Below are 57671 nucleotides of genomic sequence, written 5' to 3'. Positions count from 1 at the left end.
GGAAATTCTCATCGAGCGCGTGCTCGATGCGCACCGCGTGCTGGCCCATGTGCGCTCCAGCAAGTCGCCGAAGCCGGGTTCGAAGATCCTTATCGACGGCGGTGGCGAAGCCGAGATGCTCGCGCGTCATGATGCGCTGTTCGAGCTGGGTTTTGCCGAGGAAGTCTTGCCGCTGCTCGACCGTGTCGGGCACATGCCGTTGCCTCCTTATATAGACCGCCCGGATGAAGGCTCGGATCGCGAGCGTTATCAGACCGTGTATGCCCAGCGTCTAGGTGCGGTCGCAGCGCCGACGGCGGGGCTGCATTTCGACGAGCCGCTTATGCAGGCGATTGCTGCCAAGGGCGTCGAGACTGCGTTCGTGACGTTGCATGTGGGCGCGGGGACGTTCCAGCCGGTGCGCGTCGAGAAGATTGAAGATCACCACATGCACAGCGAGTGGCTGGAAGTCGGCCAGGACGTGGTCGATGCGGTCGCTGCGTGCCGTGCGCGTGGCGGTCGGGTAATTGCGGTCGGCACCACCAGCGTGCGTTCGCTGGAAAGTGCGGCGCGCGATGGTGTGCTCAAGCCGTTCAGTGGCGACACCGACATCTTTATCTATCCGGGCCGGCCGTTTCATGTGGTCGATGCCCTGGTGACCAATTTCCATTTGCCGGAATCCACGCTGTTGATGCTGGTTTCCGCGTTTGCCGGTTATCCCGAAACCATGGCTGCCTACAAGGCCGCCGTGGAAAACGGCTACCGCTTTTTCAGTTACGGGGATGCGATGTTCATCACCCGCAATCCCGCTCCAACTGCCCCTGAACAGTCGGGCCCAGAGGAAACAGAATGAGTCGCGAATGTCGAATGTCCTTTGAGCTGCTGGCCACCGATGGCAAGGCTCGTCGTGGTCGCCTGACCTTCCCCCGTGGCACCGTCGAGACCCCGGCGTTCATGCCGGTCGGCACCTACGGCACGGTCAAGGGCATGCTGCCGCGCGACATCGTCGCCACGGGCGCGGAAATCATTCTGGGCAACACCTTTCACCTGTGGCTGCGTCCCGGCACTCAGGTGATCAAGGAGCACGGCGACCTGCACGATTTCATGCAGTGGAAAGGCCCGATCCTCACCGACTCCGGCGGTTTCCAGGTGTTCAGCCTCGGCGCGATGCGCAAGATCAAGGAGGAGGGCGTGACCTTCGCTTCTCCGGTCGACGGCGCCAAAGTGTTCATGGGCCCGGAAGAGTCGATGCAGGTGCAGCGCGATCTCGGTTCCGACATCGTGATGATCTTCGACGAATGCACGCCGTATCCGGCTGACGAAGACGTCGCGCGCGTATCGATGGAATTGTCGCTGCGCTGGGCGCAGCGTTCGAAGAATGCCCACGGCGACAACACCGCAGCGCTGTTCGGCATCGTTCAGGGCGGCATGCATGAAAACCTGCGCATGCGCTCGCTCGAAGGCCTCGACAAGATCGGCTTCGACGGCCTCGCCATCGGCGGTCTGTCGGTGGGCGAACCGAAGCACGAAATGATCAAGGTGCTGGATTATCTGCCGGGCCAGATGCCCGCTGACAAACCTCGTTACCTTATGGGCGTTGGCAAGCCGGAAGATCTGGTTGAGGGTGTGCGCCGCGGGGTGGACATGTTCGATTGCGTGATGCCAACCCGTAATGCCCGCAATGGGCATCTGTTCATCGATACCGGTGTGCTGAAGATCCGTAACGCGTTCCATCGCCATGATGAATCGCCGCTGGATCCGACCTGCGATTGCTACACCTGCCAGAACTTCTCGCGCGCTTATCTGCATCACCTGGACAAGTGCGGCGAAATGCTCGGCAGCATGCTCAATACCATCCATAACTTGCGCCATTATCAGGTGCTGATGGCTGGTTTGCGCGAGGCTATTCAACAGGGTACATTGGCCGCCTTTGTCGATGCCTTCTACGCCAAACGCGGACTTCCCGTCCCGCCTTTGGACTGAGTTTTCTGACCCCAAGATTCAACATTTGCAACTGGAGTGCTAAATGAGCTTTTTTATCTCTAACGCCATGGCTGACGCAGCTGCACCGGCTGCTGCAAGCCCAATGGGCGGCGGCTTCGAGTGGATTTTCCTGGTCGGCTTCCTGGTCATCTTCTACCTGATGATCTGGCGTCCACAGGCCAAGCGCGCCAAAGAGCAGAAGAACCTGCTGAGCAGCCTGCAGAAGGGCGACGAAGTCGTGACCACTGGCGGCATCGCCGGCAAGATCACCAAGGTTGCCGATGACTTCGTGGTTCTGGAAGTTTCCGACACCGTGGAAATGAAGTTCCAGAAAGGCGCCATCGCCGCCACGCTGCCAAAAGGCACGCTGAAAGCGATCTAAGAGCAACAACTTCTACTCAATCGACGGGGCGCGCAAGGCGCCCCGCGTTCATAACGGGCGGCGTGATGCTGAACAAATACCCTCTGTGGAAATACATTCTGATCCTGGCGGTGCTGGCGATCGGTCTGATTTATTCCGCTCCCAATCTTTACCCCGATGACCCGGCGATTCAGATCAGTGGCGCCAGCACGGCTCTGCAGGTCAATGACGCCGATCTGGTTCGCGTCAGCACAGCGCTGAAAGAGTCCGGCATCAACGTCAAGGCGGCTACGCTGACGGCGGGCGGCAAGGGCGGTCTGATCCGTCTGAGCAAGGCTGAAGATCAGCTGCCGGCCAAGGACGTTGTACGCAAGGCATTGGGTGATGACTACGTCGTCGCGCTGAACCTGGCACAGACCACCCCGCAATGGCTGCGCAACCTCGGTGCGCACCCGATGAAGCTGGGTCTGGACTTGTCCGGTGGTGTGCACTTCCTGCTCGAAGTGGACATGGACAAAGCCCTCGATGCGCGCCTGAAAGTCTACGAAGGCGACGTCAAGAGCCTGCTGCGCAAAGAGAAGCTGCGCTATCGCAGCCTGCCGCAACTGGGCGGTGCCATTCAGTTGGGCTTCAGCGATGAAGATTCCCGCGAACAGGCCCGTGCGCTGATCCGCAAGAATTTCAACGATTTCGACATTGTTCCGGCCGACCTCAACGGTCAACCGGTGCTGCGTCTGGCGATGACCCCGGCCAAGCTGGCGGAAATCCGTGAATACTCCATCAAGCAGAACCTGACCACGGTACGTAACCGCGTCAACGAGCTGGGTGTTGCCGAACCGATCGTGCAGCGTCAGGGCGCCAACCGCATCGTGGTTGAGCTGCCGGGCGTGCAGGACACTGCCGAAGCCAAGCGTATTCTCGGCAAGACGGCCAACCTTGAGTTCCGTCTGGCCGCCGAGCCGGGCGCTTCGAAAGCCACTTCCGAATCGTTCGAATTCCGCGAAGGCAACCGTCCGCCAGCGCAGATCGAGCGTGGCCTGATCATCACCGGTGACCAGGTCACCGACGCCAAGGCCGGTTTCGGCGAGCACGGCACGCCTGAAGTGAACATCCGTCTGGATGGTCACGGTGGCGAGCTGATGAGCCGCGCGACCCGTTCCAACGTCGGCCGCAGCATGGCGGTGATCTTCATCGAACAGCGTCCGGTCACCACTTACACCAAGCAAGTGGTTGATGGCGTCGAGAAAGACGTTGCGGTGCAGACGTTCAAGGAAGAGAAGAAGATCATCAGCCTGGCGACCATTCAGTCGCCGCTGGGTGCGCAATTCCGCATCACTGGCCTGAACGGTCAGGGTGAGTCGTCCGAGCTGGCACTGCTGCTGCGTGCCGGTGGTCTGGCTGCACCGATGTACTTCGCTGAAGAGCGCACAATCGGTCCGAGCCTGGGTGCTGACAACATCACCAAAGGTATCGACGCTTCCCTGTGGGGCATGCTGTTCGTATCGCTGTTCATCATCGCCATCTACCGCTTCTTCGGCGTTATCGCCACCGTCGCGCTGGCGGTGAACATGGTGCTGCTGCTGGCGTTGATGTCGTTGCTGGGCGCCACGCTGACCCTGCCGGGTATCGCCGGTATCGTCCTGACGATGGGTATGGCGGTCGACGCCAACGTACTGATCTTCTCGCGGATTCGTGAAGAGATCGCCGCCGGCATGACTGTGCAGCGGGCAATCAACGAAGGCTTCGGCCGGGCATTCACCGCGATTCTCGACGCCAACCTGACCACGTTGCTGGTCGGCGGCATTCTCTTCGCCATGGGCACCGGCCCGGTGAAGGGTTTCGCAGTGACGATGTCCCTCGGGATCTTTACCTCGATGTTCACGGCCATCATGGTGACCCGCGCAATGGTCAACCTGATCTTTGGCGGACGTGACTTCAAGAAGTTGTGGATTTAAGGGGCTGCCATGTTACGTACAATCAACTTCATGGGCGTTCGCAACTTCGCGTTCGGCGTCACATTGCTGCTTACCGTCATTGCCTTGTTCAGTGTCGCTACCAAGGGCATGAACTGGGGCCTGGACTTCACCGGCGGTACGCTCATCGAGCTGACCTACGAGCGTCCGGCCGACGTCACCAAGGTGCGCGAGCAACTGGCGACTTCCGGTTATCACGAAGCCGTGGTGCAGAACTTCGGTGCGACGACCGATCTGTTGGTGCGCATGCCGGGTGAAGACCCGCAGTTGGGCCATCAAGTAGCGGAAGCGCTTCAAAAGGTCGGCGGTGACAACCCGGCGACGGTCAAGCGTGTCGAGTTCGTCGGCCCGCAGGTCGGTGAAGAACTGCGCGACCAGGGCGGCCTCGGCATGCTGCTGGCGCTCGGCGGCATCCTGATCTACCTGGCGTTCCGCTTTCAGTGGAAGTTTGCGGTCGGCGCCATTGTGTCGCTGATCCACGACGTGATCGTGACCGTGGGTATCCTCTCGTACTTCCAGATCACCTTCGATCTGACAGTACTGGCGGCAGTGCTGGCGATCATCGGTTACTCGCTGAACGACACCATCGTGGTCTTCGACCGGGTGCGTGAGAACTTCCGCGTGCTGCGCAAGGCGACGCTGATCGAGAACATCAACATCTCGACCACTCAGACCCTGCTGCGCACCATGGCGACGTCGATCTCCACTCTGCTGGCGATCGCGGCGCTGCTGTTCTTCGGTGGCGACAACCTGTTCGGTTTCTCCATCGCACTGTTCATCGGTGTACTGGCGGGTACCTACTCGTCGATCTACATCGCCAACGTGGTGCTGATCTGGCTGAACCTGACCACCGAGGATCTGATTCCTCCGGCCAACACCGACAAGGAAGTCGACGACCGTCGATAACGGTCAGTGATTTTCCCGGCTGTCAGCCAACAAAAGGCGCGAGTTGAACTCGCGCCTTTTTTTGTGCTCCAAGGCTGGGAGAAGCGCGGGCGCGTCCCGCATGTGATGGTCAGGAGGTTCATGTGAACAAGTCGTTGCTGGTTGGTGCGGTATTGGGTGCTGTCGGTGTCACAGCCGGGGGTGCTGTTGCCACCTACAGCCTGGTTAAAAGCGGCCCTGAGTATGCGCAAGTATTAGCCGTTGAGCCGGTCAAGACACAGATCAAGACTCCACGTGAGGTATGCAAGGATGTAACGGTGACCCGTCAGGCACCGGTAAAAGATCAACACCAGATCGCCGGTACCGTGGTCGGTGCGCTGGCTGGTGGTTTGCTGGGTAACCAGATTGGCGGCGGCACCGGCAAGAAGATTGCCACGGTGGCAGGTGCGGTCGGTGGCGGTTATGCGGGCAACAAGGTGCAGGAGGGCATGCAGGAGCGTGACACCTACACCACCACGCAAACCCGCTGCAACACGGTCAATGACATCAGCGACAAGGTCGTCGGTTACGACGTGCGTTACTCGCTTGATGGCAAGGAAGGCAAAGTGCGGATGGATCGCGATCCGGGCAACCAGATTCCGGTCGACAAGGAAGGCAAGCTGATCCTTTCGCAGAATGAGCCGGCTCAGTAAGGATTTACGGTTGTGAAAAGAAGCACCCTGCGGGGTGCTTTTTTTATACCCGCGATTCAGGGCTGAACGCGGTTCTCACCTGTGGGAGCGAGCCTGCTCGCGAATGCGGTCCAACAGTTGATATTTCCTTTGCTGACACGCCCATTCGCGAGCAGGCTCGCTCCCACAGGGAATTGTGCTGTTTGGAATTGCAGGCATAAAAAAGCACCCCGAAGGGTGCTTTCTGGTTTCTCGTAAAGCTTAGCGCTTCAGCGAAGCCGGCAGGTGCGGCTGGATCGCCGTCAGCACTGCCTTGAAGCATTTGGTGTTGCCGGCAACGATGTGGCCTTTCTCAAGGAAGTCGTGACCACCGGTGAAGTCGCTCACCAGGCCGCCGGCTTCTTGAATCAGCAGGGCGCCTGCAGCCATGTCCCACTCGGACAGGCCCGATTCCCAGAACGCATCGAAACGACCGGCAGCTACGTAAGCCAGGTCCAGGCTCGCCGAACCGGCGCGGCGGATGCCGGCAGTCTGGCCAACCAGGGCACGGAACATGCCTAGGTAGTTGTCGAGGTTGTCCATCTGATCGTCACGGAACGGGAAGCCAGTGCCGAGCAGAGCGCCGTCGAGGCTGGTGCGACCGCTGACGCGCAGACGACGACCGTTCAGTTGAGCGCCGCGACCACGGCTGGCGGTGAATTCTTCCTGGCGGACCGGGTCCAGAACCACTGCGTGTTCCAGGCGACCACGATATTTGCAGGCAATGCTCACTGCAAAATGCGGAATGCCACGGAGGAAGTTGGTGGTGCCGTCCAGCGGATCGATGATCCACAGGTACTCTTCGCCTTCGATGCCGGTGCCAGCGTGCAGGCCGGTTTCTTCACCCTGAATCGAGTGGTTCGGGTAAGCCTTGCGCAGGGCGTCGATGATTTTCTGTTCAGCGGCGCGATCGACCTCGGATACGTAATCCTTGGCGTCTTTTTCGTCGACCTTGATGGTATCCAGGCGCTCGATGGAGCGGAAGATCAGTTCACTGGCGCTGCGGGCGGCGCGCAGCGCGATATTCAGCATGGGCTGCATGGATGTGTCACCTAAGGTTGTTAAAGAAAGCCGCGCATTCTATCAGAACTTTTCTTCAGGTGAAGGACGCTGTTCGCTTTCATAGCTTAACGGTAGGCTGTTCTGTAAGATTTGCCCCCCTTTCCTGTGTCCGAGAGCGCCTCCCTTGCTGCAGAACATTCGTGTCGTCCTGGTCAACACCAGCCACCCCGGCAACATCGGCGGGGCCGCGCGCGCCATGAAAAACATGGGTCTGTCGCGACTGGTGCTGGTCGAACCGCGGGTCTTCCCGCACCACGAGGCCGATGCCCGCGCCTCCGGTGCCGGTGACATCCTTGAAAACGCCCAGGTCGTCGCCACCTTGGAAGACGCTTTGGTCGGTTGCAATCTGGTGCTCGGCACCAGCGCCCGCGACCGGCGCATTCCCTGGCCACTGCTGGACCCGCGCGAATGCGGCAACAAGGTGGTCGAGGAAGCCGGGCAGGGCGCGGAGATTGCTTTGGTGTTCGGCCGTGAAGACTCCGGCCTGACCAATGAAGAGCTGCAGCGATGTCACTTTCACGTGCACATCCCTTCCGACCCGACGTTCAGTTCGCTGAACCTCGGGGCGGCGGTGCAGGTATTGAGTTATGAAGTGCGCATGGCCTGGCTGGCTGCACAGGGTCAGCCGAGCAAGGTTGAGAAAGAAGAAGTGGCCTCGGTGAAAAGCGCCGAGCTGGCGACCATGGATGAGCTGGAGCGATTCTATGAGCACCTGGAGCAGACGCTGGTTGCCATCGAATTCCTCGACCCGGAAAAACCACGGCACTTGATGGCGCGCCTGCGCCGGTTGTACGGACGCAGCTCGGTCAGTCGGGCGGAAATGAATATTTTGCGTGGCATCCTCACGGAAACCCAGAAAGCGGCCCGTGGCGAGCTTCTAAAGCGGAAGGATTGAATGATGTTTGAGCGTTTGCGTGAAGATATCCAGAGCGTATTCCATCGAGACCCGGCGGCGCGTAACGCTTTTGAAGTCCTGACCTGCTACCCCGGCATGCATGCGATCTGGATTCATCGTCTGGCCGGCATGCTCTGGCGCAACGAACTGAAATGGCTGGCGCGGCTGGTGTCGAACTTCGGTCGCTGGCTGACCGGGATCGAGATTCATCCGGGTGCCAAGGTAGGTCGGCGTTTCTTCATCGATCACGGCATGGGCATCGTCATTGGTGAAACCGCCGAGATCGGCGACGACGTCACCATCTATCAAGGCGTGACCCTCGGCGGCACCAGTTGGAACAAAGGCAAGCGCCACCCGACTCTCGGAGACGGCGTTGTAGTCGGTGCCGGGGCCAAGGTTCTCGGTCCGTTCACGGTGGGTGCAGGCGCCAAAGTCGGCTCCAACGCTGTGGTCACCAAGGAAGTGCCGCCCGGCGCCACTGTGGTGGGGATTCCGGGGCGGATCATCGTCAAGACCGATGAAGAGCAGGACGCCAAGCGCAAAGCCATGGCGGAAAAGATCGGTTTCGATGCCTACGGTGTCAGCGAAGACATGCCCGACCCGGTGGCCCGCGCCATCGGCCAGTTGCTCGATCATCTGCAAGCGGTGGACGGGCGTCTGGAAGGCATGTGCGGCGCGCTGAAGGATCTGGGCAGCAATTACTGTGCGAAAGATCTGCCTGAGCTGCGTGAAGAGGACTTCGCTTGCGTCAAAGGCAAGGACGAATCGAAAGCCGGCTGAACCGCGGCGCTGCTTTTCGCGAGCAGGCTCGCTCCCACAAGAGCAATGCATTCCAATGTGGGAGCGAGCCTGCTCGCGAAGAACGATCACGCGGTTGCGCTGGCTGTCCGCAGCCCGTCTTTGCTATAGTGCGCGCGCTCTTTTGCGGGTAAACCCGACTAAAGCACTAGGTCTTATAGTTGACTTAAATGCTCGGGAATTGCATACTCCCGCCCATTCCGAACTCCGTGGTAACTGTCCATGCGACTGACTACAAAAGGCCGATACGCCGTGACCGCCATGCTTGACCTGGCGTTGCACGCGCAGCACGGGCCGGTGTCTCTGGCCGATATCTCCGAGCGCCAAGGCATCTCGCTGTCCTACCTCGAGCAGCTGTTCGCCAAGCTGCGCCGCAGCAACCTGGTTTCCAGCGTTCGCGGTCCGGGTGGTGGCTACCAGTTGTCCCGCGACATGCAGGGCATTCAGGTCGCCCAGGTGATCGATGCGGTGAACGAATCGGTCGACGCCACCAAGTGCCAGGGGCAGGGCGATTGCCATTCCGGTGATACCTGCCTGACCCATCATCTGTGGTGCGACTTGAGCCTGCAGATTCACGAATTTCTGAGCGGTATCAGCTTGGCCGACCTTGTGACTCGCCGTGAGGTGCAAGAAGTAGCCCAGCGTCAGGACCAGCGCCGTTGCAGCAGCAAGGCGCCACGCCTGGACAAGATTGAAGCGTCCGCCGTCGAATGACAGCCGAAGAGCTACCCGCGGCACGCCAGCCCTGATTTAGGAGATAGTCCATGAAATTGCCGATTTACCTTGATTACTCTGCAACCACCCCGGTTGATCCGCGCGTTGCGCAGAAAATGAGTGAATGCCTGCTGGTCGACGGAAACTTCGGTAACCCGGCGTCCCGCTCCCACGTGTTCGGCTGGAAGGCTGAAGAGTCCGTCGAAAACGCTCGTCGTCAGGTGGCCGATCTGGTCAACGCCGACCCGCGCGAAATCGTCTGGACCTCCGGTGCCACTGAATCCGACAACCTGGCGATCAAGGGCGCGGCACATTTCTACGCCTCCAAGGGCAAGCACCTGATCACCAGCAAGATCGAGCACAAGGCTGTCCTCGACACCATGCGCCAGCTGGAGCGTGAAGGTTTCGAAGTGACCTACCTCGAGCCGACCGAAGACGGTCTGATCACCCCGGCAATGATTGACGCGGCACTGCGCGAAGACACCATTCTGGTGTCGGTGATGCACGTCAACAACGAAATCGGCACCATCAACGACATCGCTGCCATCGGCGAGATGCTGCGCGCCAAAGGCGTGCTGTTCCATGTCGATGCTGCTCAGTCCACCGGCAAGGTCGAAATCGATCTGCAGAAGCTGAAAGTCGACATGATGTCGTTCTCCGCCCACAAGACTTATGGCCCTAAAGGCATCGGCGCGCTGTACGTCAGCCGCAAGCCGCGTGTGCGCATCGAAGCGACCATGCACGGCGGCGGTCACGAGCGCGGCATGCGTTCCGGCACCTTGGCGACCCACCAGATCGTCGGCATGGGCGAAGCGTTCCGCGTAGCCAAGGAAGACATGGCCGCTGAAAACGTGCGCATCAAAGCCTTGAGCGATCGCTTCTACAAGCAGGTCGAGCATCTGGAAGAGCTATACGTCAACGGCAGCCTGACCGCCCGCGTTCCGCACAACCTGAACCTGAGCTTCAACTACGTTGAAGGCGAGTCGCTGATCATGGCGCTCAAGGATCTGGCGGTATCGTCCGGTTCGGCCTGCACCTCGGCGTCGCTGGAGCCTTCGTACGTACTGCGCGCCCTGGGCCGCAACGACGAACTGGCACACAGCTCGATCCGCTTTACCTTCGGCCGTTTCACCACCGAAGAAGAAATCGACTACGCCGCGCAGAAAGTCTGCGAGGCCGTTACCAAGCTGCGCGCTCTGTCGCCGCTGTGGGACATGTACAAAGACGGCGTCGATATCTCGAAAATCGAGTGGGCGGCACACTAACTATAGAAGCCGCCGGATGCAGATCCTGTAGCGACGCGGCGTTAACGCAGCGCAGTTGCAGGGTCTCAAGAGCGGCCCTGATGAGTGAGGATTGAGAATCATGGCTTACAGCGAAAAGGTCATCGACCACTACGAAAACCCGCGCAACGTCGGCAAGATGAACGCGGAAGATCCTGATGTCGGCACCGGCATGGTCGGCGCTCCGGCGTGCGGCGACGTGATGCGTCTGCAGATCAAGGTCAACGATCAGGGCGTTATCGAAGACGCCAAGTTCAAGACCTACGGTTGCGGTTCGGCAATCGCCTCCAGCTCCCTCGCTACCGAGTGGATGAAGGGCAAGACTCTGGACGAAGCCGAAACCATCAAGAACACTCAGCTGGCCGAAGAACTGGCTTTGCCGCCAGTGAAAATCCACTGCTCCGTACTCGCAGAAGACGCTATCAAAGCGGCTGTTCGCGACTACAAGCAGAAGAAAGGCTTGATCTGAATTTCAAGATTCGGCGACGAGTAAGGAGTCAACGATGGCTATCAGCATGACAGAAGCGGCTGCTCGACACGTGCGGCGCTCCCTCGACGGGCGCGGCAAAGGTGAAGGGATTCGTCTGGGTGTTCGCACCACAGGTTGTTCCGGCCTTGCCTACGTGCTGGAGTTTGTCGACGAGGTAGTGGCGGAGGATCAGGTGTTCGAGAGTCACGGCGAAAAAGTGATCATCGACCCGAAAAGCCTGGCCTACCTGGACGGCACCGAGCTCGACTTCGTCAAGGAAGGGTTGAACGAAGGCTTCAAGTTCAACAACCCCAACGTGCGCGGTGAATGTGGCTGCGGCGAAAGCTTCAACATCTGAGGCTGGTTGTGGGTATTCCTTGTCATTTCGCTTTATTCGAGCTGCAACCGAGCTTCCGCCTGGATCTCGAGCAGTTGGCCACGCGCTACCGTGAGTTGGCGCGCGGCGTCCATCCTGACCGCTTTGCCGATGCATCCGAACGCGAGCAGCGCTCGGCGCTCGAGCAATCGGCGCGGCTCAACGACGCCTACCAGACGCTCAAAAGTCCGGCCCAGCGCGCACGCTACCTGCTGAAAATCAGCGGGCATGAAGTGCCGATGGAAGTCACTGTGCACGATCCCGAATTCCTTCTGCAGCAGATGCAATGGCGCGAAGAGCTCGAAGATCTGCAGGACAGTGCCGACCTCGACGGTGTCGCGGTATTCAAGCGTCGCTTGAAGGCGGCTCAGGAACAGCTCAACGAAAGCTTCGCAGCCTGTTGGGATGATGCAGCGCAACGCGAGCAGGCCGAACGCCTGATGCGGCGCATGCAGTTCCTCGACAAGCTCACCTACGAAGTGCGCCAGCTGGAAGAGCGCCTCGACGATTAACCCAGTGCTGCCCTGATTGCACGCTGACAGACAGACAAGACCTGATCACCATGGCTCTACTGCAGATCGCCGAACCCGGCCAAAGTCCTCAACCGCACCAGCGTCGTCTGGCTGTGGGCATCGACTTGGGTACTACAAATTCGCTGGTCGCTGCGCTGCGCAGTGGTCTTTCCGAACCGCTGGCCGACGCCAACGGGCAGGTCATCCTGCCGTCCGCCGTGCGTTATCACGCCGACCGCGTCGAAGTCGGTGAGTCCGCCAAGCTGGCAGCAGCCTCCGATCCCCTGAACACCGTGCTCTCGGTCAAGCGCTTGATGGGTCGTGGTCTGTCCGACGTCAAGCAATTGGGCGAACAACTGCCGTACCGCTTTGTCGGTGGCGAATCGCACATGCCGTTCATCGACACCGTGCAAGGCCCGAAAAGCCCGGTTGAAGTCTCCGCCGATATCCTCAAGGTCCTGCGTCAGCGCGCTGAGGCGACCTTGGGTGGCGAACTGGTTGGCGCGGTGATCACCGTTCCTGCCTACTTCGACGATGCGCAGCGTCAGGCCACCAAAGATGCGGCCAAGCTCGCCGGTCTGAACGTGTTGCGTCTGCTCAATGAGCCGACCGCTGCTGCTGTGGCGTATGGTCTGGATCAACACGCTGAAGGTCTGGTGGCGATCTACGACCTGGGTGGCGGCACTTTCGATATTTCCATTCTGCGTCTGACTGGCGGCGTTTTCGAGGTTCTGGCCACCGGCGGCGACAGTGCGCTGGGCGGCGATGACTTCGATCACGCGATTGCCGGCTGGATCATCGAGAGCGCTGGCCTGTCCGCCGATCTGGATCCGGGCGCGCAACGCAATCTGCTGCAAACTGCCTGTGCGGCCAAAGAAGCTTTGACCGACGCCGCCAGCGTTGAAGTGGCTTACGGCGACTGGAAAGCGCAACTGACCCGCGAAGCCTTCGATGCGCTGATCGAGCCGATGGTCGCGCGCAGCCTGAAAGCTTGCCGCCGCGCGGTTCGCGATTCCGGTATTGAACTGGAAGACGTCCACGCCGTGGTCATGGTCGGCGGTTCGACCCGCGTGCCACGTGTTCGTGAAGCCGTTGCCGAAGCGTTTGGTCGTCAGCCATTGACGGAAATCGACCCGGATCAAGTGGTGGCCATCGGGGCCGCGATCCAGGCTGATACGCTGGCTGGCAACAAACGCGATGGCGGCGAACTGCTGCTGCTCGACGTGATTCCGCTGTCCCTTGGTTTGGAAACCATGGGCGGTCTGATGGAAAAGGTGATTCCGCGCAACACCACAATCCCGGTCGCCCGCGCCCAGGACTTCACCACCTATAAAGACGGCCAGTCGGCCATGGCGATCCACGTCTTGCAGGGTGAGCGCGAGCTGATCAGCGATTGCCGCTCTCTGGCGCGCTTTGAATTGCGCGGCATTCCGGCAATGGTGGCCGGTGCAGCGAAAATTCGCGTGACCTTCCAGGTCGACGCCGACGGTCTGCTCAGCGTGTCTGCCCGTGAGTTGGGTTCGGGCGTTGAAGCGAGCATTCAAGTCAAACCTTCCTATGGTCTGACCGATGGCGAAATCGCCAAGATGCTCAAGGATTCGTTCCAGCACGCCAATGACGACAAGGTCGCCCGCGTTCTGCGTGAGCAGCAAGTCGATGCCCAGCGCCTGCTCGAAGCGGTGCAGGGCGCGCTGGAGGCCGATGGCGAGCGTCTGCTCGACGCCGAAGAGCGCATGGTCATCGAACTGCAAATGCAGGAACTGGCCGAACTGATGAAAGGTACCGATGGTTACGCCATCGAGCAGCAGACCAAACGTCTGTCGCAAGTGACCGATGCTTTTGCTGCCCGCCGCATGGATCTGACGGTGAAAGCCGCTCTGTCGGGGCGCAACCTGAATGAAATCGAGGATATCTGATGCCGCAGGTCATTTTTCTGCCCCACGAGAAGTTCTGCCCTGAAGGCATGGTGGTCGAGGCTGCGCCCGGCACATCGATTCTCGAACTGGCCCACGAACACCATATCGAGATGGAAAGCGCGTGCGGCGGCGTCTGCGCCTGCACCACGTGCCACTGCATCATCCGCGAGGGTTTCGACTCGCTGGAAGAGGCCGACGAGCTGGAAGAGGACTTCCTCGACCGTGCCTGGGGCCTTGAGGCGCAATCGCGTCTGGCTTGCCAGGCCATCGTCGGTGAGGAAGACCTCACCGTCGAGATTCCGAAATATTCGCTTAACCATGCGGCCGAAGCGCCGCACTGACTGGTAAGACTGTCATGAGCTACGGTTGGAATGATGTTCAACGCATTGCAGAAGAGCTGGCCGAGGCCCATGAGGGACTCGACCCGTATTCTGTAGGTTTCGTCCGTTTGCAGCAGATGATTCTTGAACTGCCTGACTTCGATGCTACTTCTGGCCGGGTCGGCGAGAAGGTGCTCGAAGCGGTTCAGGAGCTCTGGGCCGCAGAATTGGACTGATCGTCTCGCAGGTTAGGCAATACCCAAGAACCCGCGTATAATTCGCGGGTTTAATTTTTCGCAAATTACCGTTTCTGGAGTTACACCATGGCTGTTCAACGTACTTTCTCCATCATCAAGCCTGACGCCGTTGCTAAAAACGTGATCGGCAAGATCACCACTCGCTTCGAAGACGCTGGCCTGCGCGTTGTAGCTTCGAAACTGAAGCAACTGTCCAAAGCCGAAGCCGAAGGCTTCTACGCTGAGCACAGCGAGCGCGGTTTCTTCGGTGACCTGGTTGCTTTCATGACTTCCGGTCCGGTTGTCGTTCAGGTTCTGGAAGGCGAAAACGCTATCGCTCGCAACCGTGAGCTGATGGGCGCTACCAACCCTAAAGAAGCTGCTGCCGGCACCATCCGTGCTGACTTCGCTGAATCGATCGACGCCAACGCCGTTCACGGTTCGGACTCCGAAGCTGCTGCCGCTCGCGAAATCGCTTACTTCTTCGCAGCTACTGAAGTAACCACTCGCTAAGCATTGCTTGCAGAGTGAGGGTGAATCCATGACTACATCGACTGTTAAAACAAACCTGCTGGGTCTGACCCAGCCGGAAATGGAAAAATTCTTCGACTCAATCGGGGAGAAGCGTTTCCGTGCCGGTCAGGTAATGAAATGGATTCACCACTTTGGCGTCGATGATTTCGACGCCATGACGAACGTCAGCAAAGCCTTGCGCGACAAGCTCAAGGCCATTGCTGAAGTGCGTGGTCCGGAAGTGGTCAGCGAGGACATCTCCAGCGACGGCACCCGTAAATGGGTGGTGCGCGTGGCGTCCGGCAGCTGCGTCGAGACCGTATACATTCCCCAGGGCAAGCGCGGCACTCTGTGCGTTTCGTCCCAGGCAGGCTGTGCCCTGGATTGCAGTTTCTGCTCCACCGGCAAGCAAGGCTTCAACAGCAACCTCACCGCCGCCGAAGTCATCGGTCAGGTGTGGATTGCCAACAAATCTTTCGGCAGCGTCCCGGCCACCGTCGACCGCGCCATCACCAACGTGGTGATGATGGGCATGGGCGAGCCGTTGCTGAACTTCGACAACGTCGTCGCCGCCATGCATCTGATGATGGATGACCTCGGCTACGGGATCTCCAAGCGCCGTGTGACCCTGTCCACCTCAGGCGTGGTGCCGATGATCGATGAGCTGGCCAAGCACATCGACGTGTCCCTGGCGTTGTCCCTGCACGCACCGAATGACGCATTGCGTAACCAATTGGTGCCGATCAACAAGAAATATCCGCTTAAGATGCTGCTCGAGTCGTGCCAGCGCTACATGTCCGCCCTTGGCGAGAAACGTGTGCTGACCATCGAGTACACCTTGCTCAAGGACGTCAACGACAAGCTTGAGCACGCGGTGGAAATGATCGAGTTGCTTAAAGATATCCCGTGCAAGATCAACCTGATCCCGTTCAACCCGTTCCCGCACTCCGGGTACGAGCGGCCGAGCAACAATGCCATCCGCCGCTTCCAGGATCAGTTGCATCAGGCCGGTTTCAACGTCACCGTGCGCACCACCCGTGGTGAAGACATCGATGCCGCATGTGGTCAATTGGTAGGGCAGGTGCTGGATCGCACCCGTCGCAGCGAACGTTACATCGCCGTGCGCGAGTTGAGCGCCGACAGCGATCTGGCACAGAACGCCGCGAACACTAACTAAGAGAGGATCTCTATGTCCCTGCGCTTTGCGCTGCTGTTGCTGTTGGCCAGCCTGTGTGCTGGTTGTGTCCTGTCGGGTGACTACAACCCGATGAAGACCAGCAAGGGCCGCGATGAAGCGCGGGCTGCCTACGTGCAGCTGGGGCTGGGCTATCTGCTGCAAGGCATGACCGAGCGCGCCAAGGTGCCATTGAAGAAAGCGCTGGAGCTGGACGGTTCCGACCCCGATGCCAATGCGGCCCTCGGTCTGGTGTTTCAGGCCGAGATGGAGCCGGCACTGGCCGACGAGCACTTTCGCAAGGCCCTGTCCTCACGTCCCGCCGATGCGCGCATCCTCAACAACTACGGCAGTTTTCTGTACGAAGAACAGCGCTACAAGGAAGCCTACGAGCGTTTTGAACAAGCGGCCGCCGATACCCTGTATCCTGAGCGCTCGCGGGTCTTCGAAAACCTCGGCATGACAGCCGCCAAGCTTGGCCAGCGTGATCTGGCCCAGCAACAGCTGGAAAAAGCCCTGCGCCTGAACCGCCAACAACCACGGGCGTTGCTGGAAATGGCTGAGTTGTCCTTCGAAGACAGGCATTATGTGCCCGCGCGTGACTATTACGACCGTTTCAGCCAGCTCACCGAACAAAATGCACGTAGTCTATTGCTCGGCGTTCGGCTGGCAAAAGTGTTTGAAGATCGCGACAAGGCAGCCAGTTACGGTCTGCAATTAAAACGACTCTATCCCGGTACGCCGGAATATCAGCAATACCTGTCGGAGCAATGATGAAAGCGGCGCATCCCGAAGTTGTAGCAGCGAATCGCGTAAATCCCGGTGAGACCCTGCGCCAGGCCCGCGAAAGCAATGGCTGGTCGCTGGCCGAAGTGGCCCTCAAGCTCAACCTCACCGTGACATCCCTGAGCAATCTTGAAGCCGGCGCTTTCGACAAGCTGCCGGGGCATACCTTCGCTCGCGGTTACATTCGCGCCTATGCCAAATTGCTCGGCATGGACCAGACCGTTCTGGTTCAGCAGTTCGACCAGTCCACCGGCACCGACTCCCAGGGCAGCAACGTTCACGCCCTCGGTCGTATCGAAGAGCCGGTGCGGGTTTCCCACACCATTTTGCGTATCGTCAGCCTGTTGCTGCTGATTGCGGTCATCGGCGGTGGTTTCGTCTGGTGGCAGGATCAGACCTCGCAGCGCACCCGCGATCTGACCAGCCTCGCGCCGGAGCACGTCGAAGTCGAAGGCGCTGACGGCACCACGCAGATCCACCCGATCGACGAGCCGGAAGACCAGGCTGTCGCCGAAAATCAGGCTGACAATTCGACATCGCTGGCCTTGCCGCAGTCGGAAACCAGTGCTGAATCCACCGGCGCCGAATCTGCTGCGCCAGCAACCGAGCCGGCTGCCCCGGCAGTTGCGCCAAGCGCTCCGGCGCAGACGCCTGCACCAGTGGTGGCAGCTCCGGCCACTCCAGCGCCGAATGTCCCAGCGACACCTGCCCCGGCCGCGCCGGTCGCTCAAGCGCCAAGCGCTGAAGCAGCTGCTCCGGTTGCCGGCGAAGGCCAGGTGCAATTGCAGTTCACCGGCGATTGCTGGGCACAGGTGACCGATGGCCGTGGCAAAGTGATTTTCAGTGGTCTGAAGCATAAAGGCGACAGCGTGAGTGTTTCCGGCAAGCCGCCGCTCGCCGTACGTCTGGGCGTCGCCCGTGCAGCACAGGTCAGCTACAACGGCCAACCGGTCGATATCGCTCCGTTCACCAGTGGCGAGACTGCTCGCCTGAAGTTGGGTCAATAAGTCATGCACGGCGAATCTCCAATCAAACGTCGCGAATCGCGCAAGATCTGGGTCGGCAACGTACCGGTGGGCGGCGACGCGCCGATCGCTGTGCAAAGCATGACCAACAGCGATACCAATGATGTCGCTGCGACCGTGGCGCAGATCAATCGTCTGGAAGCCGCCGGCGTCGACATCGTTCGCGTCTCGGTGCCGGACATGGACGCCGCCGAGGCGTTCGGCAAGATCAAACAACTGGTCAAAGTGCCGTTGGTGGCCGATATCCACTTCGACTACAAAATCGCCTTGCGCGTAGCCGAACTGGGTGTGGACTGCCTGCGCATCAACCCGGGCAACATCGGTCGCGAAGACCGCGTGCGTGCCGTGGTCGATGCTGCCCGTGATCGCGGCATTCCGATCCGCATCGGCGTCAACGCCGGTTCGCTGGAAAAGGACCTGCAAAAGAAATACGGCGAGCCGACCCCGGCGGCGCTGGTTGAATCCGCGCTGCGCCACGTTGAACACCTCGAACGCCTGAATTTCCAGGACTTCAAGGTCAGCGTGAAAGCCTCCGACGTGTTCATGGCCGTTGAAGCCTATCGTTTGCTGGCCAAGGAAATCGTGCAGCCGCTGCACTTGGGTATCACCGAAGCTGGTGGTTTGCGTTCGGGCACGGTGAAATCCGCCGTGGGCCTAGGTATGCTGCTCGCCGAAGGGATTGGCGATACTATCCGCATCTCGCTGGCGGCCGACCCGGTCGAGGAAGTGAAGGTCGGTTACGACATTCTCAAGTCTTTGCATCTGCGTTCCCGTGGCATCAACTTCATCGCCTGCCCGAGCTGCTCGCGGCAGAACTTCGATGTGGTCAAGACCATGAACGAGCTGGAAGGGCGCCTTGAAGACCTGCTGGTGCCGCTGGATGTCGCGGTCATCGGTTGCGTGGTCAACGGCCCCGGCGAAGCCAAGGAAGCCCATATCGGCTTGACCGGCGGCACGCCCAACCTGATTTACATCGACGGCAAGCCGTCGCAGAAGCTGACGAATGACAATCTGGTGGACGAGCTGGAAAAGCTGATCCGCCAGAAAGCGGCCGAAAAGGTCGAAGCTGACGCTGCCGTTATCGCGCGCGGCTGATCGAACGAATTAAGGAAATTTTGTGAGCAAGTCTCTGCAAGCCATTCGTGGCATGAACGACATCCTGCCCGAACAGACCCCGCTGTGGCGTTATTTCGAAGGCACCGTGGCGCGTCTGCTGGATAACTACGGTTACAAGCAGATCCGCATGCCGATCGTCGAGTTCACCGAGCTGTTCAAGCGCTCGATCGGCGAAGTCACCGATATCGTCGAAAAAGAGATGTACACCTTCGAAGACCGCAACGGTGATTCCCTGACCCTGCGTCCGGAAGGCACTGCGGCCTGCGTGCGCGCAGTGCTCGAACACGGCATCACTGGCGGCGGTCAGGTGCAGAAACTCTGGTACATCGGCCCGATGTTCCGCCACGAGCGTCCGCAGAAAGGCCGTTATCGTCAGTTTCACCAGATCGGTCTGGAGGTGTTCAACCTCGACGGTCCGGACATCGACGCCGAACTGATCATCATGACCTGGCGCCTGTGGGGCGAGCTGGGCATTCGCGATGCGGTCAAGCTCGAACTCAACAGCCTCGGCACCAGCGAATCCCGTGGTCGCTATCGTGAAGCGCTGGTCGAGTACCTCTCGGCGCACCACGACAAGCTCGATGAAGACAGCCAGCGTCGTCTGAAAACCAACCCGCTGCGCGTGCTCGACACGAAAAATGCCGACACTCAGGCCGTTCTGGTCGATGCGCCGAAAATGGCCGATTACCTCGACGACGAGTCCCGCGCTCACTTCGAGGGCCTGAAGGCGCGTCTGGATGCCGTCGGCATTCCTTACGTGCTCAACCCGAAACTGGTGCGCGGCCTCGATTACTACAGCAAAACCGTTTTCGAATGGGTCACCGACAAGCTCGGCGCCCAGGGCACCGTGTGCGCGGGCGGCCGTTACGACGGTCTGGTCGAGCAGATGGGCGGCAAGCCAACCCCGGGTGTCGGTTTCGCCATGGGCATCGAGCGTCTGGTGTTGATGCTCGAAACCCTTGAGCAGATCCCGCAGGAAATTTCCCGTCAGGTCGACGTCTACCTCTGCGCCTTCGGTGAAGAAGCCGAGCTGGCCGGTCTGGCCCTGGCCGAACGGGTTCGCGATGAACTTCCAAACCTGCGTCTGCAAGTCAATGCCGGCGCCGGCAGTTTCAAAAGCCAGTTCAAGAAGGCCGACAAGAGCGGTGCGCTGTACGCATTGATCCTCGGTGACGACGAAATGGCCCAGCAAGTGGTAGGTTTCAAACCCCTGCGTGGCCAGGGCGAACAACAAAGCATTGCCTGGGATGCGCTCGCCGCTCACCTGGCCACCTGCGTCGTGCAGGGTTGAAGCTGTCTTAACAGCCGATTTAGCGATTAAGGAGTATTGGGGTGTCGAGTACCGAAGACGAACAGTTGGCGGATTTGAAGGACTGGTGGACACGCAACGGCAAACCTCTGGTCACCGGCGGCCTGTTGGCGCTGGTCATCGTGTTCGGCTGGCAGGCATATCACAAATACCAGAGCAACCAGTCGCAAGGCGCCTCGGTGCTCTATCAGCAATTGCTGGAAACCACGCTGACGCCTGACGGCAAGCCTGATGCCGCCCGCGTTGCGGACCTGGCCGGCAAGCTCAACAGCGAATACGGCGGTTCGGCCTACGCGCAGTACGGCAGCCTGTTCGTCGCCAAAGTAGCGGTCGACAGCGGCAAGCTGGACGACGCGGCAACCGAACTCAAAGCCATCGTCGACAAGCCGGCCAACCCGGCGCTGGGCGAAATCGCCCGTCAGCGTCTGGCGCAGGTGCTGGGCGCGCAGGACAAGGCCGAAGACGCCCTGAAACTGCTCGACGGCGATGCCGACAAAGCGTTCCTGGCCACTCGCGAAGAACTCAAGGGCGACCTGCTGGTGCGCTTGGGCCGTACCGATGACGCGAACAAGGCGTATCAAAAAGCCAAGGCGGCACTGTCGGATGAAGCGGCGGTCGGTGGCCTTCAAATCAAGCTCGACGACCTGGCCAAAGGGGATGCGTGACGTGATCCGTTGGAAGCATGCAGCATTGCTGGCTCTGGCCCTTCTGGCCGCGGGTTGCAGCAGCAACAGCAAGAAAGAATTGCCACCGGCCGAACTGACCGACTTCAAAGAAGAAGTGGTTCTGCAGAAGCAGTGGAGCCGCTCGATCGGTGACGGTCAGGGCGAAACCTACAACATGCTGGTGCCGGCGATCGACGGTGACACCATCTACGCCGCCGATGTTACCGGTGTCGTAATGGCCATGGATCGCAGCAATGGCGACGTGAAGTGGGACCAGGATCTGGAACTGCCTGTCTCCGGCGCCGTTGGCGTGGGTTACGGTCTGGTACTGATCGGTACCCTGCGTGGCGAAGTCGTCGCTCTGGACACCAGCAACGGTGAAGAGAAGTGGCGTGCCCGCGTCAACAGTGAAGTCCTCGCGCCGCCGGCCAACAATGGCGACGTGGTCGTTGTGCAGACCCAGGACGATCGTCTGATCGGTCTGGACGCTGCCACCGGCAACCAGCGCTGGGTGTATGACAGCACCCCGGCGGTCCTGACCCTGCGTGGCACCAGTGCTCCGCTGGTCACCAACCGCCTGGCGGTAGCTGGCCTGTCGACCGGTAAAGTGGTCGCGCTGGACATCTCCAACGGCGTGCCGGTGTGGGAACAACGCATCGCCATTCCACAGGGTCGTTCGGAACTGGAGCGCGTGGTCGACATCGACGGCGGTCTGCTGCTGTCCGGCGGCACTCTGTACGTGGCCAGCTATCAGGGTCGCGTTGCGGCACTGGACCTGGAAAGCGGTCGTCAACTGTGGCAGCGCGATGCGTCGAGCTACGCCGGTATCGCTCAGGGTTTCGGCAGCGTCTACGTGAGCCTGTCCTCGGGCACCGTTGAAGGCGTCGACGAGCGTTCCACCACCGCACTGTGGAGCAACGACTCGCTGGCTCGCCGTCAACTGTCGGCACCGGAAGTGTTCTCCAGCTACGTAGCTGTGGGTGACCTGGAAGGTTATCTGCATCTGCTGAGTCAGGTCGACGGTCGTTTCGTCGGCCGTGAGCGCATCGACAGCGACGGCCTGCGTGCCCGTCCGCTGGTGGTGGGCGACACGATTTATGTGTATGGCAACAGCGGCAAACTGGAAGCCCTGACCATCAAGTAACAACTATGCTTGGGGTTCATCCCCAAGCGGCCCTGCATCAGCAGGGTTTGCAGCGCCCCCGGGTGTTGCCCCGAGCACCAGCCGCTGCCTCGCAGCGGCTTTTGTATTTTCTGAAATAACGAAGTGGAGAGCCGCATGGTTCCCGTAATCGCCCTGGTGGGCCGACCGAACGTCGGCAAGTCCACCTTGTTCAACCGCCTGACCAGGACGCGTGACGCCATCGTCGGCGACCTGTCCGGTCTGACCCGTGATCGCCAGTACGGTGAGGCCAAGTGGCAAGGGCGTTCCTACATTCTGATCGACACCGGCGGTATCTCCGGTGACGAACATGGTATGGACGAAAAAATGGCCGAGCAGTCGCTGCTGGCCATCGAAGAAGCCGATGTGGTGCTGTTTCTGGTAGATGCCAAGGCCGGTTTTACCGCTGCCGACCAGATGATCGCCGAGCATTTGCGCAAACGTAACAAGCGTTCCCACGTGGTCGCCAACAAGGTCGACAACATCGACCCGGAAATGGCCCGCGCCGAATTCGCCCCGCTGGGCATGGGCCACGCGATCCCGATCGCCGGCGCCCACGGCCGTGGCATCACGCAATTGCTGGAAGCCGCTCTGAGCGAATTCCCGCGCGATGATGACGAGCCGGCTGAAGGCGAAGAGGAAGAAGTCGTTGCCGAAGGCGAGGAAGCCAAGCGTATTCCTGGTCCGAGCGAAAAAGACGGGATCAAGATTGCCATCATCGGTCGTCCGAACGTCGGCAAGTCGACCCTGGTCAACCGCATGCTCGGTGAAGACCGGGTCATCGTGTATGACCAGCCGGGCACCACCCGCGACAGCATCTACATTCCGTTCGAGCGCAATGAAGAGAAGTACACGCTGATCGACACCGCCGGTGTGCGCAAGCGCGGCAAGATCCACGAAGAAGTCGAAAAATTCTCCGTGGTCAAAACCCTGCAGGCGATCAAAGACGCCAACGTGGTGATCTTCGTGATGGACGCCCGCGAGGGTGTGGTCGATCACGACCTGAACCTGCTGGGCTTCGCGATCGAATCCGGTCGTGCGCTGGTCATCGCGATCAACAAGTGGGACGGCATGACGCCGAGCGAACGCGACTTCGTCAAAGTCGAGCTGCAACGCCGGCTGTTCTTCGTCGACTACGCCGACATTCACTTCATCTCGGCCCTGCACGGCACGGGCGTGGGCAACCTCTACGCTTCGGTGCAGAACTCGTTCAAGTCCGCGGTTACCCGCTGGCCTACCAACCGCCTCACCCAGATTCTCGAAGATGCGGTGGGCGAGCACGCGCCACCGATGGTCAACAACCGCCGGATCAAGCTGCGTTACGCTCACTTGGGTGGTGCGAACCCGCCGATCATCGTGATCCACGGTAACCAGATCGAGAAAGTGCCGAAGTCGTATGTGCGCTATCTGGAGAACACTTACCGTCGTGTGCTGAAGCTGGTTGGTACGCCGATCCGCATCGAGTTCAAGGGCGGCGAGAACCCGTACGAAGGCAACAAGAACACGCTGACCGACCGCCAGGTCAACAAGAAGCGTCGCTTGATGTCGCACAACAAGAAAGCCAGCAAGAAGCGCCGCGACAAGAAGTGATCCGAGGCCCTGCACAATTTTGTGTGGGGCTTTCGTGGTGAGGGGATTGGGTTTGTTCAATGAGAGAAGGGCGCCGTTTGGCGCCCTTTTTTTATGGGCGCCGGATGGGCTATCCTCGGGCTCTCCCGCGCCGTCGTCAGAGCCGGGTGTTGAGCAGAGAACCCCCGATGATCACCAGCAAGCTGCCGAATGTCGGCATCACTATTTTCACGCAGATGTCTCAGCTCGCGGCGCAGACCGGCGCGATCAACCTGTCCCAGGGTTTCCCGGATTTCGACGGCCCGCAGTCGTTGCGTGATGCGGTCGGGCGGCATATCGCCAGTGGCCATAACCAGTATTCGCCGATGACCGGTTTGCCGGCATTGCGTCAGCAGATCGCGGCCAAGATCGCCCGCAGCTACGGCGTGACTGTCGATGCCGATCATGAAGTGACGGTAACGCCCGGCGCGACCCAGGCGATCTTCTGCGCGATTCAGGCCGTTATCCACAGCGGCGACGAAGTCATCGTCTTCGATCCGTGCTACGACAGCTACGCACCGGCAACGGAGTTGGCGGGTGGTCGTTGCGTGCATGTACAACTGAATCCGGTCGATTTCTCCATCGATTTCGACCAGCTCGCTGCGGCCCTGAGCCCGCGGACGAAAATGATCGTCATCAACACCCCGCACAACCCGAGCGGCGCATTGATCAGCCGCGCCGAGCTCGATCAACTGGCGGCGTTGATCCGTGATCGCGACATCTATCTGATCAGCGACGAAGTCTACGAGCACTTGGTTTTCGACGGCGTGCCGCATGTCAGCGTGCTGGCCCATGAAGAGCTGTATCAGCGCGCGTTCGTGGTCAGCTCGTTCGGCAAGACGTACCACGTCACCGGCTGGAAAACCGGCTATGTCGTCGCACCGCCAGCGCTGACGGCCGAATTGCGCAAGGTGCATCAGTACGTCAGTTTCTGTGGCGTCACACCGCTGCAATACGCGCTGGCCGATTACATGGCCGAGCACCCGGAGCACGTTGAAGAGCTGCCGGGTTTCTATCAGGCCAAGCGCGATCTGTTCTGCGATCTGCTCGCGCCGTCGCGCTTCAGTTTTACCCGAGTCACCGGCACTTATTTCCAATTGGTCGATTATTCGCAGATCCGTCCTGATCTGAATGATGTCGAAATGGCCATATGGATGACTCGCGAGCACGGTGTCGCGAGCATTCCGGTGTCGGTGTTCTACCAGAATCCACCGCAGGGCCAGCGCCTGATACGCCTGTGCTTTGCCAAACGCGAGGAGACGCTGCGTGAAGCGGCGGCGAAACTATGCGTGATCTGAGTGCATTGCCAGACCTGACTCTGGCGTTGATCCAGACCAGCCTGGCCTGGCACGACCGCCAGGCCAACCTCGAGCATTTCGAGCTGCTGCTGGAGCAGGCCCGGGGCGCCGATCTGATCATCCTGCCGGAGATGTTCACCACCGGATTCTCGATGGAATCGGAAACCCTCGCCGAAGCCGAAAACGGCCCGACCAGCAAATGGCTGCGGGCGCAGGCGGCCAAGTTCGATGCGGTCATCACTGGCAGCGTGATCATTCAGGCGGCCGACGGCAGCCATCGCAACCGCTTGCTCTGGGCGCGGCCGGACGGCGAAGTGCTGCATTACGACAAGCGTCACCTGTTCCGCATGGCCGGCGAGCACAACCATTACACGCCCGGCGAGCGGCAGGTGCAGTTCGAGCTCAAGGGTTGGCGGATTCGTCCGCTGATCTGCTACGACCTGCGCTTCCCGGTGTGGAGCAGGGACGCGCAGGACACCGATCTGCTGCTGTACACCGCCAATTGGCCGGGCGCACGGCGTCTGCACTGGAACCGCCTGCTGCCGGCACGAGCGATTGAAAATCTCTGCTACGTGGCAGCGGTAAATCGGGTGGGCAGCGATGGCAAAGGCTTCGCCTATACCGGCGACAGTCAGGTGCTGGATTTCCAGGGCGAGACGTTGCTGGCGGCGGGGGAGGCGGATGGTGTGTTCAAGGTGATTCTGGAAGCGGCGCCGTTGGCGGCGTATCGCGAGCGCTTTCCGGCGAACCTGGATGCCGACACGTTTGAGTTCACCTGATACTCCCAGCGCCTGTCAGGACGCCTTCGCGAGCAGGCTCGCTCCCACAGGGAAATGCATTCCACATGTGGGAGCGAGCCTGCTCGCGAAAGGGCCATAAAAGTCAGCCAGAAAGCTGTAGGCAAAAAAAGGCCCCGGAGTTCACACTCCGGGGCCTTTCGCATTTCAGCGGTCGATTACGCCGCTTTCGCCTCTGGCTGGCTCAACGAGCGGTTCAGCGCGCTGAACAATGCCTTGAAGCTGGCGGTGGTGATGTTTTCATCGATACCCACGCCGTGCACCGCACGTTCACCGTTCACTCGCAGTTCGATATAGGCCGCTGCTTTGGCATTGGTGCCCGCGCCGATCGCGTGTTCGTTGTAGTCCATGATTTCCACCGGAATCGGCAGGCCGGCGACCAGTGCTTCCAGCGCGCCGTTGCCCTTGCCGCGCCAGTGCAGGTTGGTTTCGCCCTGACCTTTGCTGGCTACTTCGACTTCGACGGCGCTGTTGCCGTTCTCTTCCTGCAAACGATGGCTGACCAACGCGTACGGGGTGTTGGCCTGCAGGTATTCGCTGATCAACAGCGAGTGAATCTGCTTGGCGGTCATCTCCAGGCCCAGGCGATCGGTCTCACGCTGTACGACCTGGCTGAACTCGATCTGCATGCGCCGTGGCAGGCTGATGCCGTATTCCTGCTCCAGCAAGTAAGCGATGCCGCCCTTGCCCGACTGGCTGTTGACGCGGATCACCGCCTCGTAGCTGCGACCGATGTCGGCCGGGTCGATCGGCAGGTACGGCACTTCCCACAGGGTGTCCGGTTTCTGCTGGGCGAAGCCCTTGCGGATTGCATCCTGGTGCGAGCCGGAGAACGCGGTGTGCACCAGGTCGCCAACGTACGGATGACGCGGGTGCACCTGGATCTGGTTGCACTCTTCGACAACTTTGCGCACGCCGTCGATGTCGGAGAAGTCCAGCTCAGGGTCGACGCCCTGGGTGTACATGTTCAGCGCGACGGTGACGAGGTCGACGTTACCGGTGCGTTCGCCGTTGCCGAACAGGCAGCCTTCGACGCGATCGGCGCCGGCCATCAGGCCCAGCTCGGTGGCCGCGACGCCGGTGCCACGGTCGTTGTGGGTGTGCAGGCTGATGATCACGCTGTCACGACGGTTGATGTTGCGACCGAACCACTCGATCTGGTCGGCGTAAACGTTCGGCGTCGCGCATTCAACCGTGGCCGGCAGGTTGAGGATCATCTTGTGCTCAGGCGTCGGGTTCCACACCTCGATCACGGCGTCGCAGACTTCCTTGGCGAATTCCAGCTCGGTAGCGCTGAAGGTTTCCGGCGAGTATTCGAAAGTCCACTCGGTTTCCGGCTGCATGGCTGCGTATTTGACGAACAGCTTGGCAGCGTTGACCGCGATGGCCTTGATGCCGTCCTTGTCCTGGTTGAAGACGATGCGACGGAAAGAAGGCGAGGTGGCGTTGTACAGGTGAACGATGGCTTTCTTCGCCCCGCGCAGGGATTCGAAAGTGCGCTCGATCAGGTCTTCACGGCCCTGGGTCAGCACCTGAATGGTGGTGTCGTCGGGGATGTGGCCTTCTTCGATCAGGGTACGCACGAAGTCGAAGTCGGTTTGCGACGCGGCGGGGAACGATGCTTCGATTTCCTTCACACCGACTTGCACCAGGGTTTTCCAGAAGCGCAGCTTCTTCGCCGCGTCCATTGGCTCGATCAGCGACTGGTTGCCGTCACGCAGGTCGGAGCTGCACCAGATCGGCGCGGCGTCGATGGTCTTCGACGGCCAGGTGCGATCAGGCAGGTTGATGACGGGAAACGCGCGGTATTTCGAAGACGGGTCTTTGAGCATGCTCATCGGGAAATTCCTTGTTGTCTGGGCCGAAAAGAGGCGGCCTGCCGGTTGAACGAATGTTCTTGGAAAAGCGTGGGACGAGGCGCAGCGATTCAGCCTGGCAGTCGTGCGCTGACGAGGCACAGGCTGCGGTGCTGGCGAAGCTGAATGAGGGTGTGAGAGGTTTTCATGGCTTCAACCCTAACCGCGAGGGGAAAGGATGGCAAGCAGTCGGAAAAAATTGAGAGGAATACCCGGAAAGCGGGATTTTGCAGGAATTTATTGCGCTTAAGGCGGTGGAAGTTGTTGATGTTTGCGTGGGGCTAGATTGGGGCGCAATTAAGTTTTTGGAGATTCATTGAGTATTGCGGTGTTTTATAGGCCGCCTTCGCGAGCAGGCTCGCTCCCACAGGGGATCTTTGTTGTGAATAAGATCCAGTGTGGGAGCGAGCCTGCTCGCGAAGAGGCCGGTCGCCTCAACACATACTCAAGGTTGGAAGGCACCAATGAAAATCGCCGGATCCACCCGCGCGTCATTCAGGCTGACGTTCCAGTGCATATGCGGCCCGGTTGCCCGGCCAGTCGCGCCGACTTTGCCGACCACTGCGCCACGGGCCAGTTGCTGGCCGTTCTTCACGTCGATCTTCGACATATGGCAGAACATGCTGATAAAGCCTTGGCCGTGGTCAACAAACACCGTGTTGCCGTTGAAGAAGTAATTGCCGATCAGAATCACCTTGCCCGCCGCCGGAGTCTTGATGGGCGTGCCCGCGGGCACTGCGAAATCGAGACCGGCATGAGGATTACGTTCTTCGCCATTGAAGAAACGACGCACGCCAAACTTGCTCGACAGCGGCCCGTTGACCGGTTTGTCCAGCAGCAGATTGCTCGGCGTGTTCGGGCTGAAACTGCGGTAAGCCGCGATCTGTTCCGCCAGTTCGCCTTCAATGCGCTTGAGGTTGTCGGCGTTCGGATTAACCTGCTGTTTGTTCTTCAAAGTGATGTGCTGTTCCGGGTATTTCTTGCTGCCCACGGTAAACGGCAGGTTACGCCCGCCACTGCTGATCTGCTGCACGCCGGGCTTGACCGTCAGCGGTACGCCAACGATCGCCAACCAGTTGTTCTGCTCTTTGACCACCAGCACCGGTTTGCCTTGATAAGTAGCTTTCGGCGCCTGCGTGGCAGTGCCCAGATTCACCACGGCAACGCCGCCCGGCACCGGTTTGTTCAGCAGCCGGGTGATGTAACTGTCGGCGTGGGCGTTGAAGGTCAGGCAGAGCAACAGCAGCGAAGCGAGAAAACGCGGCATGGATCAGTCCAGTAAAGAGAGGGTGACGGGCGTCAGGTGATTGTCCTCGACGCGCACTTGCAGTTCGCCTTCGCCGAGCTTGGCTTTCAGACGCTGGCCGGTGTGGGTCTGCGCAGCATTGCGAATCGCGTGGCCACGCTCGTCGAGCAGAATGCTGTAACCACGGCCGAGAGTCGCCAATGGGCTGACCACGTGCAGGGTCTGCATCTGACTGTGCAATTGCTGCCGACGCTGTTTCAGAGCATCGCGCATGGCCCGGGGCAGGCGTTCGGCAAGACTGTCGAGGCGCTGGCGAAGCATCGCCAGTTGGCGCCCCGGATGTTGCCCGGCGAGACGGGTTTCCAGACGGATCAGGCGTTCGCGGCGGGTATTGAGGCTGCGCTCGAAAGCGCGGCGCATGCGCATGTCCAGATCGTCCAGACGTTGCGCCTGCTGGCGCAGACGCTCGTCGGGATGGCGCAACCGTCGCGCCATGCCTTCCAGACGCAGGCGATCACGCATCAAACGATCACGCATGCGCATCACCAGACGCCGGTGCAGGCTCTCGACCTGACGGATCAGATGGCTGGAATCCGGGGCGAGCAGTTCGGCGGCGGCCGAGGGTGTTGGTGCGCGGACGTCGGCAACGAAGTCGCTGATCGATACATCGGTTTCATGGCCCACGGCGCTGACGATCGGCGTGACACAGGCATCGACCGCACGCGCCACCGCTTCCTCGTTGAAGCACCAGAGGTCCTCCAGCGAGCCGCCGCCACGGGCGAGGATCAGCGCGTCGAAGCCACGGGCATCGGCCATTTTCAGCGCGCGGACGATTTGCGCGGGGGCCTCGCGGCCCTGTACGGCAGTCGGAATCAGGGTCAGTTGCACCTGCGGCGCACGGCGGCGGAATACGCTGATGATGTCGCGAATCACCGCGCCGGTTGGCGAACTGATGATGCCGATGCGCTGCGGATGCGCGGGCAGCGGCACTTTGCGTTCGGCACTGAACAGGCCTTCAGCGCTGAGCTTTTCCTTCAGTGCATCGAAGGCCAGACGCAGCGCGCCGTCACCGGCCGGCTCCACGGTGTCGAGGATCAGCTGATAGTCGCCACGGCCTTCGAACAGCGAAACCTTGCCGCGCACCTTGACCGCCAGACCGTCCTTCAACGCTTGGCGCACGCGGGCGGCGTTCTGCCGGAACAACGCGCAACGCACCTGCGCGCCGCTGTCCTTGAGGGTGAAGTAGACGTGGCCGGACGCCGGACGTGCGAGGTTGGAGATTTCGCCTTCGACCCAGATGTTGCTGAACACGTCTTCAAGCAACACCCGCGCGCGGCCGTTGAGCTGGCTGACGGTCAGGACTTCACGGTCCAGGCCAAGTCTTGCAAAGGGATCTTTAATCATGGGGCGCAGTTTAAAGGCATTTGCCCGCCAATCACCATGACACCGCACAAAACCCTGTGGGAGCGAGCCTGCTCGCGAAAGCATTGTGTCAGCGGACAACAACGGGGAATGACACTCCGCCTTCGCGAGCAGGCTCGCTCCCACATGGGATCAATTTGATATCTGGTCGTGCTGCCCGCTACTGGCTACAGTCAGCGCGTCTTATAAAGCATGCGGACGATGAGCATGATGGAGCTGTTGGGGACGTGGTCGTGGGGCGCGGGCGGTTGGGCGGTCATCGGGGTGGCCATTGCCTTGGCCTACATCGTATTCGGCATCGCCGGTTTCGGCACGGCGCTGGTCGCAGGGCCGATGCTGATCCTGTTCATGCCACTGTCGAAAATCGTGCCGCTGCTGGTGCTGCTGGATTTCGTCGCGGCATTCGGCAATCTGCTGCCCTCGCGGCGCGACGTCGCCAAGCCGGAATTGCTCAGGCTGCTGCCGTGCATGGCGATCGGCTGCACGTTGGGGGTGATCTTCCTGCTGAATCTGAAATCCGATCTGTTACTGCTGTTGATGGGGCTGTTTATCAGCGCCTATGCGGTTTACAGCCTGTGGGTGAAAGCGCGGCCGGCACAGTTGTCGGCAGCGTGGGCGGTGCCGATGGGCACAGTGGGCGGGTTGTTCGGCGCGTTGTTTGGCAGTGGCGGCTTTCTTTACGCGATCTATCTGAATAGCCGCCTGCCCAAGGACGCGGCGCGGGCCACGCAAAGTGCGTTGATCAGTTGCAGCACCGTGGTGCGCTTGAGTCTGTTTGTCATCGCCGGTGTGTATGCCGAGCTACCCTTATTGATGCTGGCGCTGTGTCTGTTGCCGGCGATGGCGCTGGGCTTGTGGATCGGCCGGCGCTTGACCATGAGATTGTCGCGCGAGGCGTTTGTGCGCCTGGTCACGTGGCTGGTGCTGGCCAGCGGCATCGCGTTGATCGTGCGCTATTTCAGCACTTGACCGGATTTCTTCAGGGATTAAGCTGCCGGCCTTCAGGGCCTCTTCGCGAGCAAGCTCGCTACCACATTGGCATGCAATCTCTGTGGGAGCGAGCTTGCTCGCGAAGTCGTCAGAAGTCACACCGCAGGATTTCCCATGAACTCGCAAAGCATCATCGTCCCGAAAATCTCCACCCTGCCGGTGCACGAGCCCCGGGCGCGGGCGATCGTGCGCTGGCTGGTGCGCAAGAACATCATCGAAGAACAATTGACCACCTGCGGCCGGGCCGGCAACCGCATGGCCCACGCCATCGCCGACGGTGCTCGCGCTGTGGTGCTGTACCCCGAAGCGCTGCCGTTCGGCGAACCGATCAACGGCCTGGAGATCGTCACCAAGCGCTGCATCTACACCCCGGCCAAAGGTTTTCTCGAGGAGGCTGGTTGCGCCGAGTGCCGCCGCGAAGTGGGTGAGGCGCTGTTCGAAAGTCTTGAAGACTGGTTTCCAGGTCGCACCGACAATTTCACCTGCCCCGAATGCGGGCATGAGGACGACATCAACGGCTTCCTGTTTTTGCAGGAGTGCGCGTTTTCCAACCTCGGTTTCATTTTCAATAATTGGCTGGAGGCGGGGTTCAAGCAGAGCTTTATCGACGAGTTCGCCGATTGGCTCGATCAACCTGTCTCTTGGGTCAAGGTGGAGCTGTAGGGCCGGGCTTTTCCATCTTTCAATTAGGCTGAGTTTTACATTGAACAGCAGGGGGTGTCTGACTATAATGGCGCGCTTCCATTTTCCCGCTCGGGAGCCCCCGCGATGCTGCGTATCAGCCAAGAAGCTCTGACATTCGACGACATTCTCCTAGTGCCCGGTTATTCCGAGGTGCTTCCCAACGAAGTCAGTCTCAAGACCCGTCTTACCCGTGGCATCGAACTGAATATTCCTCTGGTTTCTGCCGCCATGGACACCGTTACTGAAGCCCGTCTGGCAATCGCCATGGCTCAGGAAGGTGGCATCGGCATTATCCACAAGAACATGACCATCGAGCAGCAAGCTGCCGAAGTGCGCAAGGTCAAGAAGTTCGAAGCCGGTGTGGTCAAGGATCCCATCACCATCGAGGCCGATGCCACGGTGCGTGATCTGTTCGAACTGACCCGTCTGCACAACATTTCCGGCGTTCCGGTCCTGCACGATGGCGACCTGGTCGGCATCGTCACCTCCCGCGACGTACGTTTCGAAAACCGTCTGGAAGCCACTGTCCGCGAAGTGATGACGCCTAAAGAGCGTCTGGTCACGGTCAAGGAAGGTGCCGACAAGAACGACGTGCGTGAACTGCTGCACAAGCACCGCATCGAGCGCGTGCTGATCGTCGACGACAAATTCGCCCTCAAAGGCATGATGACCGTCAACGACATCGAAAAAGCCAAAGCCTATCCGCTGGCCAGCAAGGACGATCAAGGTCGTCTGCGCGTTGGCGCTGCGGTCGGCACCGGTAAAGACACCGGCGATCGCGTGACCGCACTGGTCAACGCCGGCGTGGACGTGGTGGTGGTCGACACCGCACACGGTCACTCCAAAGGCGTGATCGACCGCGTACGCTGGGTCAAAGAGAACTTCCCTGAAGTGCAGGTGATCGGCGGCAACATCGCCACCGGCGCTGCCGCCAAGGCATTGGCCGAAGCCGGCGCTGACGCAGTCAAGGTCGGTATCGGCCCTGGCTCGATCTGCACCACCCGTATCGTCGCCGGTGTCGGCGTGCCGCAAATCAGCGCCATCGCCAACGTCGCCGCCGCCCTTGAAGGCACCGGCGTGCCGTTGATCGCCGACGGCGGTATCCGTTTCTCCGGTGACCTGTCCAAGGCCATCGTGGCCGGTGCGTCCTGCGTGATGATGGGCTCGATGTTCGCCGGTACCGAAGAAGCCCCGGGCGAGATCGAACTGTTCCAGGGTCGTTCGTACAAGGCTTATCGCGGCATGGGTTCGCTGGGCGCCATGTCCCAGGCTCAAGGCTCGTCCGACCGTTACTTCCAGGACTCCTCGGCAGGCGCCGAGAAACTGGTTCCGGAAGGCATCGAAGGCCGTGTGCCGTACAAAGGCACCCTGAGCGCGATCATTCACCAGTTGATGGGCGGTCTGCGTTCCTCGATGGGTTACACCGGCAGCGCCAACATCGAAGAAATGCGCACCAAGCCCGAGTTCGTGCGGATCACCGGTGCCGGCATGGCCGAGTCCCACGTTCACGACGTGCAGATCACCAAGGAAGCGCCAAACTACCGCGTAGGTTGAGGCTTCCAGCAAAACGTTAAATCACCGGGGCTGTTCATTCAGCCCCGAGTTGTTTCTGATTCACTACATGAGAATGAGTCATGGCCCTCGACATTCACGCTCACCGCATCCTGATCCTCGACTTCGGTTCGCAATACACCCAGCTGATTGCCCGCCGCGTGCGCGAGATCGGCGTGTACTGCGAACTGCACCCGTTCGACATGGACGAAGATGCGATCCGCGAATTCGCCCCTAAAGGCGTCATCCTCGCCGGCGGCCCCGAGTCCGTGCACGAAGCCAACAGCCCGCGCTGCCCGCAGGCGGTGTTCGATCTGGGCGTTCCGGTATTCGGCATCTGCTATGGCATGCAGACCATGGCCGAGCAACTGGGCGGCAAGGTGGAAGGTTCCGAACTGCGTGAGTTCGGTTACGCCCGCGTTGACGTGGTCGGCAAGAGTCGCCTGCTCGACGGCATCGAAGACCACATCGACGCCGACGGCCTGTTCGGCCTCGACGTGTGGATGAGCCACGGTGACAAAGTCACCAGGATGCCGGAAGACTTCCACATCCTCGCCAGCACCCCGAGCTGCCCGATCGCCGGTATGTTCAACGACGACCGCGCTTACTACGGCGTGCAGTTCCACCCGGAAGTGACCCACACCAAGCAGGGCGGTCGCATCCTGTCGCGCTTCGTGCTCGACATCTGCGGCTGTGAAGCCCTGTGGACGCCGTCGAAGATCGCTGAAGACGCCATCGCCAACATCCGCGCCCAGGTCGGCACCGACAACGTGCTGCTGGGCCTGTCCGGCGGCGTTGACTCCTCGGTGGTTGCCGCGCTGCTGCACAAGGCCATCGGCGATCAGCTGACCTGCGTCTTCGTCGACAACGGCCTGCTGCGTCTGCACGAAGGCGAGCAAGTGATGGCCATGTTCGCCGAGAACATGGGCGTCAAGGTGATCCGCGCCAACGCTGAGGAGCAGTTCCTCAACAACCTGGCCGGCGAAGCCGACCCGGAGAAGAAGCGCAAGATCATCGGCCGCACCTTCATCGACGTGTTCGATGCCGAATCCTGCAAGCTGGACAACATCAAGTACCTCGCTCAGGGCACCATCTACCCGGACGTGATCGAGTCGGCTGGCGCGAAAAGCGGCAAGGCCCACGTGATCAAGTCGCACCACAACGTGGGCGGCCTGCCGGAAGAAATGAACCTGAAACTGGTCGAGCCCCTGCGCGAACTGTTCAAGGACGAAGTCCGTCGTCTGGGCCTGGAACTCGGCCTGCCGTACGACATGGTCTACCGTCACCCGTTCCCGGGCCCGGGCCTGGGCGTGCGCATCCTCGGTGAAGTGAAAAAGGAATACGCCGACCTGCTGCGTCGCGCCGACCACATCTTCATCGAAGAACTGCGCAAGGCCGACTGGTACCACAAGGTCAGCCAGGCGTTCGTAGTATTCCAGCCAGTCAAATCGGTCGGCGTGGTCGGTGATGGCCGCCGTTACGCCTGGGTCGTGGCCCTGCGTGCCGTGGAAACCATCGACTTCATGACCGCACGTTGGGCGCACCTGCCTTACGAACTGCTGGAAACCGTTTCCGGCCGCATCATCAACGAAATCGAAGGCATCTCGCGCGTTACTTACGACGTGTCGAGCAAGCCGCCGGCGACGATTGAGTGGGAGTGATTCTGCGCCTGAGGGCCTGTACTGACTGACAAAGAAGCCCGCTGAGTTGCGGGCTTTTTTGTATTTGCCGTTGGGTGGTCGGCGCACAACCACTTGAAGTGTTTTTCTGTCACCAATGCTTGTGCTGAATGGGCGCTGGCGTAGCGACGATGCCGCTGGCTACCGGAGCACCACGTCGAAGATGCCTCGGTGTGCCAGTCTTTCGACTGTGCTACTTTATGAGCAGAAATTGATCAACTCGTCTGGGGTAAAAATCGATGAATCACAAGCTGAACACCTATGGAGTATCCATAGTAGAGAGGCCAAAAATCAAAGCCACCAAGAAGCTGGACTTGGGAGGCGACCAGGGTAAGCAGATCGTTTACTCAGAAACGAAACTGGTTCTCAGAACTCACCAGAAGACTTTTAAGAAGCTGGCTGACATGTAATGGAATTGATCCACTTTCCATTTGAGCGAGTCATTGAAATAAACACTCAGATCTTGACTACCGAGCCCGGCATGAAAGGGCGGGTGAATATTCCGATCTTGCAAGGCGCGCTCGCCAGAATCGACAATGCGATAGCCTATAACGGCCTCGACGATGTATTTGAAATTGCTGCCAAATACACTGCCAGCATCGCGCAGGGCCATGCATTGCCTGATGCCAACAAGCGCACCGGGCTTGCCGTCGGCTTGGAATATCTCTCGCTCAATGATTATGAAATAACCCTGGACAACGATCTGCTGGCTGATGCCGTCAGGGATTTGGTTACCGGCGAGATCAACGAGCATGATTTCGCAGACATTCTTTACTCCTGCTTCAGGGCTTCTCAAAGTCAGGCTTCTCACTAGGAGCGCCGTTCGTGCTCGCTGGCTCGATTCGCCGTAGTCTGATCAGGCAATTGCACTGTTTTTTATAATGGGTCTTCATTTGCTAATTGCGCGGGAGTAATACCGCAGCGGTTGGCTAACAAAAAAACCTTGGCTCCAAGCCAAGGGTTTTTCGTTTCCTGGTTTCGAAAAAGTCAGGTCGGCAGGCGACTTTGCAGGGTCAGGCCGATCTCAATCAGGCGCTGGGCCAGCGCGGCGATGTCGCGAAACATGATGCCGTTGATACGAGGCATCGCTTGAGCCCAGATGTAGAACTGGCCGTCCGGTCCACGATTTACCGTTGTTCGAACAATGGTGCTGGCGCTGTTGCGACGCACCAGCGTGAATGCGTTGTTCTCGGTTTTCTCAATCAGAAACATGCCGTTGCGATGCAGAAGCCTTTCCTGTATCGGCGCGGTCCATTGTGGCGAAGGTGCGTCCACCTGCAATCTCAGGTCGGCAAAAAGCACGTCGAATGAATTGCGCGTCGATGCGCCGTTATCAAACGGGCCGCGAGCGATTTCCAGACCTGGATCAATACTGACGCCCGCCACTTCGTTGGGCGAGACTTCTTCAATCCGTAAACCAATGCCGCCCCTGAGTTCGCTGACGCCGGGCAAATTTCGGAAGGTGTTGGTGTTCGTGGCATCGACCAGCGCCACCCATTTGCCTGGTCTGTTGAGCAGATCGTCACCCCACATGATTTGTGAGGTGAGGCGGGCGTGGATCATCTGCTCTTCGATAGAAGTGAGCGGTATCTGAAGTTTGTAACTGTGCGCGGCGTCAAGGCCGTGAGTCCGGATGCCATTGGCTTGGGCCGCTTTGATCAGCTCCAGGATGTTGAATCGTTCATCAGGGTCGGTCCCCAGACTGGACAGGTAAGTTCGAAGATCTTCAGTCATTTCTCCCGATATATGGAATTCATTGAGATCTGCCTGGGCAAAATCACTCAGCAAGTCACGGACGTACAGGGTTTTGATATGCCGGGCGAACGCAGGCATGTTTTCGATCATGAAACGCATGCTGGCGATGCGATCGAGGGTTTCACCGACAACCAGCCCATTGGTATTGGCGAAGATGCGATCAATCAGCGTTTCTGTTGGCATCTCTTGATCGATTAGCGGAATCGCCGGGCGGGCGGGCAGATTGGTCCATTGCAGTTCCGAATAAAACTCTTTGGCCTCGTTCAGCAGCACCGTGCGTCTGTCGCGAAAGTAGGCCGCATACACATCGGCGGTTGATTGGTCGTTACGATTTGCGCCGGGCGCCTCCGCAAAAGTCTCGGGCAGGTTCATTGCCCATCTTTTCATTTTCGCCATGTCCATCCCGACGGTATCGTCGAGGGGAGTAACCAGACGTAGCGGAAACGCGACCGGTGAAACAGGTTCAACCACTGGCAGCTCAGCCGAGGGCGTAGTTGGCGGCGGGGTCGAAGTCAGTTCAACGTCCAGCACACATGCCTTGCCCACGCACTGGCCGCCGCCGCGCAGACGCAGCGCCGGCATGCGTTCCCACTTGCCGCCATTACCAAAGCGTACCGGCAACGAATAAGCGAATTGATTGGGTCGCTCGGGATTGATGATGGCCCAGTTTCCACGTTCTGCGGATGCCGCAAAATAGCGCACGTAGTACGCGTTGCCAGCCATTTCGATGGCATAGCCTGGCTCTTTGGCCAGGCGATAAATGCCCTCATATTTTCCCGGGGTTGCCTCCATGGAACGTTGTGCGAGTAACTCGTTGCATCGGTACCTGGCAGGAATCTCTGGGAAGGACGTACCTCGCCGTGCGGCAGCCATGCTCAAGTGCTCGGTGGAAGTGACGAATGTCGATTCGCTGGCAATTTCATTTGTCAGTTCATCAGTCTCCTCTGCAATCGCCGTGACGGGCGGTGGTTCCACAGGCGGCAAAAAGGGCGTGTCAGCCGACGTCAACTCGATCAGCCCGAGCATTTCTTCAGCTTCGGCGAACTCGACCTGCGGACCCACCTCCAGTTGCGCACCAGTGCCAATCAGAAACGGGACATCGAAGAGAATTTCGATGCTATTGAACACTGCGCCGACGACGCCAGCCCTGCGCTCGGTGGCTGTAGTGCTGTTGATGGCCTGATCAATATTCAGGCCCATGTTGGCGATGCCGGCGCCAATCAACGGTAACGCCACAGGCCAGCCCACTGCCGCCATCGGGCCGAATACTTTCAGGCCGGCACTCAAATAACCTATCCAGAGTTTTTTGCGCAGCTCACTGTTGGAAGTCAGTACCAGATGCGCCTCGGCAATCATGCGGCTGTGTGTCGACTCGCTTGTCCAGGTGAACGCGTCACCCGTGATCGCAACGTTGCTGCGGTTGACCATGCGGTGATCGCTGTGGCCCCAGGTACTCACCAGGCGATTCATCAGGTCGGTGAGATTCTCGGTGATGCGATTGCTGTCAGCCAGCGGGAAATGCTTGAGAAATCCCGTGCGTCTGGCGTCTGAATGCATCTGCTCAAGCAGCCACCAGTGCAGATCCGCTTCACTTTCCATCAAGCGAAAGGCCTGGGCTTCGCCTGGCAGGTAAAGGGTCTGCCGGCCACTGTCCTCCACAAGGCGCAGCACACTGGTGGCGACGTGACCATCCAGATCCAGCGCGCGTACTGCGGTGCCGACCGGGTAGGTCGCGCGCAGCATTTGCAGAGTGACAGGCCAGGTAATTGGGCCGATTACCGAATCAACGACGCGCTGAAAATCAGCGCCATCCAGGTCACCCTGCTGCAACGCCTGCACCGCCTGACTGAGGAAATTGCACTTGGCCAAGGCACGGAAATCATCCGCAGAGGTTTGCCAGAACTTCGTCAATTGCCCGATATAGCGCGTGCTGAAGTCAACTTCCCAGAACGCTTTCAGCACATCGCTGCCAAGCAATCGGACTTCATTGCTCTGATTGAAGTTCTCCGCTTGTGGACCATCCGAATAGAAGCCGCAGTAAAGGCCGAGCAGGTCTGCGTTGTCTTGATCGGTCGCGCGAAAGCGATGGATCACCAACTGCGTGAGGGTGAGCGTTTCGTAAGGCTTTTCCAGCGCATGTTCCCAACCGGTAAAGCTCAGCATGTTGCTCTGTGCCGTTTTGAAACGATGGAAATAGACTTTGTCAGGATCGAGTGCGGACAGATGTTTGTTCGCCAGCAGTTCATTGGCGACTTGCCGGGCCGCATCCAACAGGCTCGGGCAGGTCCTCACGATGGTTGCAGCGATGGCTTTGAGGACAGTCTTGTCCGCTGCGTTTGGTAGCAGACGGCGTTCGGGAGCGGTCATGGGGTGTTCATCCTTGAGACACAAAGGTCGAGGATGAACAATGTGCTTGAGGGGAGGGTGCTATCCAGTTACCGCATATTGCGCTATTGAAGATGCGCGAATTCTGTCGCAGATATCAAAGATATTGAGATCGAATAAGATCGGTATCGAACGGCGTCACCCCTTGCTGAGGCGCGAACACCGTCTGCGCTTGGTCTGCAGAGGCCACTCGTTCGCCGCGTGCCCGCACATGCAAATCGAAAAGCGTGTGCAGATCCGGCCGTGGTGTATGCACCAAGGCGCGCAGCATCAGCGATACCCCGCTGAGGTTGTTATCGACGTTATTCCAGCGGGGCGATGAAGTAAGACCCAGATCGGCCCAGATCATGCGTCGTTCCTGCAGGTCCATCACGAAGGGCAGACAGATACACGTGTCGGAGGCGATATCGATGCGGTCAACCACGGAGCGAGGCTCGAACACTTCCCCCGATGCAGCGTCGGCACGGGCCATCCAGCCCGCGAAGCACTCAGGAAGGTCGCAATATGGCTGCCAGGTAAACGAATTGAGGGACGTGACGACATAGCGGACGCCTTTTTTGACGAGAACATCAATGTCGAGGTCGATGAATTCGGAGGCGCCGTTGGGCGCGTCGACGATGTCGCCGCTGTGGTAACCGCCATAACCTTTGAGGTTGTAATAGGCGATCGCTTCTTTGAAGACGAAGTCGGTGTCGAAGAAGGCGGCGGACAAGTCGATGTCCGTGCGGTCACGACCATTCTTCCACCACAGGAACAGGCGAATGAATCGCGTGTCCGGCATTGGCAACCGACTGCCGCGTACCAGTGTTCGCAGCGACTTCGCTGCGGCGCGCTGTGCCAGTGGCACCCGGTATTCGCGCAACGCCGGATCGATGAAACAACGCCCCAGTGGTGGCAGCAACGTGAAACGCGCGATCAGGGCGTTCTCGCAAATCTGTGCGGCACGTGCCAATACCTGCGGTGCGATCGACTCTCGACGATCAGCAGTACCGAAGACTTTCGCCAGTGCTCCTTTAGGTGTGAACGCCCGCAAGGGCAGGGGGCGCGGGGCATTTACCTGGGCCAGCAATTGCAGCAGCACAGGTGAGGACACTTGCGCCGCGACAGCCGCAAAGGCGTCGAGCACCGCGTCCGGTTCTGTGGCACGCCGTAACATCACGTCCAGACGGCGCGCGAATTCTCCGGGACGATCCTGCAGCACCGGCGTAAGCGCGGCGATCTGGCGTTGGGCAAGCATGGTTTCGACACGCGACCCGAACGAGGCCGGCGGATCATTGCGTCGCGCTGCGGTGATGGCCGCAAATGCTCGCGGATACTTCTCAGCGTAATCGCCTGGATGCAGGACTTCGGCCAGGCGTTTCCAGCGTTCGGCCTGGCGCATCACATCTTCCGTAGCGTTGGGCGTGCGGTCGAGCAGGCGCAACAGCTTGCGCCGCATCGAACGTTTCAGTTTGCGAAAGCGCGTCTGCGCTGTCGCCAGCGACACGTCTCCACCATGCAGTGCGATCGCCACGCGTAGCACGTCCGTTGCCGTTTCGACATTTTGCTCAAGGAATTCCTCGATCCGGGCATCGTCACCGATATGCAGGATCAGCGCGCCGCCGACCAGCGCGCGAATCTCGCGGAACGGGATGGTATCGGGCAGCAGACGGAACACGTCGTTTCTGTAAGTTCGGATAAACCAAGTGACATCCGCGGCTTCCTCTTCGGACAGCGAGGTGCGCGATGAGACCAGCGGCTCCAGCAATGCCTCGAACTCGCTGACACTTCCGGGTTCGATAACCCAATGGATGAAGTTGCCTTCAAGCATGGCTGGCCGAACCTGTTCGCTGGGTGGCAGGCGCCGAAGTGTGTGGTAGTGAATGACGGCGTTGAGATACAACTCCGCCTCTGTCGCTTCGAGGACCTGATGGGGGAAGTCAGGATAAAACGGTCGGTGATGTACATGAGCACCGCTGCGACGCCGCAGGACTCGAATGACTTCACGCAGCCAATTCTTGAGTTCGACCGCAGAGAGCATGCCGATTCGCTCGATCAGCGGTTCAGAGAGTACATATCGAAACGCCGCGACTTCTTTGACCGCTGATGCGACCTGCGCGCGTGTGGCTCCGCCAGAGCCGGCAGGGACGTGAAGTTTTGTACGGCGCCGCAGGAACAGCTCCTGATTCATCATGATTTCTTCCTTGGTCGCCGTTTCCAGTGAGCTGAAGCTCACCTGTGCAATCGATACGAAAACGCCTGCAATAAGCAGGCGCGGTGTGGAGAGCGGAACCCCTAGTTCATGGAGGATAGAAGGAAGGTGTTCCATAGCCACGGCGGCATACTACCGGAGGTCATCGCGGCTTGTCAGCGAATCACATATTTTGAAATGGGCTCGCCTGTTGGCGAACGTCAGCGCCGCGCCACATCCGAAAAATAGAACTTGTCCAGCGTATGCCGCGATTCGGTGTACTCGAACTGGCGGCCGTCCTGCAGGAAGGTCTGGTTGCTGACCACGATGACATGGCTCTGGCCGTCGAGGTCCAGGTGTTGTTGGTCGTCCTTGCTGGACGGTACGGCTTCGATGGTGCGCTGGGCGTAGGCGATCTGCAGTTGCAGGGTCTGTTCTATGTGGGCGTAGATCGAATGTTCGGCGATGTCTGCTGACAGGTCGGGGATCACGTCGCTGACGAAGTGGTTGATGTCGAGGATGACGCGTTTGCCGTCGATGCGCCGTACCCGCTTGATCCGGGTGATCGGGCTGCCGGGTTCGGCATTGATATGTTCAAGCAATGCACCTTCAAGCGGCACCTGACACATCTCGACCACTTCGGTGCTGACGTCGTTGCCCAGTCGCGGGTGGGTCTCCTGAAAACTGACGATGCCGCCGAGCTGGAATTCGATCGGGTTGGTCGACAGCACGAACGCGCCTTTGCCGTGAATCTTCTGAGCGAAACCGCGCTCCTGCAACTGGTCGATGGCCTTGCGCACCGTGCCACGGCTGGCCTGATAGGTGTCCATCAGTTCGGTTTCGGAAGGCAGCCGGGCGCCGCGCTCCAGGCGCTGGGTGGTGATACTGGCAAGCAAATCGCTGTAGATCTGGTTGTACTTGCTCATGGCTGGACTCTGTGCCGACGGTGCTCAAAACCCCGAACCTTAAGGGCAGGGTAGGGGTTTGTCCATGCGGACGAAGGAAAACATCTTAGGTCAGAGTAGGAAGAATCCGCGTTTTTCTGACGTTCATCCACGGATGCAAACTCGTACAGACGAGTTGTTGCATTAACTCGTACAGACGAGTATTTTTCGTTCGGCGTGCTGCCAATAACAACAATCCACGACGGAAGAACAAGCATGAGCCATGACTATCCGAACATCGCCAAGGAGCTGCTGGAAAGCCTCGGTGGCCGTGACAACATCGAGCAGGCGGCGCATTGCGTCACGCGTTTGCGCCTGGCGCTGAAGAACCCCGCGCTGGTGAATGTGGCCGCGCTCAATGGCGTCGATCTGGTCAAGGGTTCGTTCTTCACCGGCGGGTTGTATCAAGTGGTCATCGGCCCGGGTGATGTTGAAAAGGTTTATGCCGAACTGCGCCAGCAGACTGGCCTTGCGGCATCGACCATCGCCGACGTTAAACAGAAAAGCGCCGAGAAGATAAACGCCATGCAGCGGCTGGTGCGGGTGTTTTCCGATGTGTTCATGCCGATCCTGCCGGCGCTGATCATTGCCGGCCTGTTGATGGGCATCAACAACCTGCTCGGCGCCAAGGGCATGTTCATCGACGGCCAGACCCTGCTTGATGCCTATCCGAACCTCGACGGGTTGTGGAGCCTGATCAATCTGATGGCCAACACCTCGTTCGTGTTCCTTCCGGCGCTGGTGGGCTGGTCGGCAGCCAAGCGTTTCGGCGGCAGCGAAATACTCGGCATCGTCCTCGGTCTGATGCTGGTGCACCCGGACCTGCTCAACGCCTGGAATTACGGCAAGGCCGTGGCCGGGCTGGATGGGCAGCAACTGCCGTACTTCGACATCCTCGGCCTGTTCCAGGTGGAAAAGGTCGGTTACCAAGGGCAGATCCTGCCGATCCTGCTGGCGGCGTACGTAATGAGCGTGATCGAAAAATGGCTGCGCGCACGCGTGCCCAACGCAGTGCAGTTGCTGGTGGTACCGATCACCACCATCGTTGTCACTGGCGTGCTGGCGTTGGCGATCATCGGCCCGGTGACCCGGCATATCGGCATCTACATCACCGAAGGGCTGGTGATGCTGTTCGATCTGGCGCCGCTGGTGGGCGGTCTGATTTTCGGCCTGTTGTATGCACCCCTGGTGATCACCGGCATGCACCACATGTTCCTCGCCGTGGACCTGCAATTGATTTCGAGCCAGGGCGGCACCTTCATCTGGCCGATGATTGTCATGTCCAATCTGGCGCAGGGCAGTGCGGCCCTGGCGGTGTTCTGGATGACGCGCAATGCGCGGGACAAGAGCATGGCCTCGACCTCGGCGATTTCTGCGTATTTCGGCATCACCGAGCCGGCGATGTTCGGCGTCAACCTGCGCTACAAATTCCCGTTTTACGCCGCGTTGGCCGGTTCGGCGCTGGGTTGCATGTTCCTCTCGCTGAACAAGATCCAGGCCTCGGCCATCGGCGTCGGTGGCCTGCCCGGTTTCATCTCGATCGTTCCGCAGTTCATCCCGATGTTCGTCATCGGGATGCTGATCGCCATGCTCGTGCCGTTTGCCCTGACCTGCGTGCTGAGCATGAAGATCGTCCGTCCGGGTTACCGGGTTGCCTGAAATCAAACTGTAGGAGCTGCCGGAGGCTGCGATCTTTTGATCTTGCCTTTCAAAATCAAAAAATCGCCGCCGTCGGCAGCTCCTGCACGGCTCCAAAATTCAAGAGGAAATCCGCCATGCAAGACTGGCAACGTTCGGTGATCTACCAGATCTACCCGAAGAGCTTCCACAGCCATGCCGGCAACGCCACTGGCGATCTGCTCGGCATCGTCGCCAAGCTCGATTATCTGCAATGGCTGGGAGTCGATTACCTGTGGATCACGCCGTTCCTGCGCTCGCCGCAGCGCGATAACGGCTACGACATCAGCGACTACTACGCGGTCGATCCGAGCTACGGCAGCATGGCCGACTGTGAACTGCTGATCGCCGAAGCGGGCAAACGCGGGATCAAGTTGATGCTCGACATCGTGGTCAACCACACCTCGATCGAGCATGCCTGGTTCCAGCAGGCGCGCAGCAGCCTCGACAACCCTTACCGTGACTTCTACATCTGGCGCGACCAGCCGAACAACTGGGAATCCAAGTTCGGCGGCTCGGCCTGGGAATACGAAGCGCAGACCGGCCAGTATTACCTGCACCTGTTCGACCACACCCAGGCCGACCTCAATTGGGACAACCCCAAGGTCCGCGACGAAGTGTTCAAGATGATGCGTTTCTGGCGCGACAAGGGTGTCGGTGGCTTTCGTCTGGACGTGATCAACCTGATCTCGAAACCGGCGGACTTCCCCGAGGACGACAGCGATGGTCGGCGCTTCTACACCGATGGGCCTAACGTGCATGCGTACTTGCAGGAAATGCACCGCGAGGTCTTTGAAGGGCATGAGCTGATCAACGTCGGGGAAATGTCTTCGACCCGCCTCGAACACTGCATTCGTTACTCCAATCCGCAGTCGAAAGAGCTGTCGATGACCTTCAACTTTCATCACTTGAAGGTCGACTACCCCAACCTGCAAAAATGGGTGCGCGCCGATTTCGATTTCCTTCAGCTCAAGCAGATCCTGTCCGACTGGCAGACCGGCATGCAGGCGGGTGGCGGCTGGAATGCGCTGTTCTGGTGTAACCACGATCAGCCACGCGTGGTCTCGCGGTTCGGCAATGACGGCGAATACCGCGAGCTGTCGGCGAAGATGCTCGGCACGGCGCTGCACTTTCTGCAGGGCACGCCCTTCGTCTATCAGGGCGAAGAATTGGGCATGACCAATCCGGGGTTCGAGAGCATCGAGCAGTACCGCGATGTCGAGACCCTGAACATCTTTCGCCTCAAGCGTGAAGCCGGCACCAGCGACCTCGACAACATGGCGGCGATCATGCAGAAGTCCCGCGACAACGGGCGCACGCCGATGCACTGGCACGCCGGGCACAACGCCGGCTTCACGCGCAGCGAACCATGGATCGGTGTGCCGGCCAATGCTGCACAGATCAATGTCGCGCATCAACTGCACGACCCGGAATCGGTGCTGCATCACTATCGGCGCCTGATCGCTTTACGCCGCACTGAAGCGTTGATCTCCGATGGCATCTATCGCCAGTTGTTGCCTGAGCATCCACAGGTCTGGGCGTACCTGCGCGAGGGGACGGGGGAACGCTTGTTAGTGGTGAACAATTTCTATGGCACCGCCTGTGAGGTCGAACTACCGGCGCTGCTCGACGAAGCCCAGAAGCAGCGCCTGTTGATCAGCAATTACCCGGACTGCCCGCAACGCTCGAGTTTGCTGCAGTTGCGACCTTACGAATCCTTCGTGCTGCACCTGACCGACCCCTGATTTTTTAACTGAATAACAACTTCTGAAAAAACACGCAGAACGCTGCGCGGGGGATTTGTGCGCGCTGAATTCCTGCAACCACACAATAAAAACAACGGGTGGCATATATGAGAGCAACCATAAATTACAGTCTGGCAGTCGTGGGGATTTGTCTGGCAATGCCGACGTCATCACATGCGCTGGAGTTCGGCGGCTATCTGCGCAGCGGGGTCGGTACATCGGTCAACAGCAGCAGCCAGTCGTGTTTCCAGTTACCCGGCGCGCAGACCAAATATCGCCTCGGTAACGAGTGCGAGCAGTACGGTGAGCTCGAGCTGCGCCAGGATCTGTACACCCTCGACGACGGCTCGGTGCTGAGCGTCGACGGCATGGCCTCGCTGTATAACCGCTACGACCGCAGCCTGACGTTCAAGGAAGACAACGGCTCGATTCGTTTGCCGCAGGCGTATGCGCAATGGTCGGCGATGCCTGCGCTCAACGGCGGCTCGCTGTGGGCAGGGCGGCGTTACTACAAACGTAACGACATCCATATTTCCGATTTCTATTACTGGAACCAGAGCGCCACCGGTGCAGGCATTGAAGATGTGTTGCTCGATGGCTTGAAATACAGCTACGCCTTTTCACGCAAGGACAACCTTTACCAAAAGGATTACATCAACCGCCATGACTTCAATGTCGGCGGTTTCAACAGTAACCCGGGCGGTGAACTGGAGTTCGGCCTGAGTTACATCGACAAGCCCGACAGCCGCGATGCCCACCGTGGCTGGGCGATCACCACCCAGCATGTGCAGCAGGACTTTTTCGGTGGCAAGAACAAACTGGCGCTGCAATACGGCGAAGGGCCGGGCACCGGATTGGGCTATACCGGTAACGTCAGGCTTGATGACCGCAACAAGAGCTATCGCATCGTCGAGTTCTTCGATTGGCAACTGACGCCACGTTTTGGCGGACAATTCCAGGCGGTGTATCAGAAGGATATTCGTCAGGGCGGCGCCGGCCAGAACTGGCTGTCACTCGGCGTGCGCCCGGCCTATGCGCTGAGCGAGCAGTTCAAACTGGTGACCGAACTGGGGCACGATCAGGTCGAGGCGGCGGACGGCACGCGCAAGCTGAGCAAGTTCACCTTCGCGCCGACCTGGTCACCCAAAGGCCCGGAATTCTGGGCGCGGCCCGAGGTGCGTCTGTATTACACCTATGCCAGCTGGAACCAGGCAGCCAAGCGTGCCGCCAACCTGTTGGCCAAAGGCTCGGCACTCTCCGACACGGGCGCCTTCGGCAACGCGCGGCACGGCGCCAATGTCGGCTTGCAGGTTGAATACTGGTGGAAATAAGCAAAGCGGCTGCGACCGCTCATTCAATGAATACAAGCTCAGGTGATGTCATGGCCACACCCCAACAATTGCAGCTGCTGGCTCCTTTATCCGGCGTGCTGATGGCGCTGGACCAGGTGCCCGACCCGGTGTTTGCCGGGCGGATCATCGGCGACGGTTTGTGCATCGATCCGACTTCGTCAACGCTCTGCGCACCGTTGGCCGGTGTGGTCAGCGATGTGCAGACTAGCGGGCACGCGCTCACCATCACCAGTGACGCGGGTGTGCAGGTGTTGATGCACATCGGCCTGGACACGGTGAATCTCGCCGGCGAAGGATTCACCCGCCGCGTTGAAGCGGGGCAGCGGGTCGAAGCAGGGCAGGCGCTGATCGACTTCGATGCTGACTACATTGCCCTGCACGCGCGCAGTTTGTTGACCTTGATGCTGGTGGTCAGCGGCGAGCCGTTCGCTTCACTCGTTGGCTCAATCGGGTTGGTCGAGGTAGGCCAGCCAGTGCTGGACGTCGTGGTCGGCGCAGCCGTTGGCGAACATTCAGCGCCGGTGCCGGGCGATGCGGTGTTCTCGCAGCCGATCAACCTGCCCAATCCCAACGGTCTGCACGCTCGGCCGGCGGCAGTATTCGCTCAAGCGGCCAAGGGATTTTCAGCGACCATCCATCTGCACAAGCTGCAAGCGCAAGCCAACGGCAAATCCCTGGTGGCAATCATGGCGTTGCAGACGGCCCATGGCGACAGCGTGCAGGTCAGCGCCGAAGGTGAAGATGCCGAAGCAGCGGTCGCAGCGCTGACACGCTTGCTGAACGAAGGCTGCGGCGAAGCGGTGACAGCGCCTGCACCGGTCGAAGCCGACGCAGCAGCAATGCCGAACATCCTGCGCGGTGTCTGCGCCTCGCCCGGTTCGGCGTTGGGACAAGTCATGCAGATCGTCGAAGCGTCGCTTCTGGTCAACGAGTTTGGCGCCGAGCCGCCAATCGAGCTTGAGGCGTTGAGCCAAGCCCTGATCGAAGCCGACATGGCCCTGCAACATCTGCGCGACACCGCCAGCGGCCTGGCGCAGGCGGAGATCTTCAAGGCGCATCAGGAATTGCTGGCCGACCCGAGCCTGCTGGATCAGGCCCGGGCGCTGATCGACGCGGGCAAAAGCGCGGCGTTTGCCTGGAAGACCAGCACCGATGCAACGGCGGCGATGTTTCGCTCGCTGGGCAATGCCTTGCTGGCTGAGCGCGCGGCGGATCTGGATGATGTCGGCCAGCGCGTGCTGAAGCTGATCCTCGGTGTTCACGAGCAGACGCTGGAGTTGCCGGACGACACCATTCTGATCGCCGATCAGCTGACCCCTTCACAGACCGCCGGGCTCGATACGCGCAAGGTGCTCGGGTTTGCCACCGTTGGCGGCGGCGCCACCAGCCATGTCGCGATCCTCGCGCGAGCCTGCGGTTTGCCGGCGATCTGTGGCATGCCATTGCAAATGCTCGGGCTCGGCAACGGCACGCGGGTGCTGCTCGATGCCGACAAAGGCGAATTGCAGTTGCACCCGGACGCCGAGTCCATTGATCAATTGCGCACGCGACATGAGCGCCAGCGCCAGCGTCATCAGCAGGAACTGGCCCAGGCCAGCGAGGCGGCGTGTACCCGTGACGGTCAGCACATCGAAGTTACCGCCAACGTTGCCTCGCAGGGCGAAACCGCCCAGGCCATGGAGCTGGGTGCGAGTGGCGTGGGGCTGCTGCGTTCGGAATTTCTCTACCTGGGTCGCCAGCAAGCGCCGAGCCACGATGAACAAGTGGCCACCTACAGCGCCATCGCGCGCACCATCGGGCCGGCACACAATCTGGTGGTGCGCACCCTCGATGTCGGTGGCGACAAACCGCTGGCCTATGTACCGATGGACAGCGAAACCAATCCATTCCTCGGTTTGCGCGGCATTCGACTGTGCCTTGAACGACCGCAACTGTTGCGCGAGCAGTTGCGCGCAATCCTCGCCTGCTGTGAACTGACGCGTCTGCACATCATGTTGCCGATGGTCAGCAATCTGGCCGAGCTACGGCTGGCGCGGCAGATTCTCGAGCAGGAAACGCGGGTGCTGGGCCTGGCGCATATGCCGAAGCTGGGAATCATGATCGAAGTGCCTGCCGCTGCGCTGATGGCCGATGTGCTGGCGCCGCACGTGGATTTCTTTTCCATCGGCACCAACGATCTCACCCAATACACGCTGGCCATGGATCGCGATCATCCGCGTCTGGCCAGCCAGGCGGACAGCTTTCATCCTTCGGTACTGCGCCTGATTGCCATGACGGTTAAGGCGGCCCATGCCCACGGCAAATGGGTCGGCGTCTGCGGCGCCATGGCGTCTGAACGCCTTGCGGTGCCGTTGCTGCTGGGGCTCGGTGTGGATGAGCTTTCGGTAAGCGTGCCGTTGATTCCGGCGATCAAGTCGGCGGTGCGCGAGGTGAATCTGGCCGACTGTCGAATCATCGCCGAACAGGTTTCGAATCTGGAAAGCGCCGCCGACGTGCGCGACGCCTTGCAGCGGTTTCATGGGGCGAAAGTCGATGCCTCGCCGGTTATGGAGAATTGAACATGTTCGACAAATTGCAGCAGGCATTCTGGAAAGCACTGACGCCGGATCTGGTACCGGACGAGGCAAACATTACCGCCGATGCGGTTGCCGGCTTGAACGCCGAGATCGTAGCGGCGCTGGGCGGTGTGGATAACCTCAAGTCGCAGCAACCGCTGGCGCTGACCCGGGTGCGCGTGACGTTGCACGACGAGGCCCGTGTCGACCGTCAGGCCCTGAGTGTCGCCGGCGTGTCGGGCGTCATGCCGCTTGAGGGCGGCGTGCTGCACCTGATTACCGGGCTGCGCGCATAAGGCCGACAAGACGTGCGGCCGCAGGTCGCCCTTACTGTTTCTCAACTGCGGGTGTATCGTATTCGCCTTTTTGCGGATCCCTCGGGGTCTGTCGCTGATACGTGAGGTAGTTGAGTTCATGTCCTTTACCCGTCGCCAAATCCTAGGTGGCCTGGCCGGTCTTGTTGTCGTTGGCGTGGGCGCGGGAGGCGCGTCGCGTTACTGGCTGGGCAAGATGGCCGACGCCGAGGCCGGCCACGACTATGAACTGATCGCCGCGCCGCTCGACGTCGAGCTGGTGCCGGGGCACAAGACCGAGGCCTGGGCGTTCGGCCCGTCGGCGCCGGGCACCGAGTTGCGTGTACGCCAGGGGGAATGGCTGCGGGTGCGTTTCATCAATCACCTGCCGGTGGCGACCACCATCCACTGGCACGGCATCCGCCTGCCGCTGGAAATGGACGGCGTGCCTTATGTGTCGCAACTGCCGGTATTGCCGGGCGAATACTTCGACTACAAATTCCGCGTGCCGGACGCCGGCAGCTACTGGTATCACCCGCATGTCAGCAGCAGCGAGGAACTGGGGCGCGGGCTGGTCGGGCCGCTGATCATCGAAGAACGCGAGCCGACCGGCTTCAAGTACGAGAAAACCCTGAGCCTGAAGAACTGGCACATCGACGAGCAAGGCCAGTTCGTCGAGTTCAGCATCCCCCGCGAAGCGGCCCGTGGCGGTACCGCCGGGCGCCTGTCGACAATCAATGGTGTGCCGTTGCCGGTGATTGATCTGCCGGCCGGGCAGATCACCCGGGTGCGTTTGCTCAACCTCGACAACACCCTGACCTATCGCATCAATATTCCTGGGGTCGAAGCGAAAATCTACGCGCTGGATGGCAACCCTGTCGAGCCACGACCATTGGGCAAGGAATACTGGCTCGGCCCTGGCATGCGCATTTGCCTGGCGATCAAGGCCCCGGCGGCGGGTGAAGAGTTGTCGCTGCGTAACGGCCCGGTGCGTCTGGGTACGCTACGTTCAGTCGCCAACACCGACGCGCCGACGGACTGGCCGAAAGCCCTGCCGGCCAACCCGGTGGCCGAGCCGGATCTGGCCAATGCGGAGAAACTCAACTTCAATTTCGAATGGGTCGGCTCGGTCTCGGTGAACACCGAAAACGGCAAACCGCCGAGCCTGTGGCAGATCAACGGCAAGGCCTGGGACATCACCGACAAGACCTGTGCTGACCGACCGATTGCCAGCCTGAAACTGGGTCAGAGCTATATTTTCGAATTGAAGAACATGACCCAGTACCAGCACCCGATCCACCTGCACGGCATGAGCTTCAAGGTGATCGCGTCGAACCGGCACAAAGTCATTCCGTATTTCACCGACACCTATCTGCTGGGCAAGAACGAGCGTGCGCAAGTGGCGCTGGTGGCGGATAACCCGGGGGTGTGGATGTTCCACTGCCATGTCATCGACCACATGGAAACCGGCCTGATGGCCGCGATTGAGGTGAAGTGATGCGCCAGATCCGCCCGGCGGCGATCATCGACCGCAGCCGCGACCGCGACTTCATGCGCGAAGCCCTGACCCTCGCCGCACAGGGCGCCGCCCTCGGTGAGGTGCCGGTGGGCGCGGTGCTGGTGCACGATGGCGTGATCATCGGTCGCGGCTTCAATTGCCCGATCAGCACCAGCGACCCGAGTGCCCACGCCGAAATGGTCGCGATCCGCGCCGCCGCGCAGGCAGTGGATAACTATCGCCTGCCGGGCAGCACGCTGTATGTGACGCTGGAACCGTGCAGCATGTGCGCCGGGCTGATCGTGCATTCGCGGGTGGCGCGGGTGGTGTATGGCGCGCTGGAGCCCAAGGCCGGGATTGTGCAGAGTCAGGGACAGTTTTTCAGCCAGGGATTTTTGAATCACCGGGTGTTGTATGAGGGCGGGGTGCTGGCTGAAGAATGTGGTGCGGTGCTGACCGAGTTTTTCCGCGCCAGACGCACCAAAAGCCCCTCACCCTAACCCTCTCCCAGAGGGAGAGGGGACCGACCGAGTTGGATGGACCAAATCCGCCGACCTGAAATACCGAGTCGGACGCAAGTTTTGAAAAGCTCAACAATCAGCTCCCTCTCCCTGGGGAGAGGGCTGGGGTGAGGGGTAGGCCCACCGCGGTCATGGGAAAATACGCTTACTTCCTGGCGACGATAACCGCCCGCATCGGCGCCGGCAGCCCTTCAATGGTTTTGCTGTGATCCTCGGGATCCAGAAAATCGCTCAGCGATTGATACTTCATCCACTCCGTCCCGCGCTGTTCCTCCACCGTGGTTGTGCTGACATCCACGCAACGGATATCGCTGAATCCGGCTCTGCGCAGCCACAATTCCAGCGCCGGCACCGACGGCAAAAACCACACGTTGCGCATCTGCGCGTAGCGATCTTCCGGCACCAGTACCTGATGCTTGTCGCCTTCGACCACCAGCGTTTCCAGCACCAGTTCGCCGCCCTTGACCAGGCAATCCTTCAGCGCCAGCAAATGCTCGATCGGCGAGCGACGGTGATAGAACACGCCCATGGAAAACACCGTGTCAAAGCCTTCCAGATTCGGCGGCAGGTCTTCAAACGGGAACGGCAGGTGCCAGGCATTCGGCTCGGACAAGTAACGCTGCACTGCCTGGAATTGGCAGAAGAACAGCCAGTTCGGGTCGACACCGATCACGCTGTCGGCACCGGCGCCGAGCATGCGCCACATGTAGTAGCCGTTGCCGCAGCCGACATCGAGGATGCGTTTGCCCTTCAGGTCGAGGTGCGGGGAGACCCGCGACCACTTCCAGTCCGAACGCCATTCGGTGTCGACATGCACACCGAACAGGTCGAACGGCCCTTTGCGCCACGGCGAGAGGCCCATCAGCGCGGTGCGCATCTGTGCGCGGGTGTCGTCGTCGCAATCGGTGTCGAGTTTCAGGCCGTTGAGCAGGTCGACTTCGCTTGGCTGGATCTTCGGCAAGGCGTCCAGCGCACTTTGCCAGCGTTCCAGATCGCCATGGCCTTTGTCCATTTTCTTGTCGAGTTGCGCTTGCAGCGTGTTGGCCCATTCGGCCAGCGGAGTTCCGGCCAGACGGCGGGCGAGGGGGGACAGATCAATCATGGCAAGGCAATCAACGAGGCAAAGTTAAGACACTGGAACCACGGCACGACTTTCGAGAACCCGGCGGCCAGCAGGCGTTCGCGGTGTTCTTCGAGGCTGTCGGGCTTCATGACGTTTTCGATGGCGCTGCGCTTCTGGGCGATTTCCAGTTCGCTATAGCCGTTGGCGCGTTTGAACGCCACGTGCAGATCGGTGAGCAGCGCATGCTCTTCGGCATCGTTGAAGCGCAGCTTCTCGGAGAGAATCAGCGCGCCGCCGGGCAATAACGATTGGCGAATGCGCGAGAGCAACGCGGTGCGCTGGTCCGGGGCGATGAATTGCAGGGTGAAGTTCAGCGCGACCACCGAGGCCGGTTGAAACTCCAGCGCGAGGATGTCGCCCTCGATCACCTCGACCGGCAGCAATTCCTGAAACATCGAATCCTGACCATTGAGGTACTCGCGGCAACGCTCGACCATCGCCGCCGAGTTATCCACAGCAATAACCCGGCAGCCGTCGGTGCGCACGTGGCGGCGCAGGGCTTGGGTTACTGCGCCGAGCGACGAGCCGAGGTCGTAGAGCACGCTGTTGGGCTGGGCGAATTGCGCGGCGAGCACGCCGAGGTTTTCGACGATAGTCGGATAACCCGGCACCGAGCGCTTGATCATGTCCGGGAACACCCGCACCACGTCTTCGTTGAAGGCGAAGTCAGGCACCTGGGCCAAAGGCTGGGCGAATAGGCGATCGGGTTCTTTGCTCACGGCGGCGTCCGGCGGTGTCGGTGGAAAAGGCCGGCATTTTAGCCAAAGTGGGGCGCGGATGCTTGAATTGTCTGATAAGGCACCGTCCGGGCGCAAAAACATCAGCGTCAGGAAAATTGCTTTCGCGAGCAGGCTCGCTCCCACAAGGGAATGCGGTGTTTTGTGGGAGCGAGGCTGCTCGCGAAGAGGCCAGCGCGGTTTCCCGCCGTCAGTTCACCGAGATGGCGCAGTCAAAGGTTTCTACTGGCAAAACTTCCGGTGCCCACGGTTGTTGCGAGGTCAGGCGCAAACGCCCGGTGCCGGCCGCAAAGGCCTGGAAGCGCCAGGTCGAAACCCCCGCTGCACCAACAACGCCGGCATCTTCCGGGTTGCTGTAGACCTCGGGGCTGAGGGCGCGCAGCACGCCGCCAGCAGAATCCTGAATCGCCCAGCGGTAGCCGGTGGTCGGGTTGCTTGGCAGGCTGATGATCAGGTTTTGTCCGGTAGTGAGCCGTACGGGGCATTCGCTTTGTTTTTCCACTGTCACGTTGTGTTTCGGTTGCGTGGCGCAAGCGGCCAGCAAGGAAAGGGTGAGGGGGAGAAACAGGCGAGTGGGGGACATAAAATCAGCAGCTCCGGCGGTTACGACGAACGGCGAGCATAACTGAAGATGAGACGAAGTGTGACGTTCGGGGGATTGGCGTCGCCAGAGTTGCCGCCTTCGCGAGCAGGCTCGCTCCCACAGGGTGATGCGGTGAATACAAAAACTGTCGACACCGCTTATCACTGTGGGAGCGAGCCTGCTCGCGAAAGCGACATAGCAGGCACTACATGATTGTCAGAAGAGCACCTTCGCGACATCCGCAAACTTCTTCGCAAAGTGAACGGTAATCCCTTCCTTCAGGTAGTCCGGCAATTCCTCGAAATTACCGCGGTTCGGCTCCGGCAGAATCAGCTCAAAAATCTTCTGCCGCCGCGCCGCGATCACCTTCTCGCGCACGCCGCCGATCGGCAGCACATGCCCTGTCAGCGTCAGTTCACCGGTCATCGCCACGCCTTTTTTCGGTGGCTGATTACGCGCGAGGGAGAGCAGGGCGCTGGCCATGGTTACGCCGGCACTTGGGCCGTCCTTCGGCGTCGCGCCTTCCGGTACGTGCAAATGAACGAAGGCTTCGTCGAAGAACTTCGCATCACCGCCAAACTGTTTGAGGTGCGAGCTGACGTAGCTGTAGGCGATCTCCGCCGATTCCTTCATCACATCGCCGAGTTGCCCGGTGAGTTTGAACCCTCGGTTGAGCGTATGAATCCGCGTGGCTTCGATTGGCAAGGTCGCGCCGCCCATGCTGGTCCAGGCCAGGCCGGTAATGACACCGGTGCCGGACAGCACTTGTTCGTTGCGGAACACTGGGTGGCCCAGTGATGCTTCGAGATCTTTCGGCCCGAGTTTGATTACCGCTTTCGGATCGTCGATCAGTTTCATCACCGCTTTGCGCACCAGTTTGCCCATCTGCTTTTCCAGCTGACGCACGCCGGCTTCACGGGCATAGCCGTCGATCAGGGCTTTGAGCGCGGTGTCGCTGATGCTCAGGCTACCTTTCGACACACCGGCCTTTTCCAGCAGTTTCGGCCACAGGTGACGCTTGGCGATGGCGACTTTTTCTTCGGTGATGTAGCCCGACAGGCGAATCACTTCCATCCGGTCGAGCAACGGGCCGGGGATCGAATCGAGGGTGTTGGCGGTGCAGACGAAAAGGACCTTCGACAGATCCATGCGCAGGTCGAGGTAGTGGTCGAGAAATTCGACGTTCTGCTCAGGATCGAGGGTTTCCAGCAGCGCCGAGGCCGGGTCGCCCTGGTAGCTCTGGCCCATTTTGTCGATCTCGTCGAGCATGATCACCGGGTTCATCACTTCGACGTCTTTCAACGCCTGCACCAGTTTGCCCGGCTGTGCGCCGATGTAGGTGCGGCGGTGGCCCTTGATCTCGGCTTCATCACGCATGCCGCCGACGCTGAAGCGGTAGAACGGCCGGCCGAGGGATTCGGCGATGGATTTACCGACGCTGGTCTTACCCACGCCCGGCGGGCCGACCAGCAGCACGATCGAGCCGCTGATCTCGCCTTTGTACGCACCGACGGCGAGGAATTCGAGGATGCGATCCTTGATGTCGTCCAGACCCGCATGGTGCTTGTCGAGGATTTTGCGCGCGTGCTTGAGGTCGAGTTTGTCCTCGCCGTACACGCCCCACGGTACCGATGTTGCCCAGTCCAGATAATTGCGCGTGACCGCGTATTCCGGCGAGCCGGTTTCAAGGATCGACAGTTTGTGGGTTTCTTCTTCGAGGCGTTTTTGCACCTGCGCCGGCAGGGTTTTGCCTTCGAGGCGCTGCTGGAACTGTTCGAGGTCGGCGCTGCGGTCGTCCTTGGTCAGGCCAAGTTCCTGCTGGATGACCTTGAGCTGTTCCTTGAGGAAGAACTCGCGCTGATGCTCGCCGATCTTGCGGTTAACTTCCGCCGAGATCTCTTTTTGCAGACGCGCGACTTCGACTTCCTTGCGCAGCATCGGCAGGACTTTTTCCATGCGTTTGAGCATCGGGACGCAGTCGAGCACTTCTTGCAGCTCGGGGCCGGTGGCGGAGGTCAGGGCGGCGGCGAAGTCGGTCAGCGGCGACGGGTCGTTGGGGCTGAAGCGGTTGAGGTAATTCTTCAGTTCTTCGCTGTACAGCGGGTTGAGCGGCAGCAGCTCCTTGATCGCATTGATCAGCGCCATGCCGTAGGCCTTGACCTCGTCGGTCGGCTCGGTGGGCTGGTGGGGGTATTCGACTTCGACCAGATACGGTGGGCGGTGATGCTTGAGCCAGGTCTTGATGCGCACACGGCTCAGGCCCTGGGCGACGAATTGCAGTTTGCCGTTTTCGCGGCTGGCGTGGTGAACCTTGACCAGCGTGCCGTATTCGGGAAGGGCGCCGGTATCGAAGTGGCGTGGGTCTTCCTGGGGGGTGTCCATGAAGAACAGGGCCAGGGAGTGGTGTTCGGATTTGCTGACCAGTTCGAGGGTTTCGGCCCACGGCTCTTCATTGACGATGACCGGCAGGACCTGAGCCGGGAAGAACGGGCGGTTGTGGATCGGGATGATGTAGACCTTGTCCGGCAGGTTTTGCCCGGGCAGCGCCAGGCCGGTGCCGGAGGAGGTGTGTTCGATGTGGTCGGTTTCGTAATCGTCGTGGTTGTCCGGGCGATCTTGCTGGTCGGTCATGGGGCACCTGCGCAATGGGGTATGGGTCTTAGATGGGGCAGGGGTGGGGTGGTTTCAATGGGGCGGGTGTGTTTCTGCATGTGTGTCTGAGGCTTGGCGGCCTCAGGGCCGGCCATGCTCTGGGTGGTCTGGGTGAATATCCGTTTCTTCGGGGGCGGCGGCTGGCGGTTTCGCCCTTACGGCGAGTCACCTTTTTCAGACGCCAAAAAGGTAACCGAAAAGGCTAGCTCCTGCGTTCGGCCCTCGCAGGCTCGGGTCCCTTCGCTCCGGGACTGATCCGGGCGCAGCGGCTCCGGTTTGCTTCGCTGCACCTCCTTCCGCTGTGTCTGGCTGCGCCAGACGGTCGCTG

At 60.1% G+C, this 57671-nt stretch carries 50 protein-coding genes (1 of these 50 running past the window's edge); 39 read left to right on the top strand and 11 right to left on the bottom strand.

The annotated features are described in order from the left end of the window. The 6 genes from queA to OC605_RS24825 form a co-directional block, all read left to right on the top strand. Positions 1-832, top strand: the 3' portion of a protein-coding gene (gene queA, locus OC605_RS24850) for a tRNA preQ1(34) S-adenosylmethionine ribosyltransferase-isomerase QueA (RefSeq protein WP_083353529.1). Its footprint begins 233 nt before the window's first position; 832 of the gene's 1065 nt are visible here — the last part of the coding sequence; its start codon lies beyond the left edge, outside the window; it ends in the stop codon at positions 830-832. Positions 833-846: 14 nt separating this feature from the next. Then, on the top strand, positions 847-1962 hold the full coding sequence (gene tgt / locus OC605_RS24845) for a tRNA guanosine(34) transglycosylase Tgt (protein ID WP_160768392.1): 1116 nt from the start codon (positions 847-849) through the stop codon (positions 1960-1962). Between the two features lie 43 nt (positions 1963-2005). After that, positions 2006-2344 (top strand): preprotein translocase subunit YajC, encoded by a 339-nt coding sequence (gene yajC / locus OC605_RS24840; protein ID WP_016773317.1) that lies wholly within the window; start codon positions 2006-2008, stop codon positions 2342-2344. A gap of 65 nt (positions 2345-2409) precedes the next feature. Continuing rightward, positions 2410-4278 carry a protein translocase subunit SecD gene (secD, locus tag OC605_RS24835; protein WP_262140086.1) on the top strand — a complete coding sequence of 623 codons (1869 nt, stop codon included), beginning with the start codon at positions 2410-2412 and terminating at the stop codon, positions 4276-4278. Positions 4279-4287: 9 nt separating this feature from the next. Then, positions 4288-5202, top strand: coding sequence for a protein translocase subunit SecF (gene secF, locus OC605_RS24830; protein ID WP_262140084.1), 915 nt, complete (start codon positions 4288-4290; stop codon positions 5200-5202). 122 nt (positions 5203-5324) lie between these two features. After that, a complete protein-coding gene (locus OC605_RS24825) occupies positions 5325-5873 on the top strand; it encodes a glycine zipper 2TM domain-containing protein (RefSeq protein ID WP_007916907.1) in 549 nt (182 codons plus the stop codon). Positions 5874-6113: 240 nt separating this feature from the next. Here the strand turns inward: OC605_RS24825 and suhB are convergent, their stop codons facing one another. Continuing rightward, the gene (suhB, locus tag OC605_RS24820) at positions 6114-6932 is read right to left on the bottom strand and encodes an inositol-phosphate phosphatase (RefSeq protein WP_016773320.1); all 819 of its coding nucleotides are present in this window, start codon (positions 6930-6932) and stop codon (positions 6114-6116) included. Between the two features lie 145 nt (positions 6933-7077). Here suhB and trmJ point away from each other — a divergent pair, with 145 nt between their 5' ends. The 21 genes from trmJ to OC605_RS24715 all read left to right on the top strand — a co-directional run bounded on the left by trmJ (position 7078) and on the right by OC605_RS24715 (position 25907). Further along, on the top strand, positions 7078-7848 hold the full coding sequence (gene trmJ / locus OC605_RS24815) for a tRNA (cytosine(32)/uridine(32)-2'-O)-methyltransferase TrmJ (protein ID WP_073473313.1): 771 nt from the start codon (positions 7078-7080) through the stop codon (positions 7846-7848). Positions 7849-7851: 3 nt separating this feature from the next. Then, complete coding sequence (gene cysE, locus OC605_RS24810) at positions 7852-8628, top strand: serine O-acetyltransferase (protein WP_024014221.1); 777 nt, start codon at positions 7852-7854, stop codon at positions 8626-8628. A 240-nt stretch (positions 8629-8868) separates the two neighbouring features. Further along, positions 8869-9360: a Fe-S cluster assembly transcriptional regulator IscR gene (iscR, locus tag OC605_RS24805; protein WP_016773323.1), complete on the top strand. Its 492-nt coding sequence runs from the start codon at positions 8869-8871 to the stop codon at positions 9358-9360. A 50-nt stretch (positions 9361-9410) separates the two neighbouring features. Continuing rightward, the gene (locus tag OC605_RS24800) at positions 9411-10625 is read left to right on the top strand and encodes an IscS subfamily cysteine desulfurase (RefSeq protein WP_016773324.1); all 1215 of its coding nucleotides are present in this window, start codon (positions 9411-9413) and stop codon (positions 10623-10625) included. Between the two features lie 100 nt (positions 10626-10725). After that, entirely contained in the window at positions 10726-11112 is a 387-nt protein-coding gene (iscU, locus tag OC605_RS24795) for a Fe-S cluster assembly scaffold IscU (RefSeq protein WP_003227907.1), read from the top strand. A gap of 34 nt (positions 11113-11146) precedes the next feature. Next, positions 11147-11470 carry an iron-sulfur cluster assembly protein IscA gene (gene iscA, locus OC605_RS24790; RefSeq protein ID WP_003227904.1) on the top strand — a complete coding sequence of 108 codons (324 nt, stop codon included), beginning with the start codon at positions 11147-11149 and terminating at the stop codon, positions 11468-11470. Between the two features lie 8 nt (positions 11471-11478). Further along, a complete protein-coding gene (hscB, locus tag OC605_RS24785; RefSeq protein WP_016773325.1) occupies positions 11479-12000 on the top strand; it encodes a co-chaperone HscB in 522 nt (173 codons plus the stop codon). Positions 12001-12050: 50 nt separating this feature from the next. Beyond that, on the top strand, positions 12051-13916 hold the full coding sequence (hscA, locus tag OC605_RS24780; RefSeq protein ID WP_073473310.1) for a Fe-S protein assembly chaperone HscA: 1866 nt from the start codon (positions 12051-12053) through the stop codon (positions 13914-13916). Continuing rightward, positions 13916-14257, top strand: coding sequence for an ISC system 2Fe-2S type ferredoxin (gene fdx, locus OC605_RS24775; RefSeq protein WP_016773327.1), 342 nt, complete (start codon positions 13916-13918; stop codon positions 14255-14257). The genes hscA and fdx overlap by 1 nt, the downstream gene beginning before the upstream one ends. Before the next feature lie 14 nt (positions 14258-14271). After that, the gene (iscX, locus tag OC605_RS24770; protein WP_016773328.1) at positions 14272-14472 is read left to right on the top strand and encodes a Fe-S cluster assembly protein IscX; all 201 of its coding nucleotides are present in this window, start codon (positions 14272-14274) and stop codon (positions 14470-14472) included. A gap of 87 nt (positions 14473-14559) precedes the next feature. Continuing rightward, positions 14560-14985, top strand: coding sequence for a nucleoside-diphosphate kinase (gene ndk / locus OC605_RS24765; RefSeq protein WP_024014216.1), 426 nt, complete (start codon positions 14560-14562; stop codon positions 14983-14985). Positions 14986-15013: 28 nt separating this feature from the next. Beyond that, the gene (gene rlmN, locus OC605_RS24760; protein WP_024014215.1) at positions 15014-16162 is read left to right on the top strand and encodes a 23S rRNA (adenine(2503)-C(2))-methyltransferase RlmN; all 1149 of its coding nucleotides are present in this window, start codon (positions 15014-15016) and stop codon (positions 16160-16162) included. A 12-nt stretch (positions 16163-16174) separates the two neighbouring features. Further along, entirely contained in the window at positions 16175-16933 is a 759-nt protein-coding gene (gene pilW, locus OC605_RS24755; RefSeq protein WP_262140077.1) for a type IV pilus biogenesis/stability protein PilW, read from the top strand. Continuing rightward, positions 16933-17952, top strand: coding sequence for a helix-turn-helix domain-containing protein (locus OC605_RS24750; RefSeq protein ID WP_262140075.1), 1020 nt, complete (start codon positions 16933-16935; stop codon positions 17950-17952). The genes pilW and OC605_RS24750 overlap by 1 nt, the downstream gene beginning before the upstream one ends. A gap of 3 nt (positions 17953-17955) precedes the next feature. After that, on the top strand, positions 17956-19065 hold the full coding sequence (gene ispG / locus OC605_RS24745) for a flavodoxin-dependent (E)-4-hydroxy-3-methylbut-2-enyl-diphosphate synthase (protein ID WP_016773332.1): 1110 nt from the start codon (positions 17956-17958) through the stop codon (positions 19063-19065). Between the two features lie 22 nt (positions 19066-19087). Next, a complete protein-coding gene (hisS, locus tag OC605_RS24740) occupies positions 19088-20377 on the top strand; it encodes a histidine--tRNA ligase (protein ID WP_024014212.1) in 1290 nt (429 codons plus the stop codon). A 41-nt stretch (positions 20378-20418) separates the two neighbouring features. Next, complete coding sequence (locus OC605_RS24735; RefSeq protein WP_016773334.1) at positions 20419-21060, top strand: tetratricopeptide repeat protein; 642 nt, start codon at positions 20419-20421, stop codon at positions 21058-21060. Further along, positions 21053-22204, top strand: a complete 1152-nt coding sequence (gene bamB / locus OC605_RS24730; protein WP_051600540.1) for an outer membrane protein assembly factor BamB — start codon at positions 21053-21055, stop codon at positions 22202-22204. Before OC605_RS24735 ends, bamB begins: the two co-directional genes overlap by 8 nt. A gap of 135 nt (positions 22205-22339) precedes the next feature. Beyond that, entirely contained in the window at positions 22340-23812 is a 1473-nt protein-coding gene (der, locus tag OC605_RS24725; RefSeq protein WP_024014210.1) for a ribosome biogenesis GTPase Der, read from the top strand. A gap of 167 nt (positions 23813-23979) precedes the next feature. Continuing rightward, positions 23980-25128, top strand: coding sequence for a pyridoxal phosphate-dependent aminotransferase (locus OC605_RS24720; RefSeq protein ID WP_262140071.1), 1149 nt, complete (start codon positions 23980-23982; stop codon positions 25126-25128). Continuing rightward, positions 25116-25907, top strand: coding sequence for an amidohydrolase (locus OC605_RS24715; protein WP_024014208.1), 792 nt, complete (start codon positions 25116-25118; stop codon positions 25905-25907). The genes OC605_RS24720 and OC605_RS24715 overlap by 13 nt, the downstream gene beginning before the upstream one ends. A 176-nt stretch (positions 25908-26083) precedes the next feature. On the opposite strand, the gene leuA is transcribed toward OC605_RS24715, so the two are convergent. From leuA to xseA, 3 genes are all read right to left on the bottom strand, one after another. Next, positions 26084-27763, bottom strand: coding sequence for a 2-isopropylmalate synthase (leuA, locus tag OC605_RS24710; RefSeq protein ID WP_016773339.1), 1680 nt, complete (start codon positions 27761-27763; stop codon positions 26084-26086). A gap of 463 nt (positions 27764-28226) precedes the next feature. Next, positions 28227-29048 (bottom strand): peptidoglycan DD-metalloendopeptidase family protein, encoded by an 822-nt coding sequence (locus OC605_RS24705; RefSeq protein WP_197892771.1) that lies wholly within the window; start codon positions 29046-29048, stop codon positions 28227-28229. 3 nt (positions 29049-29051) lie between these two features. Next, entirely contained in the window at positions 29052-30431 is a 1380-nt protein-coding gene (gene xseA / locus OC605_RS24700; protein WP_262140068.1) for an exodeoxyribonuclease VII large subunit, read from the bottom strand. Positions 30432-30650: 219 nt separating this feature from the next. On the opposite strand from xseA, the gene OC605_RS24695 reads away from it, so the two are divergent. The 5 genes from OC605_RS24695 (at position 30651) to OC605_RS24670 (ending at position 36167) form a co-directional block, all read left to right on the top strand. Next, a complete protein-coding gene (locus OC605_RS24695; protein WP_125925681.1) occupies positions 30651-31418 on the top strand; it encodes a sulfite exporter TauE/SafE family protein in 768 nt (255 codons plus the stop codon). Positions 31419-31553: 135 nt separating this feature from the next. Continuing rightward, positions 31554-32102, top strand: a complete 549-nt coding sequence (locus OC605_RS24690) for a sugar ABC transporter ATPase (RefSeq protein WP_186569499.1) — start codon at positions 31554-31556, stop codon at positions 32100-32102. Between the two features lie 105 nt (positions 32103-32207). Then, entirely contained in the window at positions 32208-33677 is a 1470-nt protein-coding gene (gene guaB, locus OC605_RS24685; RefSeq protein WP_016773343.1) for an IMP dehydrogenase, read from the top strand. A gap of 80 nt (positions 33678-33757) precedes the next feature. After that, complete coding sequence (gene guaA / locus OC605_RS24680; RefSeq protein WP_123444230.1) at positions 33758-35335, top strand: glutamine-hydrolyzing GMP synthase; 1578 nt, start codon at positions 33758-33760, stop codon at positions 35333-35335. Between the two features lie 427 nt (positions 35336-35762). Then, positions 35763-36167 (top strand): type II toxin-antitoxin system death-on-curing family toxin, encoded by a 405-nt coding sequence (locus tag OC605_RS24670; RefSeq protein ID WP_262140062.1) that lies wholly within the window; start codon positions 35763-35765, stop codon positions 36165-36167. Positions 36168-36340: 173 nt separating this feature from the next. Here OC605_RS24670 and OC605_RS24665 read toward each other — a convergent pair whose 3' ends face one another. The 3 genes from OC605_RS24665 to treR all read right to left on the bottom strand — a co-directional run bounded on the left by OC605_RS24665 (position 36341) and on the right by treR (position 42589). Further along, on the bottom strand, positions 36341-39475 hold the full coding sequence (locus tag OC605_RS24665) for a membrane-targeted effector domain-containing toxin (protein ID WP_262140060.1): 3135 nt from the start codon (positions 39473-39475) through the stop codon (positions 36341-36343). Positions 39476-39590: 115 nt separating this feature from the next. Then, positions 39591-41801 carry a TerD family protein gene (locus OC605_RS24660; protein WP_262140156.1) on the bottom strand — a complete coding sequence of 737 codons (2211 nt, stop codon included), beginning with the start codon at positions 41799-41801 and terminating at the stop codon, positions 39591-39593. 83 nt (positions 41802-41884) lie between these two features. Then, a complete protein-coding gene (gene treR, locus OC605_RS24655; protein WP_016773346.1) occupies positions 41885-42589 on the bottom strand; it encodes a trehalose operon repressor in 705 nt (234 codons plus the stop codon). A gap of 234 nt (positions 42590-42823) precedes the next feature. On the opposite strand from treR, the gene treP reads away from it, so the two are divergent. From treP to tadA, 7 genes are all read left to right on the top strand, one after another. Further along, positions 42824-44266 (top strand): PTS system trehalose-specific EIIBC component, encoded by a 1443-nt coding sequence (gene treP / locus OC605_RS24650; RefSeq protein ID WP_110647052.1) that lies wholly within the window; start codon positions 42824-42826, stop codon positions 44264-44266. A 116-nt stretch (positions 44267-44382) separates the two neighbouring features. Next, positions 44383-46029, top strand: a complete 1647-nt coding sequence (gene treC, locus OC605_RS24645) for an alpha,alpha-phosphotrehalase (protein WP_262140057.1) — start codon at positions 44383-44385, stop codon at positions 46027-46029. Between the two features lie 107 nt (positions 46030-46136). Beyond that, positions 46137-47360 carry a maltoporin gene (locus OC605_RS24640; protein ID WP_133338443.1) on the top strand — a complete coding sequence of 408 codons (1224 nt, stop codon included), beginning with the start codon at positions 46137-46139 and terminating at the stop codon, positions 47358-47360. A 50-nt stretch (positions 47361-47410) separates the two neighbouring features. Beyond that, positions 47411-49939: a phosphoenolpyruvate--protein phosphotransferase gene (gene ptsP, locus OC605_RS24635; protein WP_262140055.1), complete on the top strand. Its 2529-nt coding sequence runs from the start codon at positions 47411-47413 to the stop codon at positions 49937-49939. A gap of 2 nt (positions 49940-49941) precedes the next feature. Next, positions 49942-50232, top strand: a complete 291-nt coding sequence (locus OC605_RS24630; protein ID WP_186569495.1) for a PTS transporter subunit EIIB — start codon at positions 49942-49944, stop codon at positions 50230-50232. 118 nt (positions 50233-50350) lie between these two features. After that, positions 50351-51727, top strand: coding sequence for a multicopper oxidase family protein (locus OC605_RS24625; RefSeq protein ID WP_024014196.1), 1377 nt, complete (start codon positions 50351-50353; stop codon positions 51725-51727). Next, a complete protein-coding gene (tadA, locus tag OC605_RS24620) occupies positions 51727-52227 on the top strand; it encodes a tRNA adenosine(34) deaminase TadA (protein ID WP_186569493.1) in 501 nt (166 codons plus the stop codon). The genes OC605_RS24625 and tadA overlap by 1 nt, the downstream gene beginning before the upstream one ends. Before the next feature lie 166 nt (positions 52228-52393). Here the strand turns inward: tadA and cmoB are convergent, their stop codons facing one another. From cmoB to lon, 4 genes are all read right to left on the bottom strand, one after another. Next, positions 52394-53350, bottom strand: a complete 957-nt coding sequence (cmoB, locus tag OC605_RS24615; RefSeq protein ID WP_095181720.1) for a tRNA 5-methoxyuridine(34)/uridine 5-oxyacetic acid(34) synthase CmoB — start codon at positions 53348-53350, stop codon at positions 52394-52396. Then, a complete protein-coding gene (gene cmoA, locus OC605_RS24610) occupies positions 53347-54090 on the bottom strand; it encodes a carboxy-S-adenosyl-L-methionine synthase CmoA (protein WP_016773355.1) in 744 nt (247 codons plus the stop codon). The genes cmoB and cmoA overlap by 4 nt, the downstream gene beginning before the upstream one ends. A gap of 208 nt (positions 54091-54298) precedes the next feature. After that, positions 54299-54691 carry a protease inhibitor I42 family protein gene (locus OC605_RS24605; RefSeq protein ID WP_186569492.1) on the bottom strand — a complete coding sequence of 131 codons (393 nt, stop codon included), beginning with the start codon at positions 54689-54691 and terminating at the stop codon, positions 54299-54301. A 216-nt stretch (positions 54692-54907) separates the two neighbouring features. After that, positions 54908-57322 carry an endopeptidase La gene (gene lon / locus OC605_RS24600; protein ID WP_071173472.1) on the bottom strand — a complete coding sequence of 805 codons (2415 nt, stop codon included), beginning with the start codon at positions 57320-57322 and terminating at the stop codon, positions 54908-54910. Between the last annotated feature and the right edge of the window lie 349 nt (positions 57323-57671).

The sequence above is a fragment of the Pseudomonas sp. Marseille-Q5117 genome (assembly GCF_946901175.1).
GTDB lineage: Bacteria > Pseudomonadota > Gammaproteobacteria > Pseudomonadales > Pseudomonadaceae > Aquipseudomonas > Aquipseudomonas iranensis.
This window is presented reverse-complemented; position numbering and strand designations above follow the sequence as displayed.

Coding starts and splice junctions, on each gene's coding strand:
- tgt (WP_160768392.1), top strand. CDS start 847: ATGTCCTTTGAGCTGCTGGCCACCGATGGCAAGGCTCGTCGTGGTCGC.
- yajC (WP_016773317.1), top strand. CDS start 2,006: ATGAGCTTTTTTATCTCTAACGCCATGGCTGACGCAGCTGCACCGGCT.
- secD (WP_262140086.1), top strand. CDS start 2,410: ATGCTGAACAAATACCCTCTGTGGAAATACATTCTGATCCTGGCGGTG.
- secF (WP_262140084.1), top strand. CDS start 4,288: ATGTTACGTACAATCAACTTCATGGGCGTTCGCAACTTCGCGTTCGGC.
- suhB (WP_016773320.1), bottom strand. CDS start 6,932: ATGCAGCCCATGCTGAATATCGCGCTGCGCGCCGCCCGCAGCGCCAGT.
- cysE (WP_024014221.1), top strand. CDS start 7,852: ATGTTTGAGCGTTTGCGTGAAGATATCCAGAGCGTATTCCATCGAGAC.
- iscR (WP_016773323.1), top strand. CDS start 8,869: ATGCGACTGACTACAAAAGGCCGATACGCCGTGACCGCCATGCTTGAC.
- OC605_RS24800 (WP_016773324.1), top strand. CDS start 9,411: ATGAAATTGCCGATTTACCTTGATTACTCTGCAACCACCCCGGTTGAT.
- iscU (WP_003227907.1), top strand. CDS start 10,726: ATGGCTTACAGCGAAAAGGTCATCGACCACTACGAAAACCCGCGCAAC.
- iscA (WP_003227904.1), top strand. CDS start 11,147: ATGGCTATCAGCATGACAGAAGCGGCTGCTCGACACGTGCGGCGCTCC.
- hscA (WP_073473310.1), top strand. CDS start 12,051: ATGGCTCTACTGCAGATCGCCGAACCCGGCCAAAGTCCTCAACCGCAC.
- fdx (WP_016773327.1), top strand. CDS start 13,916: ATGCCGCAGGTCATTTTTCTGCCCCACGAGAAGTTCTGCCCTGAAGGC.
- iscX (WP_016773328.1), top strand. CDS start 14,272: ATGAGCTACGGTTGGAATGATGTTCAACGCATTGCAGAAGAGCTGGCC.
- ndk (WP_024014216.1), top strand. CDS start 14,560: ATGGCTGTTCAACGTACTTTCTCCATCATCAAGCCTGACGCCGTTGCT.
- rlmN (WP_024014215.1), top strand. CDS start 15,014: ATGACTACATCGACTGTTAAAACAAACCTGCTGGGTCTGACCCAGCCG.
- pilW (WP_262140077.1), top strand. CDS start 16,175: ATGTCCCTGCGCTTTGCGCTGCTGTTGCTGTTGGCCAGCCTGTGTGCT.
- OC605_RS24750 (WP_262140075.1), top strand. CDS start 16,933: ATGAAAGCGGCGCATCCCGAAGTTGTAGCAGCGAATCGCGTAAATCCC.
- ispG (WP_016773332.1), top strand. CDS start 17,956: ATGCACGGCGAATCTCCAATCAAACGTCGCGAATCGCGCAAGATCTGG.
- bamB (WP_051600540.1), top strand. CDS start 21,053: ATGCGTGACGTGATCCGTTGGAAGCATGCAGCATTGCTGGCTCTGGCC.
- der (WP_024014210.1), top strand. CDS start 22,340: ATGGTTCCCGTAATCGCCCTGGTGGGCCGACCGAACGTCGGCAAGTCC.
- OC605_RS24720 (WP_262140071.1), top strand. CDS start 23,980: ATGATCACCAGCAAGCTGCCGAATGTCGGCATCACTATTTTCACGCAG.
- OC605_RS24715 (WP_024014208.1), top strand. CDS start 25,116: ATGCGTGATCTGAGTGCATTGCCAGACCTGACTCTGGCGTTGATCCAG.
- leuA (WP_016773339.1), bottom strand. CDS start 27,763: ATGAGCATGCTCAAAGACCCGTCTTCGAAATACCGCGCGTTTCCCGTC.
- OC605_RS24705 (WP_197892771.1), bottom strand. CDS start 29,048: ATGCCGCGTTTTCTCGCTTCGCTGCTGTTGCTCTGCCTGACCTTCAAC.
- xseA (WP_262140068.1), bottom strand. CDS start 30,431: ATGATTAAAGATCCCTTTGCAAGACTTGGCCTGGACCGTGAAGTCCTG.
- OC605_RS24695 (WP_125925681.1), top strand. CDS start 30,651: ATGAGCATGATGGAGCTGTTGGGGACGTGGTCGTGGGGCGCGGGCGGT.
- OC605_RS24690 (WP_186569499.1), top strand. CDS start 31,554: ATGAACTCGCAAAGCATCATCGTCCCGAAAATCTCCACCCTGCCGGTG.
- guaB (WP_016773343.1), top strand. CDS start 32,208: ATGCTGCGTATCAGCCAAGAAGCTCTGACATTCGACGACATTCTCCTA.
- guaA (WP_123444230.1), top strand. CDS start 33,758: ATGGCCCTCGACATTCACGCTCACCGCATCCTGATCCTCGACTTCGGT.
- OC605_RS24670 (WP_262140062.1), top strand. CDS start 35,763: ATGGAATTGATCCACTTTCCATTTGAGCGAGTCATTGAAATAAACACT.
- OC605_RS24665 (WP_262140060.1), bottom strand. CDS start 39,475: ATGACCGCTCCCGAACGCCGTCTGCTACCAAACGCAGCGGACAAGACT.
- OC605_RS24660 (WP_262140156.1), bottom strand. CDS start 41,801: ATGGAACACCTTCCTTCTATCCTCCATGAACTAGGGGTTCCGCTCTCC.
- treR (WP_016773346.1), bottom strand. CDS start 42,589: ATGAGCAAGTACAACCAGATCTACAGCGATTTGCTTGCCAGTATCACC.
- treP (WP_110647052.1), top strand. CDS start 42,824: ATGAGCCATGACTATCCGAACATCGCCAAGGAGCTGCTGGAAAGCCTC.
- treC (WP_262140057.1), top strand. CDS start 44,383: ATGCAAGACTGGCAACGTTCGGTGATCTACCAGATCTACCCGAAGAGC.
- OC605_RS24640 (WP_133338443.1), top strand. CDS start 46,137: ATGAGAGCAACCATAAATTACAGTCTGGCAGTCGTGGGGATTTGTCTG.
- ptsP (WP_262140055.1), top strand. CDS start 47,411: ATGGCCACACCCCAACAATTGCAGCTGCTGGCTCCTTTATCCGGCGTG.
- OC605_RS24630 (WP_186569495.1), top strand. CDS start 49,942: ATGTTCGACAAATTGCAGCAGGCATTCTGGAAAGCACTGACGCCGGAT.
- OC605_RS24625 (WP_024014196.1), top strand. CDS start 50,351: ATGTCCTTTACCCGTCGCCAAATCCTAGGTGGCCTGGCCGGTCTTGTT.
- tadA (WP_186569493.1), top strand. CDS start 51,727: ATGCGCCAGATCCGCCCGGCGGCGATCATCGACCGCAGCCGCGACCGC.
- cmoB (WP_095181720.1), bottom strand. CDS start 53,350: ATGATTGATCTGTCCCCCCTCGCCCGCCGTCTGGCCGGAACTCCGCTG.
- OC605_RS24605 (WP_186569492.1), bottom strand. CDS start 54,691: ATGTCCCCCACTCGCCTGTTTCTCCCCCTCACCCTTTCCTTGCTGGCC.
- lon (WP_071173472.1), bottom strand. CDS start 57,322: ATGACCGACCAGCAAGATCGCCCGGACAACCACGACGATTACGAAACC.